At 49.6% G+C, this 57,671-nt stretch carries 53 protein-coding genes (1 of these 53 running past the window's edge); 40 read left to right on the top strand and 13 right to left on the bottom strand.

What is annotated here, in order from left to right; all coding sequences use genetic code 11:
- Positions 1–1,145, top strand: the 3' portion of a protein-coding gene (locus tag LG211_RS18485; RefSeq protein ID WP_227755570.1) for a formate--tetrahydrofolate ligase. The gene continues 532 nt to the left of window position 1, outside the view; only the last 1,145 of its 1,677 coding nucleotides appear in the window; its start codon lies beyond the left edge, outside the window; the stop codon is at positions 1,143–1,145.
- A 428-nt stretch (positions 1,146–1,573) separates the two neighbouring features.
- Here LG211_RS18485 and LG211_RS18480 read toward each other — a convergent pair whose 3' ends face one another.
- Positions 1,574–2,170, bottom strand: coding sequence for a hypothetical protein (locus tag LG211_RS18480; protein ID WP_227755569.1), 597 nt, complete (start codon positions 2,168–2,170; stop codon positions 1,574–1,576).
- Positions 2,171–2,407: 237 nt separating this feature from the next.
- Between LG211_RS18480 and LG211_RS18475 the strand changes: the two genes are divergently transcribed.
- The 18 genes from LG211_RS18475 (at position 2,408) to LG211_RS18390 (ending at position 19,094) form a co-directional block, all read left to right on the top strand.
- Positions 2,408–3,169 (top strand): acyl-CoA dehydratase activase, encoded by a 762-nt coding sequence (locus LG211_RS18475; RefSeq protein ID WP_253020344.1) that lies wholly within the window; start codon positions 2,408–2,410, stop codon positions 3,167–3,169.
- Between the two features lie 36 nt (positions 3,170–3,205).
- Positions 3,206–4,351, top strand: a complete 1,146-nt coding sequence (locus tag LG211_RS18470; protein ID WP_148396970.1) for a double-cubane-cluster-containing anaerobic reductase — start codon at positions 3,206–3,208, stop codon at positions 4,349–4,351.
- 6 nt (positions 4,352–4,357) lie between these two features.
- Positions 4,358–5,113, top strand: a complete 756-nt coding sequence (locus tag LG211_RS18465; protein ID WP_148396969.1) for an ATP-binding cassette domain-containing protein — start codon at positions 4,358–4,360, stop codon at positions 5,111–5,113.
- 5 nt (positions 5,114–5,118) lie between these two features.
- Complete coding sequence (locus tag LG211_RS18460; RefSeq protein ID WP_269478175.1) at positions 5,119–6,069, top strand: ABC transporter permease; 951 nt, start codon at positions 5,119–5,121, stop codon at positions 6,067–6,069.
- Entirely contained in the window at positions 6,066–7,001 is a 936-nt protein-coding gene (locus tag LG211_RS18455) for a carbohydrate kinase family protein (RefSeq protein ID WP_148396968.1), read from the top strand. Before LG211_RS18460 ends, LG211_RS18455 begins: the two co-directional genes overlap by 4 nt.
- Positions 7,002–7,260: 259 nt before the next feature.
- The gene (locus LG211_RS18450; RefSeq protein WP_148396967.1) at positions 7,261–8,316 is read left to right on the top strand and encodes a sugar ABC transporter substrate-binding protein; all 1,056 of its coding nucleotides are present in this window, start codon (positions 7,261–7,263) and stop codon (positions 8,314–8,316) included.
- Between the two features lies 1 nt (position 8,317).
- A complete protein-coding gene (locus tag LG211_RS18445; protein WP_148396966.1) occupies positions 8,318–9,346 on the top strand; it encodes an ADP-ribosylglycohydrolase family protein in 1,029 nt (342 codons plus the stop codon).
- Positions 9,339–10,373, top strand: a complete 1,035-nt coding sequence (locus LG211_RS18440) for an ADP-ribosylglycohydrolase family protein (protein ID WP_148396965.1) — start codon at positions 9,339–9,341, stop codon at positions 10,371–10,373. The genes LG211_RS18445 and LG211_RS18440 overlap by 8 nt, the downstream gene beginning before the upstream one ends.
- A 205-nt stretch (positions 10,374–10,578) precedes the next feature.
- On the top strand, positions 10,579–11,208 hold the full coding sequence (locus LG211_RS18435) for a cyclodeaminase/cyclohydrolase family protein (RefSeq protein WP_227755568.1): 630 nt from the start codon (positions 10,579–10,581) through the stop codon (positions 11,206–11,208).
- Between the two features lie 26 nt (positions 11,209–11,234).
- The gene (locus tag LG211_RS18430) at positions 11,235–12,092 is read left to right on the top strand and encodes a bifunctional 5,10-methylenetetrahydrofolate dehydrogenase/5,10-methenyltetrahydrofolate cyclohydrolase (RefSeq protein WP_227755567.1); all 858 of its coding nucleotides are present in this window, start codon (positions 11,235–11,237) and stop codon (positions 12,090–12,092) included.
- Positions 12,093–12,402: 310 nt separating this feature from the next.
- Positions 12,403–13,779: a Na+/H+ antiporter NhaC family protein gene (locus tag LG211_RS18425; protein ID WP_148396962.1), complete on the top strand. Its 1,377-nt coding sequence runs from the start codon at positions 12,403–12,405 to the stop codon at positions 13,777–13,779.
- A gap of 10 nt (positions 13,780–13,789) precedes the next feature.
- Positions 13,790–14,863 carry a M42 family metallopeptidase gene (locus LG211_RS18420; protein ID WP_148396961.1) on the top strand — a complete coding sequence of 358 codons (1,074 nt, stop codon included), beginning with the start codon at positions 13,790–13,792 and terminating at the stop codon, positions 14,861–14,863.
- A gap of 94 nt (positions 14,864–14,957) precedes the next feature.
- A complete protein-coding gene (locus LG211_RS18415; protein ID WP_269478169.1) occupies positions 14,958–15,098 on the top strand; it encodes a CDIF630_02480 family spore surface protein in 141 nt (46 codons plus the stop codon).
- A 459-nt stretch (positions 15,099–15,557) separates the two neighbouring features.
- Positions 15,558–16,340, top strand: coding sequence for a ZIP family metal transporter (locus LG211_RS18410; protein ID WP_148396959.1), 783 nt, complete (start codon positions 15,558–15,560; stop codon positions 16,338–16,340).
- Positions 16,341–16,419: 79 nt separating this feature from the next.
- Positions 16,420–17,166 carry a nickel pincer cofactor biosynthesis protein LarB gene (gene larB / locus LG211_RS18405; RefSeq protein WP_253020342.1) on the top strand — a complete coding sequence of 249 codons (747 nt, stop codon included), beginning with the start codon at positions 16,420–16,422 and terminating at the stop codon, positions 17,164–17,166.
- Between the two features lie 12 nt (positions 17,167–17,178).
- The gene (gene larC, locus LG211_RS18400; protein WP_148396957.1) at positions 17,179–17,856 is read left to right on the top strand and encodes a nickel pincer cofactor biosynthesis protein LarC; all 678 of its coding nucleotides are present in this window, start codon (positions 17,179–17,181) and stop codon (positions 17,854–17,856) included.
- On the top strand, positions 17,853–18,338 hold the full coding sequence (locus LG211_RS18395; RefSeq protein ID WP_148396956.1) for an SseB family protein: 486 nt from the start codon (positions 17,853–17,855) through the stop codon (positions 18,336–18,338). The genes larC and LG211_RS18395 overlap by 4 nt, the downstream gene beginning before the upstream one ends.
- A 15-nt stretch (positions 18,339–18,353) precedes the next feature.
- Positions 18,354–19,094, top strand: coding sequence for a peptidylprolyl isomerase (locus LG211_RS18390; protein WP_269478168.1), 741 nt, complete (start codon positions 18,354–18,356; stop codon positions 19,092–19,094).
- Between the two features lie 328 nt (positions 19,095–19,422).
- Here the strand turns inward: LG211_RS18390 and LG211_RS18385 are convergent, their stop codons facing one another.
- On the bottom strand, positions 19,423–21,090 hold the full coding sequence (locus LG211_RS18385; RefSeq protein ID WP_269478167.1) for an amidohydrolase: 1,668 nt from the start codon (positions 21,088–21,090) through the stop codon (positions 19,423–19,425).
- 304 nt (positions 21,091–21,394) lie between these two features.
- Between LG211_RS18385 and LG211_RS18380 the strand changes: the two genes are divergently transcribed.
- The 6 genes from LG211_RS18380 to LG211_RS18355 all read left to right on the top strand — a co-directional run bounded on the left by LG211_RS18380 (position 21,395) and on the right by LG211_RS18355 (position 29,163).
- Positions 21,395–22,174 carry a helix-turn-helix domain-containing protein gene (locus LG211_RS18380; protein WP_269478166.1) on the top strand — a complete coding sequence of 260 codons (780 nt, stop codon included), beginning with the start codon at positions 21,395–21,397 and terminating at the stop codon, positions 22,172–22,174.
- A 909-nt stretch (positions 22,175–23,083) separates the two neighbouring features.
- A complete protein-coding gene (locus LG211_RS18375; protein ID WP_269478165.1) occupies positions 23,084–25,759 on the top strand; it encodes a valine--tRNA ligase in 2,676 nt (891 codons plus the stop codon).
- Between the two features lie 17 nt (positions 25,760–25,776).
- Complete coding sequence (locus LG211_RS18370; RefSeq protein WP_269478164.1) at positions 25,777–27,057, top strand: bifunctional folylpolyglutamate synthase/dihydrofolate synthase; 1,281 nt, start codon at positions 25,777–25,779, stop codon at positions 27,055–27,057.
- Entirely contained in the window at positions 27,057–27,965 is a 909-nt protein-coding gene (locus tag LG211_RS18365) for a YegS/Rv2252/BmrU family lipid kinase (RefSeq protein WP_148396950.1), read from the top strand. The genes LG211_RS18370 and LG211_RS18365 overlap by 1 nt, the downstream gene beginning before the upstream one ends.
- Positions 27,966–28,412: a GNAT family N-acetyltransferase gene (locus LG211_RS18360; RefSeq protein ID WP_148396949.1), complete on the top strand. Its 447-nt coding sequence runs from the start codon at positions 27,966–27,968 to the stop codon at positions 28,410–28,412.
- Positions 28,413–28,548: 136 nt separating this feature from the next.
- Entirely contained in the window at positions 28,549–29,163 is a 615-nt protein-coding gene (locus tag LG211_RS18355) for a single-stranded DNA-binding protein (RefSeq protein WP_148396948.1), read from the top strand.
- Positions 29,164–29,442: 279 nt separating this feature from the next.
- On the opposite strand, the gene LG211_RS18350 is transcribed toward LG211_RS18355, so the two are convergent.
- Entirely contained in the window at positions 29,443–31,506 is a 2,064-nt protein-coding gene (locus tag LG211_RS18350; RefSeq protein ID WP_253020336.1) for an ATP-binding protein, read from the bottom strand.
- Positions 31,507–31,684: 178 nt separating this feature from the next.
- Here LG211_RS18350 and LG211_RS18345 point away from each other — a divergent pair, with 178 nt between their 5' ends.
- From LG211_RS18345 to atpC, 15 genes are all read left to right on the top strand, one after another.
- Entirely contained in the window at positions 31,685–32,377 is a 693-nt protein-coding gene (locus LG211_RS18345) for a prepilin peptidase (protein WP_227755561.1), read from the top strand.
- Positions 32,378–32,483: 106 nt separating this feature from the next.
- A complete protein-coding gene (yhbY, locus tag LG211_RS18340) occupies positions 32,484–32,780 on the top strand; it encodes a ribosome assembly RNA-binding protein YhbY (RefSeq protein WP_148396945.1) in 297 nt (98 codons plus the stop codon).
- Between the two features lie 8 nt (positions 32,781–32,788).
- Positions 32,789–33,586: a tRNA pseudouridine(38-40) synthase TruA gene (gene truA / locus LG211_RS18335; protein WP_269478163.1), complete on the top strand. Its 798-nt coding sequence runs from the start codon at positions 32,789–32,791 to the stop codon at positions 33,584–33,586.
- Complete coding sequence (locus LG211_RS18330; protein WP_148396943.1) at positions 33,576–34,037, top strand: deoxycytidylate deaminase; 462 nt, start codon at positions 33,576–33,578, stop codon at positions 34,035–34,037. The genes truA and LG211_RS18330 overlap by 11 nt, the downstream gene beginning before the upstream one ends.
- A gap of 2 nt (positions 34,038–34,039) precedes the next feature.
- Positions 34,040–35,140, top strand: coding sequence for an MraY family glycosyltransferase (locus tag LG211_RS18325; protein ID WP_148396942.1), 1,101 nt, complete (start codon positions 34,040–34,042; stop codon positions 35,138–35,140).
- Between the two features lie 7 nt (positions 35,141–35,147).
- Positions 35,148–36,545, top strand: a complete 1,398-nt coding sequence (locus LG211_RS18320; RefSeq protein WP_269478162.1) for an MATE family efflux transporter — start codon at positions 35,148–35,150, stop codon at positions 36,543–36,545.
- Between the two features lie 251 nt (positions 36,546–36,796).
- Positions 36,797–37,258, top strand: a complete 462-nt coding sequence (locus tag LG211_RS18315; RefSeq protein ID WP_269478161.1) for an ATP synthase subunit I — start codon at positions 36,797–36,799, stop codon at positions 37,256–37,258.
- Between the two features lie 2 nt (positions 37,259–37,260).
- Positions 37,261–37,992 carry a F0F1 ATP synthase subunit A gene (atpB, locus tag LG211_RS18310; RefSeq protein WP_148396939.1) on the top strand — a complete coding sequence of 244 codons (732 nt, stop codon included), beginning with the start codon at positions 37,261–37,263 and terminating at the stop codon, positions 37,990–37,992.
- 40 nt (positions 37,993–38,032) lie between these two features.
- Entirely contained in the window at positions 38,033–38,299 is a 267-nt protein-coding gene (gene atpE / locus LG211_RS18305; protein WP_148396938.1) for an ATP synthase F0 subunit C, read from the top strand.
- Between the two features lie 39 nt (positions 38,300–38,338).
- The gene (gene atpF, locus LG211_RS18300; protein WP_148396937.1) at positions 38,339–38,848 is read left to right on the top strand and encodes a F0F1 ATP synthase subunit B; all 510 of its coding nucleotides are present in this window, start codon (positions 38,339–38,341) and stop codon (positions 38,846–38,848) included.
- Positions 38,836–39,369 (top strand): ATP synthase F1 subunit delta, encoded by a 534-nt coding sequence (gene atpH, locus LG211_RS18295; RefSeq protein ID WP_253020334.1) that lies wholly within the window; start codon positions 38,836–38,838, stop codon positions 39,367–39,369. The genes atpF and atpH overlap by 13 nt, the downstream gene beginning before the upstream one ends.
- 18 nt (positions 39,370–39,387) lie before the next feature.
- Entirely contained in the window at positions 39,388–40,905 is a 1,518-nt protein-coding gene (gene atpA / locus LG211_RS18290) for a F0F1 ATP synthase subunit alpha (RefSeq protein WP_148396935.1), read from the top strand.
- A 42-nt stretch (positions 40,906–40,947) separates the two neighbouring features.
- A complete protein-coding gene (gene atpG, locus LG211_RS18285) occupies positions 40,948–41,814 on the top strand; it encodes an ATP synthase F1 subunit gamma (RefSeq protein ID WP_148396934.1) in 867 nt (288 codons plus the stop codon).
- A gap of 12 nt (positions 41,815–41,826) precedes the next feature.
- Entirely contained in the window at positions 41,827–43,218 is a 1,392-nt protein-coding gene (atpD, locus tag LG211_RS18280; RefSeq protein WP_148396933.1) for a F0F1 ATP synthase subunit beta, read from the top strand.
- Positions 43,211–43,645: an ATP synthase F1 subunit epsilon gene (gene atpC, locus LG211_RS18275; protein WP_148396932.1), complete on the top strand. Its 435-nt coding sequence runs from the start codon at positions 43,211–43,213 to the stop codon at positions 43,643–43,645. Before atpD ends, atpC begins: the two co-directional genes overlap by 8 nt.
- Before the next feature lie 63 nt (positions 43,646–43,708).
- On the opposite strand, the gene LG211_RS20255 is transcribed toward atpC, so the two are convergent.
- The 10 genes from LG211_RS20255 to LG211_RS18225 all read right to left on the bottom strand — a co-directional run bounded on the left by LG211_RS20255 (position 43,709) and on the right by LG211_RS18225 (position 57,316).
- Entirely contained in the window at positions 43,709–44,278 is a 570-nt protein-coding gene (locus LG211_RS20255) for a TM1266 family iron-only hydrogenase system putative regulator (RefSeq protein WP_465250814.1), read from the bottom strand.
- A gap of 43 nt (positions 44,279–44,321) precedes the next feature.
- The gene (locus LG211_RS18265) at positions 44,322–46,064 is read right to left on the bottom strand and encodes an NADH-dependent [FeFe] hydrogenase, group A6 (protein WP_148396931.1); all 1,743 of its coding nucleotides are present in this window, start codon (positions 46,062–46,064) and stop codon (positions 44,322–44,324) included.
- A gap of 19 nt (positions 46,065–46,083) precedes the next feature.
- Positions 46,084–47,916 (bottom strand): NADH-quinone oxidoreductase subunit NuoF, encoded by a 1,833-nt coding sequence (gene nuoF, locus LG211_RS18260; RefSeq protein ID WP_465250815.1) that lies wholly within the window; start codon positions 47,914–47,916, stop codon positions 46,084–46,086.
- Positions 47,917–47,983: 67 nt separating this feature from the next.
- On the bottom strand, positions 47,984–48,478 hold the full coding sequence (nuoE, locus tag LG211_RS18255) for an NADH-quinone oxidoreductase subunit NuoE (RefSeq protein WP_148396930.1): 495 nt from the start codon (positions 48,476–48,478) through the stop codon (positions 47,984–47,986).
- 753 nt (positions 48,479–49,231) lie between these two features.
- Complete coding sequence (locus LG211_RS18250) at positions 49,232–50,974, bottom strand: NADH-dependent [FeFe] hydrogenase, group A6 (protein WP_148396929.1); 1,743 nt, start codon at positions 50,972–50,974, stop codon at positions 49,232–49,234.
- Between the two features lie 11 nt (positions 50,975–50,985).
- Positions 50,986–52,872 (bottom strand): NADH-quinone oxidoreductase subunit NuoF, encoded by a 1,887-nt coding sequence (locus LG211_RS18245; protein WP_148396928.1) that lies wholly within the window; start codon positions 52,870–52,872, stop codon positions 50,986–50,988.
- A gap of 24 nt (positions 52,873–52,896) precedes the next feature.
- Positions 52,897–53,391: an NADH-quinone oxidoreductase subunit NuoE family protein gene (locus tag LG211_RS18240; protein ID WP_148396927.1), complete on the bottom strand. Its 495-nt coding sequence runs from the start codon at positions 53,389–53,391 to the stop codon at positions 52,897–52,899.
- A gap of 786 nt (positions 53,392–54,177) precedes the next feature.
- Positions 54,178–55,077 carry a PhzF family phenazine biosynthesis protein gene (locus tag LG211_RS18235; RefSeq protein ID WP_269478160.1) on the bottom strand — a complete coding sequence of 300 codons (900 nt, stop codon included), beginning with the start codon at positions 55,075–55,077 and terminating at the stop codon, positions 54,178–54,180.
- A complete protein-coding gene (gene feoB, locus LG211_RS18230; RefSeq protein WP_269478159.1) occupies positions 55,074–57,089 on the bottom strand; it encodes a ferrous iron transport protein B in 2,016 nt (671 codons plus the stop codon). The genes LG211_RS18235 and feoB overlap by 4 nt, the downstream gene beginning before the upstream one ends.
- Positions 57,089–57,316 (bottom strand): FeoA family protein, encoded by a 228-nt coding sequence (locus LG211_RS18225; RefSeq protein WP_148396923.1) that lies wholly within the window; start codon positions 57,314–57,316, stop codon positions 57,089–57,091. Before LG211_RS18225 ends, feoB begins: the two co-directional genes overlap by 1 nt.
- Positions 57,317–57,671 lie beyond the last annotated feature (355 nt).

Raw genomic sequence — 57,671 nt, 5'->3', positions numbered from 1 at the left:
TTGTGGTGGACGGCTTGGGCGGAAAAGCCAACGGAACGCCACGGGAGGACGGCTTCGACATCACCGTTGCCAGCGAAATCATGGCTATTCTCTGCCTTTCCAGCGATATTGAAGACTTGAAGAACCGAGTGGCCAACATTATTGTCGGCTATACATATGACGACCAGCCGGTAACAGCCGGACAGTTGAAGGCCCAGGGAGCATTGGCAGCTCTTTTAAAGGATGCCCTCAAGCCCAATCTGGTACAGACTTTGGAGCATACTCCGGCCTTTATCCACGGCGGTCCTTTTGCCAATATCGCCCACGGCTGCAACTCGATCATGGCTACCCGCATGGCGATGAAGATGGCGGACTACGTGGTAACGGAAGCCGGATTCGGGGCTGATCTGGGCGCGGAAAAGTTCCTGGATATTAAATGCCGCATGGCGGGCATTAAACCATCGGCAGTTGTGGTAGTAGCTACGGTACGGGCATTAAAACATCACGGCGGCGTAGCCAAGGGCGATCTGGGACAGGAAAATCTGGACGCCTTGGAAAAAGGCCTGCCCAATCTTCTCCAGCATGTGGAAAACATCACCCAGGTCTACGGACTTCCGGCTGTTGTGGCGATCAACCGATTCCCGACGGACACTGAAGCTGAATTAAAGCTGGTGGAAGCCAAATGCAAAGAGCTGGGCGTTCATGTAGCTCTCAGCGAAGTGTGGGGAAAAGGCGGCGAAGGCGGTATTGCTCTGGCAAAAGAGGTAGTGCGTCTCTGCGATGAACCGAACACGTTCAGCCAATCCTATCAGCTTGACCTGTCCATTGAAGAAAAGATTCGTGCCATCGCCACTAAGATTTATCGGGCCGATGACATCAATATTCTTCCGGCTGCCAGAAAACAGATGGACCAGCTGGAGAAGCTGGGCTTTGGAAACCTGCCCATCTGCGTTGCCAAAACTCAGTACAGTTTTTCTGATGATCCCGCCTTGCTGGGAGCACCAAGAGGCTTTACACTGACCGTGCGCAATTTGAAAGTATCTGCGGGAGCAGGATTTATTGTGGCGCTGACCGGGGATATTATGACAATGCCGGGGCTGCCCAAAGTTCCTGCTGCGGAGAAGATCGATGTGGATAAGAGCGGAAAGATCACCGGTTTGTTCTAAGACGTTTTTTGGAAGACCCCAGGGCGGGAGCATATTGCTTCAGCCCTGGGGTCTTGTTATATAGCGGGTGGGAATGACCAATTTCCAGGCAGCTCCGGAAAAACTTTTGTGAAAATCCGCACATTTTTCGTAAAGTTGTGGGTTTGAGGGGCTTCGTCCTGAGAAAAAGAAGGACTGACTCCCAAACGTTTGATTTAAGGAGGCTCAATCGTTGAAAGAAGCGTAAGTTTTTCGTGATTTTAAAAATCTTTTCCTCAAGAGCCTTATCTGGCAAGCCGCCGCTTGGAAAAGAGCATCATCCCTTCCAAAGCCACAGCCCGGCCGCTGCTGGCAGCAAAAAAGACACCCGGCCTCTTTGAGGCGAGTGTCTTTTTAAATGGTCAGTCTGCGATCAGGGAAGATGCATATCCGTAAATGCACCTGCGAAACTATTCCACCGGTGCAAAAGCATTTTTGTAGGTATCGAAGTCTGCTGTACAAAGGTGGCTTGCTTTAACAGCCTCATCCCCGCTGTTCAGCTCCTTCAGCACAATATTTGCCATTTCTTTTACCATATAATCCTTATTGCTGTCCTCAGTATCTAATGAAGTCTTGACAAATGTATATTCAAAAGCCGGCGCCTGGTATTTCTTCTGGTCCGCTTCCTTGCAAGGCACCAGGAACACCGTCTTTCTGGCATCGCATTTTACTGTTTTCTTACCTTTAATTTGCTTGTCGTACTGTTCCTTTGTCATTGTGACAGTCATAGCGCCGCTGGAATCACCGGTATTGGCCGCATCGATCAGTACCACCTGATAGTTGCCTTCCGTTTCCTTTGTTTCCGTAATACGCATGTCGCCGCTTTCCGTCTCCGCCATTACCACGTAAGAAACATCTTCAATCTCGTAGCGGCCGTTTTCATCGGCGCTGACGTTTGCGGCTGCTTTTTCCGAATCAGCCCCGCTGCTTGCGCCACCCTTACCTGAGCAGGCCGTAATGCCAAGGACCAGGCAAAGCGCTGTCATAACGCAAACTATTTTTTTCATTTAACAACCTTCTTTCCTGTTATTGATACACACATCTCCCCTGAGCGAAAGCCTGTCCCTAAATCTGGTATCAGGCCCTCTGAATCCCATTGTAACATAGTTTGTCCAGTAAAAGAATACCAATACCCATATCTAAAATTTAATTAGTAAAGCTGTAATTAATAGAAATTATGAATTAGACGCTTACCAAAACGCTCTATTATAATAACAGGAAGAAAATGGAGAGGAGGCTTACGATTGGACTACATAGGAATCGATATCGGATCCACGGCCACAAAAGTCGTGGTCAGAGGCGACCACAACGGCCATTTTGCCATGCCTTCCGGGTGGAACAGCAAGGAGACCTCCCAGGCGGTAAAAAACAGATTAACAGAAGCAGGCGTTGATCTTGCAGAAAAATGCGCTGTCGCCGCTACTGGCTACGGGCGGATTTCCGTCGATTTTTCAGACTATCGGATCACCGAGATCACCTGTCATGGCCGGGGCGGATTTGAGCTGACGGGAGAGGACTGCACCATCATCGATGTGGGCGGACAGGATACCAAGATTATACAGATCGAAAACGGGCAGGTTTGCGATTTTTTGATGAATGATAAATGCTCCGCCGGTACAGGAAAGTTTCTGGAAATCATGGCAAACCGCATGGGCGTGACCATCGATGAGCTCTTTGCTTTGGCTAAAGAGGGGAAGCCGCTGGCCATCAGCTCTTTGTGCACGGTTTTCGCTGAGTCGGAGATCGTCAGCTATATGGGAGAAGGACACCCGAAAGAAAATATCGCCGCCGGGATCGTCGATTCGGTAGCGGAAAAAGTAGCGCAGCTCTACGGAAGGCGGCCTGCAAAAAAAGGAATTTACCTCACCGGCGGGCTGAGCCACTGCCGCCAATTTGCAGATAGAATCGAGGAGCGGCTCAGTACAGAAGTAAGGACGCTAAAGCTGGGCAGATACGCGGGAGCACTGGGAGCATCAATTCTGGCCGAAGAAAAGGCCGGTAAATAAAAAAACTGCTCATACAGTCACAGAAAGGAAATGAACATGGATGTAAGAAAAGAACTACCAGAGATTTTTGAAGATTTTGCAGAAGAACGAAGGAACGCTTTTGTGCGGGTGAAAGATTTGAAGGAACAGAATATCCCGGTCGTGGGCATGTTCTGCACCTACTTTCCCCAGGAGCTGGCATTGGCCGCGGGAGCAGCGCCGGTTTCCCTCTGCGCCACATCGGATGAAACTATATCCGCGGCTGAAGAAGATTTACCGAAAAATCTCTGCCCGCTGATCAAATCCAGCTACGGGTTTGGAAAAACGGACAAGTGTCCTTTCTTTTTCTTTTCCGATCTGGTAGTGGGCGAGACGACCTGTGACGGAAAGAAAAAAATGTATGAATATATGGCTGATTTTAAACCGGTACATATCATGGAGCTTCCCAATAAAAACAGCGAAGCCGGGCTGGTCCTCTGGAAAGAAGAGATCATTCGCATGAAGGAAAAGCTGGAAGAAGTCTTTGATAAAGAAATCACCATGGACGATATTCGTGAAGCCATCCATATTAAGAACGCAGAGCGGCAGGCCGTGAAGGATTTTTACGCCATCATGAAGGACGAGTACCCGCCTATTTCGGGCCTCGACGTGCTCAAAACCCTAGAGGGGATCACCTTCCACTTTAACAAAGAGCAGGTTCCGGCCGAGCTTTCGGCGCTGCTTGCGAAAATCAAAGGCCAGGAGGCTGTAAAAGAAAGAAAGCCCAGGATTGTCATTACCGGATGTCCAATGGGCGGAGCTACCAGAAAAGTAGTGGAAATTATCGAAAGCCAGGGAGCATGCTGCGTGGCCTTTGAAAACTGCACGGGCGCAAAAGCCATTGAGGACAATGTGGATGAGAATATGGAAGATGTATACGAAGCGCTGGCGCAAAAGTATGTCAACATTGGATGCTCCTGCATGAGCCCCAATCCGAATCGCTACCAGCTGCTGGGCAGGCTCATCGACGAATACAGGGCCGATGCAGTGATCGACATGGAACTTTCCGCCTGCCACACGTATGCGGTCGAGTCGGGATTGATCCGCAGGTTTGTGACCGGCGAGAAGAAAATTCCTTATTTCAGCATCGAAACCGATTATTCCAAGGCTGACGTAGGCCAGCTCGCCACCAGGATTGCGGCCTTTATCGAGATGTTAAAGTAGCAGGCTATGGAAAAAGCATTATTACAAACCAGGGATATCAAAAAAAGTTTCGGACATGTGCGCGCGCTGCGGGGCGTGGAGCTTTCCGCTTACCGGGGAGAAATTCTCGCCATTGTCGGCGATAACGGCGCTGGCAAATCGACCTTTATCAAAATCCTCGCAGGCTCCATCCGACCCGACCAGGGATCGATCGTCGTCGATGGACAGGCCCATTCCTACTTTACCCCCAGAGAGGCCATTGCGGCGGGCATTTCAACCGTATACCAGGATTTGGCGCTGGCCAATACCAGAAATGTGAGTGCTAATATTTTCCTGGGCCAGGAATTGACTTCAATGGGATTTCTGAGGAAGAAGGCCATGGAGAAAGATGCCAGAGCCCTGGTGGATCGATTGGGCATCGATATCCCGGATCTTTCCGCCCCGGTGGGCGTACTCAGCGGCGGACAGCGTCAGGGTACAGCCGTAGCCAGACTGATGCACCAGGGAGGGAAGCTGTTCATCTTTGACGAACCCACGGCAGCTATGGGTCTTAAAGAAACCGGTGCAGTGCTCAAGCTAATCAAAAAATTAGCGAGCGAAGGCTATGGCGTTATCCTCATCAGTCACGACCTGCCCCAAGTTTTTCAGATCAGCGATCGGATCGCTGTTTTCAGACAGGGAAAAGCAGTTGCGCTGATGAAAACGGCGGATTGTACCATGGATCAGGTAATCGGGCTGATTACAGGAACCGAACCGCCCCAGGAAGGGGGCAAAAGACAGTGAATGCGATGCAAAAGAAGATGCGGAACAACTCCTATAAATTGCTGCTGCTTCTGGTGCTGGCGGTTATGGTGGCAGTACTGAGCGTAATTTCTCCTTATTTTTTTAGCTGGAAAAACTGCCTAAATATTCTTAACCAGTCTGCCATTCAAATGATCCTATCCATCGGCATGACCTTTGTCATCTGTTCGGCGGGTATCGATCTTTCCATCGGGGCTTTGATGGCTTTCAGCGCCGTAATCATGTCCTTTTGTCTCAAAGCGGGCGCGCCGTCTGGTTTGTCCATACTGGCGGGGGTGGCAGCCGCCGGAGTCGTCGGCCTTTTCAATGGAGCCATTGTTGCCAGGGCAAGGGTCAACTCCTTTATTGTTACTCTCAGCATGATGTCGATTTTGAGAGGCGGAACGGTCTTGCTCACCGACGGCCGCCCAATTTACGGATTCGAAGCCAGTTTTACTTTTTGGGGCAGCAGCACGATTTTTGGAGTGGGTATGCCGGTTATCCTCGCCCTGACTCTGACGGCCGCGGCCTGGATCTTACTGGAAAGGACCAGGTTCGGCAATTACTGCTTATTCCTTGGTTCCAATGAAAAAGCCCTCCACAGGAGTGGGATCAATACAGACAAATACAAGATGCTGATTTTCGGTCTATCAGGCATCTGCGCCGGGATGGCCGGTTTTATCATGACCGCCCGCCTCAATTCCGCCGATCCCCTTGCGGGAAGCGGATATGAGATGGATGCCATCGCAGCAGTGATTTTAGGAGGAACCCTCATGCAGGGCGGCAAGGGAAGTATTGGCGGGACCGTACTCGGCTGTTTGATTCTCAATGTGATGAAAAACGGTCTTACCATGCTGGCCATTTCCTCCAATTATCAGCAGCTTTTGACCGGACTTATCGTTCTGGTTTCCGTAATCATTTCAGAAAAAAACAGAAGAAAGAAGGAGGCGGCGGGATGATTGGAAAGGTTCTCTTACTGGGCGCTGTAGCCATGGATGTAGTCCTGGACAGCGATTCCCTTCCAAGGGACGATGGATTTGAAATTTTGCGCAGGGAGCAGCTTGTACCCGGGGGCAGCGCTTCCAATGTGGCGGCGGCTTTGGCGGCTCTGGGCGCAGCGGCCTATCAGACCGGGCAGATTGGCGATGATCAATACGGCGAAGTTTTTCGCAGTACGCTGCGGGAGGATGGAGTCGATGATACCTATTTGATCATCAAGGAAGGCGGGACTACTCTGCATACCTATATCATCACCGCGCCGGGAGGAAAGCATTGTATCTTTGCCAATCTGGGAGACAGCGCGGCTTCCATGACCAGGGAGCAGGCACCTCTTGATATTGTGGGGGAGATGGACTGCCTCTATGTGGACATGTTTTCCTCAGAGGCAGCGATCGTCCTGGCCAGGGAAGCAAAGAAGCGCTATGTACCCGTTGTCTATAACATGCAGTGCCCTCCGTCCTTTATGAAAAAGTGCTCTGTCTCCGATGAAGAGATCGCAGAAATGCTGAAGCTTTGTAGCCTGTTCATCAGCGGCAAAGAAGGGTATTATCAGCTGACGGGGACAGAGGATGCAGTGGCGGCGATGGAACAGGTGCGGCAGAAGTACGGTATAGACGATGGCGTGATTTGTACAGCCGGTGAAGAGGGGGCTTTTTGGAAAGACAAAGACTGCCTGTACCGGCAGGCGGCTTTTCCTGTAGAGGCGGTGGATACCACCGGAGCGGGGGACTGCTTTACCGGAGGCCTGATTTTTTCCCGAGTGCTGCAGAAAAAAAATAAGCAAGAGGCGCTGAGGTTCGCCAGCGGCGCGGCGGCCATTAAATGTATGAAAGCGGGGCCGCGCTGCAAGTCGGATGAGCAAACCATCGCAGCCTTTATACGCAGGGTATAAAGCTGTGTAGGCGAGTTGTTATCTGTCGAATAGTATCGTTTTCTTAACAACGGCGCATGTATGGCTCATTGTTGAGCCTTTTTCAATGGATGCAGGCGTTGTATTCGGAGATTTTTAAGAGTTAGAGTTAAAAACGAGAATGCGCCGCCCGCAAGCCTGAGTATCAACTCAACAAATTGCAAAAAACAATCTGATGTTGATAAAAATCGCAATAGCATAATTTAGACGCGGCCACGAGGCTGGAAAATGGAGGTAAACAATGAAGAAAAAAATTAGTCTTTTACTTGTAGGTATGCTGCTGGTCATGGTTTTCGCAGGAGGATGCGGAAGCAAGGACGAAGGAAAAGAAACCAAAGAAGCTGAGGCTCAAAACACGGCTTTCCAAAAAGCGGAGGCGGATCTGGAGAAAGCGCTGGCTCCGCTGCCGGACAAGGACACGGGCGTCAAGCTGGCGGCCATCGAAAGTACACTGGCCAATTCTTTTTGGATTACCATGCAGGAAGGCTATGAAGCTGCTGCCAAGGAATATGGAGTATCCATCGATGTGCTGGCTACGGATGCGGAAGATGACACGGACGGGCAGCTGGATATTATGAACAATCTATTGGTTAAGGATTATGCCGGAATTGCGGTATCTCCCCTGACCGAGCAGAATTTGATCCCCGGAATCGCCAAAGCCAATCAGGACAAAGTAACAGTAGTAGCAGTGGGCAACGGTGTGGATGAGAATGCGATGAAAAAAGCAGGGGCTAAGATTGAAGCTTTTATTACCTCCGATTTTGAAGCTCAGGGAAAACTGGGCGCGGAATATATCATTGATAAAACGGGCGGAAAAGGCAAAGTAGCGGTCATCGAAGGCATCCCGGGAGCGACCCAGAGCGAGGCCCGCAAAACTGGAGCCAAGAAAGCCTTTGAAAAAGCGGGAATGGATGTAGCGGCAGTGAAAACGGCCAACTTCGATATGCAGAAGGCTTACGATGCTACAGTCGCCATTATGGAAGCAAACCCAGACGTAGTTGGAATTACCTGCGGAAATGATACCATGGCCCTGGGAGCAGTACAAGCTCTCAAGGAAAAGAATCTGAAGGACCAGGTCATGGTCGTGGGCGTTGACTTTATTGAAGAGGCGAAGGACTCCATCGTCTCAGGCGAGCTGGATGCTACTGTAGCCATGTCGCCGTATCTCTTTGGTAAAGCAGGTGTAATTACCCTTTTGAAAGCCATTCAGGGCGATGAACTGTCCGAGGATGTGATCTGGACGCCTCTCAGCTTAGTAAATAAGGATAATGTAGATTCTATGGAAGGATGGAAATAACGTGTTTGATCGAATATTAGGCGGCTTGATCGGAGCCGGTGCGGCGGATGCCATGGGAGCGGCCACAGAGGGAAGGACAACGAAGCAGATTGAGGAGTATTTTGGACATAAAGTAACGGACTTTGAGAAAGTGCCGCCGGACACCTTCGGCGCGGGCAATGAGCCGGGGCAGGTAACCGATGATTTCAGTTCCGCCTGGTTCATCGCTGACCATATTCTGAAAAATAAGGGACAGGTAACAGAGCAGGCAGTCAAGGCGGCGCTGATCGACTGGTCGGAGCACGCAGTGTTTTTCGATCGCTTTGCAGGGCCTACCACCAGGCTGGCCATCCGCCGGTTCAAGGGTGAAACAATTGAAGAAACGGGAGGCGTCAATCTGGTCTCCCGCCAGGCTACCAATGGAGCGGCGATGAAAATCGCCCCCGTGGGACTGATCAGCGGCGGAGACACCCGGCGCGCTATAAAAGACGCCATAACGGTTACCATGGTAACCCATGATAATTATCTGGCTTTATCGGGGGCATGCGCAGTGGCTGCTGCCGTAAGCAGGGCTCTGCTGCCGGATGCCGATCTCTACAATGTGATTCAAGCCGGTCTTTTTGGCGCAGAGCAGGGTGAACTGCGGGGACGGGAGATTGCCCGCGATGTGGCGGGCCCGTCCGTATGCAAACGAATGGAAATGGCGGTCGCCATTGGATTAGGTCCGGGCACAGAAGAAGAGAAGATGACAGAGATCAGCCAGAGGATCGGCACGGGTCTCCACATTTCAGAGGCTGTTCCGGCTGCTTTCGGATTTATCGCCGCCAGCGGCGGCAGGGCCATGGGAACTATAATCAGCGCTGTCAACGCCGGGTACGATACGGATACCGTGGGAACGATCGCAGGTGCTATCGCCGGCACGCTGCAGGGACGGCAGGCTTTTCCGGAGCATTTTCTGCCTACTTTGGAAAAGGCCAATGGGCTAAAGATCGAATCGCTGGCTCGGAGAATCCATCGATTGATACAAGAAAGGGAGGCGCAGGATGTATAATAAAACGCTGGGCTGCCTGCTGGGAGCCGCCATCGGCGATGCCATGGGCGCTGCCACGGAAACCATGTCCGCATCGCAAATATTAAAACAGTATGGCGCTCCGGTAAAAGAATTCAAAGCTCCGCCGCCCTATGTTCCAGCCAGGGGCAGAAGAGCCGGACAGATTACCGACGCTTTCAGCATACCCTATTTTCTTTTGAATGAAATTCTAGAGCAGGACAGCCAAATTACCAGGCAGACTGCAAAGCAGGCTTTGAAAAAATGGGGAAAAAGCGAATATTTTGAACCATTTGCCGGAATGACCACACGAAAAGCCGTAAAGCGGCTGAATGACAGTGAGCAGATGAGCGACTGGGAATTCGCGGGCCACTTGGGAAACAAGCTGTTCAAAGGCCACTACTATGCCCTGTCCTCCAACGGAGCAGCCTGCAAGGCGTTTCCGGCCGGACTGCTCAGCAGAGGCGAGCTGGATGCGGCCATCGAGTATGCCGTTGAAATATCCATGAGCTCCCACGATGATCCTTTGAGTATATCGGGTGCATGCGCCGTAGCTGCCGCAGTCAGCGAAGCCTTAAAGGCGAATAGAACCGTATTTAATCTGGTCCAGGCAGGGCTTTACGGCGCACGAAGAGGTGAAGAGCTGGCGCGGAAGCGGCACGATATCTGGATCTACCCTGGGCCATCGGTGAAAAAACGAATCGATATGGCAATTGAGATCGCGCTTAAGGCCGGAGATCAAGCCTATATTCTTTCTCAGCTCAGGGAAAAGATCGGAAACGGACCGGCCATCGCAGAAACGGTGCCAACTGTTTTTGGAATACTGATAGCGGAGCAGGGCGACGCTATGGAATCCATTTACGCTGGTGTAGGCATGGGGGATGAGACCAGCGCGGCGGCCTCCATTGCCGGAGCAATCGCAGGATGTTTCCATGGAGAAACGTGTTTCCCCCAGGAGCTGTGCAGCCAGCTGGAAGCGGAGAACCAGCTGCAGCTTATGCAGATGGCAGCCCGCCTCGGCGGGAGATAATTATTGTTCGTTTACACAATTTCAATGATAGCGGCCTCGCAAATTCGACTGGAAGATGCGCAGGCCGCTTTGTGGTAAAAACGATCTCAGCCAGAGAATGCAGTGACGGATGACCATTTTAATGCTATAATACCAGAGAATCAAACCGTTTTATGGCCGGATCCAGGCGGCCTGCCATAGAAACAGTGATAAAGGAGGTAAGGCAATGACATTTATCAAAGAGAGCTGCGAAGATTTTGTTCAGGTTTTGGCCAGCAAAGAACCTGTGCCTGGCGGAGGCGGGGCTTCGGCGTTGGTAGGAGCCGTGGGAACGGCCCTGGGAACGATGGTGGGCTCCCTCACCGTAGGCAAGAAAAAATATCAAGCGGTGGAAACAGAGGTCCGGGATCTGATGGATCAGTCCCAAAAGCTGCAATCGGAGCTGCTGCAGCTGGTTCAACAGGATGCGGAGGTCTTCGCGCCTCTGGCACAAGCATACGGCATGCCAAAGGAAACCCAGGAACAGCGGGAAGAAAAAAGCGCGGTCATGGAACAGGCCCTCAAAGCAGCCTGTGAAGTTCCCCTTGCCATCATGGAAAAATGCTGTCAAGGAATTGATTTGTGCGGGAAATTCGCGGATAAAGGCAGTGCAATGGCAATAAGCGATGCGGGAGCGGGCGCAGTCTTTTGCCGGGCGGCTCTTGCAAGCGCCAGCTTGAATGTATACATTAATACCAAAGCAATGAAGGACCGGGAATACGCCGATACGGCCGACCGAAAAGCGGACGAAATGTTAAAGGATTATCTGGAAAAAGCCGATCGGATCCTAGAACAGGTTTTTTCCGCAATCAGATAAATCGATTTGTGTGAGGTGAAAATAGGATGACACAGCTTTTAAAAGGAAAAGAAGTTGCCGATGCGCTGACAGAAAAATTGCAAAGCCAGGTGAAAGAGATGAAGGAGAAGGGGATCGCGCCGTGTCTCGCTATCATTCGCGTGGGCGAAAATCCCAGCGATCTGTCTTATGAACGAGGAGCATTGAAACGAGCGGAGAAAGTAGGCATCACCGTCAGGCAGTATGTGTATGATGAAGCGATTGATCAGGAAACGCTCATCGGCGATCTGGAGGGGATCAATCAAGATGACTCTATACACGGTGTCCTGATTTTTCAGCCCCTTCCAAAGCAAATAGACGATGGGGCCGTGAGAAAAGTACTCAAGCCGGAAAAAGACGTGGATGGAATAACAGAGGGGTCGCTTTGTGGTGTTTTTAGCGCATCCCATAGAGGGTTTGCACCTTGTACGGCCAGAGCTTGCATGGAAATTCTTAACTACTATGGCATTGATCCGGCCGGAAAGCGGGCTGCTGTCCTGGGGCGGAGTTTAGTGATCGGCAAACCGGCAGCCATGATGATCATGGAGAAAAACGGTACGGTAACCGTCTGTCACAGCAAGACTGGCGAGGCGCGGATGATGGAGATTTGTAAAGAAAGCGATATCATCCTTGCGGCCATGGGCAGAGCAGGAATGATTGACAGCCGATATCTGACCGGCAGCCAGATTGTAATTGATGTAGGGATCAATGTTGACCAGCATGGAAACTTATGCGGAGATGTGGATTTTGAATCCGCTTCCCGGCTGTGTGAGGCTATTACACCAGTACCCGGCGGCGTAGGGGCTGTAACGACAGCCGTGCTGATGCTGCAGGTGGTGGAGGCGGCTCAGCAGGAAATGTTCTGATAAAATAATTGGATGTACCGGTTTGTGTTTCAAATCAGCAAAGAGGTTCTTTTAGAGCCGTATGCTTTCGAAACATGAATCGGTTTTTTTTACTCCAGCAAGACTTAAAAGAATGAAACAAATTGGAATTGACATAAAACTCACAAGAATGTATTAATAATGATAAAACATTCGCGAAAAAGAGAAAATGGTGACGAAATGAGAATTTAATGGTATAATACGAAAGGATTGACCGATGACAGCATCGGCGGCAAAAGGGAAATGGGAAACGAGATTGGGAAAATACTATTATCATTTTAAGGAGGACTATATGGATTCATATGGTGTTTTAAGCGTTCTGCCAGTTCTGACCATTCTGGTGATCGCGGTGACAACAAAGCGGACCCTTTTTGCTATGGTCTGCGGGTTGTCGGTGGGCGCAGTTATTTTAGGAGGTATCAAAGGCTGCGTTGTCAATTGGTTCAAGTATGTTTATTCGTCCATGTCCAATGAAACTCTCCAGTGGCTGCTTTTGGTAATCGCCATGTTCGGAATTCTCATTGTACTGTTCGAACAGTCTCATGCGGTAAAGGATTTTGGATTCTGGGCATCCAAATTTATTCACAGTAAAAGACAGGCATTGACCGGTACGGCTATTCTGGGCGTGATCATCTTCCTGGACGATTACCTCAACAATCTGGCCGTAGGTACGACCATGAAAGGAATTACAGACAGACTGCGCATCCCCAGGACCCAGTTGGCCTTCGTCGTAAACTGCGTGGCGGCTCCGGTCTGCATCCTGATTCCCCTTTCTTCGTGGGCGGTGTATTTCGCTGGTTTGCTGAAAGCGGAAGGAATCACAGTGGGCGGAAGTGGTATGGGCGCATACTTAAAAGCCATGCCACTGACCTTCTATGCCTGGATTATGGTTATCTTGGTATTCCTTCATGTTCTGGGCCTTTTTCCAAAATTGGGCATGATTAAAAAGGATTCAATCCGGGCCGAGGAAACCGGCGATGTGTTCCCGGTTGGCGGAAGCGTAGAAGCGATCGAGCCGGGATTTGAAGCGGAAGAGCTGCCGGAAGGCTACAAAGCCCGTCCATGGAACTTCCTGGTTCCTCTGATCGTAATGATCGCAGTTACTTTATTGTGCGACAGTGAGATCCTATATGGATCCTTTGCAGGCGTGATCGTTGCCTTCCTGCTGTATCTGGTACAGGGCAAGCTTAAGTTTAAAGAGCTGCTGACTTGCTGCTATGACGGCGTTCTCAGCATGGGATTTGTGCTGATCCTTTCGGTTCTGGCCTTCTCCGTTCAGGCCGTCAATACGGATCTGGGACTTGCTGACTACATCATCAGCATCACGCTGCCGATCATGAAGGGCGCGTTCCTTCCTGCGGTAGTCTTTATCGTTTGCGGTATCTATGCTTATGCGACTGGCTGCTTCTGGGATTTGGCCGCCATCATTCTGCCGCTGGTAATCCCGCTTGCTGCGGCGATGGATGTAGATCCAATTCTGGCTTCGGCTGCGGTTTTCTCAGGCGCTGCTTTCGGAAGCAACACCTGTCTTTATGGCGACGGCGTTATCATGTGCGCCCAGGGCTGCGAGATCAAATCCATCGACTTGATGTTCGCCACGCTGCCTTACGCTTGTATCGCCGGCGGCCTGACCCTGATTTTGTATCTGGTCTGCGGATTTGCAATGTAGAGGAGTTATTATGAAAAACAATTCGATTTTAGAAACATTATACCATCTGGACAATACCTTTGGTGTTTCCGGAAATGAAGAAGAGACAGCGGCGGCGCTGCGTAAAGAGATGGAAGGTCTGTACGATGAATACATCGAAGACCCGCTGGGAAGCCAAATCTTTATCAAATATGGAAAAGACAGAGACAGAAAAATCGTTCTCTCTGCTCATATGGATGAGATCGGCTTTATCATCAATTACATCGAGGATAACGGAATCGCCAGATTCCTGCCGGTAGGATATCATGATGACCGCACGGCTGTGAATCAGGATATGGTGGTTATGACCGACAGCGGGAAAAAAGTCTACGGCGTGACCGGTTCCAAGCCGGCTCATATTATGACGGAAGAAGACCACGAAAAGGTCATTAAGATCGAGGATCTCTTCGTCGATTTCGGAACCATGTCCAGAGAAGAAACCAACGCGCTTGGCGTTGAAGTGGGCGACTATATGGGATTTGCCAGAGAAGGCTACGTACTCAACGACGGCAAGTTTTATACCGGCAAATCGGTGGACGACAGAGCCGGGTGCGCAGTGCTGGTGGAGGTAATGAAACGTCTGCAGGATGCTGATCTTGAGCAGACCATCTGCGTCGTAGGATCGGTTCAGGAAGAAGTGGGGATCCGCAGCGGCGGCCCGCTGGTCACAAGACTGAATCCGGAGCTGTTCCTGGCCATTGATGTGACTCTCACCGGAGATACGCCGGGCGTGGAAATCAATAAATGTTCAGAAAAAATGGGTGACGGCCCGGGAATCAAATATTACGACTGGGACCCGATCCTGGGCGCCACCGGAAACAACGTTCCCCGCAAGCTGACCAGAAAGCTCATACAGACAGCGGAAAAACACGGCATCCCTTACCAGAGGGAAGTCATGACCGGAGGCGGTACAGATGCCTGGTCCGCAGCTATGGCCGGAGGAGGCGTTTTGGCAGGAGGCGTATGTATTCCGCAGCGTTATATGCATACTGCCGTTGGAACCATCAATATGGATGACATGGAAAACACAGTCCAGCTGCTGGTCAACTTCTTGAAGGAGTATTAAACCGATAGTTGGCTTCTAGGCAAAACCACGCATGATTTCTTGTTCATGGGGAAGCCTAAGCCTGCGATCGATTGCAGGAAAAGGAGAAAGAACCATGACAGAAAAATTAGAAGAAGCATTTCGCACTTATCCACTGGCGGATATGGACGAGCTGGAAGAGGATTCCCAAGTCAACATTCCGTCCCAGCAGGATGTGGAGGATGCAAAAGATTGGGTGGACTTTAAAGAAATGTGAAAAACAAGAAGCTGTCTATCAACGGCAAGAAAGCTGTTGGTGGACAGCTTCAAAATTTTCTAAAATAAAAATTTTCGCAAAACCTATTCGAAACCAGCCTTTTGGAGGCCAATGTCCATATGAAATCACATGTCAGACAGGTGTAATCGAATTGTTATATAAAATTAACCACATATAAATCGCTTGCGCGTATCTATGGACAGCAAATAAATGACGATTGCCAGCCCGGTTTGCTGCGAAAACAGCAAAATTTTCTGTTTTTCTATGGACTTTGCATCCAAATCAGGCCATTTCGAATAGAAATCGACAAAAAAAGTTTTTTGCCGATTGGTCCGGCCTGGCAGCACGCCCCATCGAAGCCCCAGATGCAGCAGTACTGCCCCACCGAAGCGGACGATTGTTTGAGTGGGCCCCATTTGGGATATATAATAGGTAAAAACAAAACATGGAGGAACAATTATGATGACCTTTTGGGGTTTGATGATACCATTGATCGGAACGACGGCCGGTTCGGCCTGTGTCTTTTTCTTGAAGGGGAAAATTCGCCCATCCCTGCAGAAAGCGCTGCTGGGATTTGCTTCCGGGGTGATGATCGCGGCATCGGTCTGGTCCCTGTTGATGCCTTCCATTGAAATGTCCCAGAACATGGGCGGGCTGGCCTTCCTGCCGGCTGCTGCGGGCGTGCTGGTGGGCGTGTTTTTTCTGTTGATTCTGGACCGAAGCATTCCTCATCTTCATTTGGGAGCCAAGAGTCCGGAAGGACCCAAAAAAGAGAAGATGAAAAAGGCGACCATGCTGGTGCTGGCGGTTACTTTGCACAATATACCCGAGGGGATGGCCGTGGGCGTCATCTTTGCCGGGGCCCTTTCCAGCAGCAGTGAAATCACAATGGCAGGCGCTTTGACTTTGGCCGTGGGCATCGCCATTCAGAACTTTCCTGAAGGCGCCATTATTTCCATGCCCTTAAAGAGCGACGGCGGAGTGAGCCGGGGAAGAGCCTTTCTTTACGGAACGCTTTCGGGAGTCGTGGAGCCGGTGGCAGCAGTGATCACCATTTTGCTGGCCGGGCTGGTAACGCCGATTCTTCCTTATCTTCTGGCATTTGCCGCAGGCGCGATGATCTATGTGGTGGTGGAAGAGCTGATACCGGAAGCCAGCCAGGGAACCCACAGCAACATTGGAACCATCGGTTTTGCCGTGGGGTTTGTCATCATGATGGTTCTGGATGTGGCCCTAGGATAACGCATCCTTTTTGATTTCCGGTTCCAAGCGGCCTCTGGTTGTGGTATAATAATCCCATCTGACTTGAGGGGGTGTACATATGGATCGAGCCTATTTAACGGAATTGATGAACCAGGTGGCTGCCGGCGAAAGAAAGCCGGAGGATGCGGTGGAAATATTAAAAGAACTGCCGTTTGAAGATTTGGGGTTTGCCAATGTGGATCATCACAGGAGCCTTCGGACAGGTTATCCGGAGGCTGTTTTTTGTCAGGGAAAAACGCCTTCGCAGATTGCTGCAATCATGAAAGAGTTGTCTGTGCATAATAAAAATATTATCGGGACCAGAGCTTCCAAAGCGGACTATGAGGAAGTGCGGCGTGTCCTTCCGGAAGCGGAATACCATGAGGATGCACGCATGATTGTCGTTATGCGGGATCCCCTTCCTCATCAGGATGGGTCCATCGCAGTGGTGACTGCCGGTACGGCCGACATCCCGATAGCGGAGGAAGCTGCCATCACCGCACAGGCCTTGGGTAACAAAGTGGACCGCATTTACGATGTGGGCGTGGCTGGTATTCACCGCCTCTTTGCCAAGCTGGAGCTGATCCGAAAGGCCAACGTGGTCATTGTGGTCGCGGGAATGGAGGGCGCCCTGGCCAGCGTAGTCGGAGGACTGGTGGAACGTCCTGTGATCGCAGTTCCCACCAGCATCGGCTACGGCGCCAATCTGGGCGGAATTGCGGCGCTGCTTTCCATGCTCAACAGCTGCGCCAACGGCGTGGGCATCGTTAATATCGACAACGGATTTGGAGCCGCATACCTGGCATCCAATATCAATCGCATATAGGAGAAAGTGAAGATGAACTTATATTTTGACTGCACCAGCGGTGTCAGCAGCGATATGATCCTGAAAGCGCTGATCGGACTGGGAGGAAAGGCCGATGAAGCGGACAAGCTGAAATTGCCCGGGCATTCCCAGGATTCGGCCCAACATGACCATGGGCACCATCATAGTCACAGAAGCCACCGGGAAATCATTTCGCTGATTGAAAACAGTGATTTATCCTCCGGGATAAAGAAAACCGTCCTTGCTATCTATGAGGTGATCGCAAAGGGCGAGGCTCAGGTGCACGGGACCACGGTTTTGGATGTACATTTTCATGAGGTGGGACGGGATCAGGCAATCCGCAACATCACAGGCATTGCCGCTGCTTTGGAAAGCCTTGGTGTTTCCCGAATTTATTGCTCGCCGATTCACGACGGAACCGGGTTTATCCAGTGCAGCCACGGCAGAATTCCGGTGCCGGTGCCGGCGGTTATGGCGATGCGGCAGACTTGCGATTATGTGTTTGTTACGGATGATATCGAGACAGAGCTGGTAACGCCTTCCGGGCTGGGGATCCTGATGGGGATCGGAGCCAAATATGCGGAGGAAATGCCTCCGGGAAAAATTGTTAAAACCGCAGCAGCAAAGGGAGGGCGTGACACAGGCAAAGAAGGCCTGAAAGCTTTCCTGATACAAGGAGAAGAAAAATGACAGATGCAAAAATGACGGAAGCGCCCAAGCCGGTTCGCAACGACGAACTGGTTGGGACCATAGCTGCCGTAAAGAAGGATGGTTCACAGGAAAACACCGTGAAAATGCTCAATGAAGTGGTGCGGGCCAAACTGCTGGCGCCTATCAATCTGGACAGAGATCCGGTGGTGGAAGGGGAAGACGGACAAGTGGTTTTGGAAAAAGACACAACCATTAGTTTTGAGCTGATCAAGGCCACCAATGGGGATCTGTACTATCCGGTGTTCACCCACGGCGAAGAACTGCGCAAATGCAGTCAGGAACAGAACCAGCACAGTATGATCGTTGACTTTGAAGATTTGGCGAATATGATTTTAAGCCAGGGTAAAGCGGTCCGCGGATTTGTAATTAATCCGATGGGCGATAATATTTGCTTTACACAAGAGATGATTCAAGGTATGATTGACGATATGAAAAAACAGGCCGATGAAAATCAGGCGTAAAAAAGGAGAAAAATTATGAGTCAGGAAGTATTGGCAGTTGTCGCAGGAGAAGAACTTACTCAGGCGGATTTTAACGAGTTTCTGCAGAAGATCCCCCAGGAGCAGAGGGCGTATGCGTCTCAGCCCCAGGCAAGAGAGCAGCTTATGGAGCAGTTCATCGCATCAAAGCTGTTCGCCAAGATGGGCGAGGACGAAAAGATAGATGAGACGGATGAGTTCAAAACCATCATGTCCAGCCTGAAAAAAGAGGTTTTATCCCAGATGGCCATGACCAGGGTTCTGGAGAGCGTGTCCGTATCGGAAGAGGAAGCAAAAGCCTTTTTTGATGCAAACGAAGAAAAATTTGTAAAAGGTGAAACCTTGCAGGCAAAACACATCCTCGTTGATTCGGAAGAAAAAGGAAATGAGATTTACCAGGCCATCGAAAACCAGGAAGCCACCTTTGAGGATGCTGCCGGAAAGTATTCATCCTGCCCGTCCAAAGAGAAGGGCGGAGATCTGGGTGAATTCGGAAAAGGCCAGATGGTCAAAGAGTTTGAAGATGCCGCATTTGCTGCGGAAATCGGCAAAGTGGTCGGACCGGTCAAAACCCAATTCGGTTATCATCTGATTAAGGTTGAACAGAAGAATGCTCCGGGAACAAAGACCTTTGACGAAGCTAAGAACGAGATCGCGCAGCAGATGCTGCAGCAGAAAAGAGCTGTCGCTTTCAACGAAAAGATTAATGAACTGAAAGAAACGTACATGGCTGACTAAGAAACAGCAGGAATAAATTGGGGCTGAGCGCATTCAAATGAGAGATGAATGCGCTCAGCCCCTTTTTCGGCAGAATGTCGAAGCGCGCTAGTCGAGTCCGATTGATCCGGGCCGGGAAAATTTTATTGAAAAGTTTTAGTTTTTACGCAAAGTTGTGGATTTGCGGGGCCTGATCTTGAGAAGAAGCAGGTTTTGGTGCTTCTGGCTGATTTTGAGAGGGTATAATCGTTGAAAACTGCGTAAAAACTAGAATTTATTTTCATTTTTTTCCGGAAATATGAAATTTGGGCCGAGCCACACCACCACTGCTTCATACCCATCTGCAATCTCAACACTGATATACAATATCTCCATTCATAATCGTACAGCAGACTTTCGTCTGGGCGATGGTCTTGGGATCGCAGGTCAAAATGTTCTGTTCCAGCACCACCATATCCGCTTTCTTACCTACCTGGATGGAGCCGATCATGTCCTCCATCTTCATTTCATAGGCGCCGTTGATTGTATAGCACTCCAACATTTCCCTGGCGGTAACCCCCTGCTTGGGATTTCTCGTATACTTGGGATCATCCTTTTCCCCCGGATATGGGGAGCACTGGGTCACGCCTACCTCGATCCCGCTGAGGGGACGGTAGTCAGGCTGCACCGGATAGTCCATGGAGCCTGTGATTTTGATGCCCGCATCCATCATATCGCGAATATGATATTCCCGCTCAAACCGCTCGGTGCCGAACATCATTTCCTCCAGAGGCGAGAAATTAGGATCGTAATACCACCACAGCGGCTGCATGGTCCCAATAACCTTCAAATCCGCCATTCGCTGCATATCACTTTCCGTAATAAGGGTAACATGGGCGATCATGTTACGAAAATCCTTGTCTCCGTTAACCTTGCGCGAATACGCAAAGGCATCCAGGGCACAGCGCACTGCGCCATCGCCCATGGCATGGATTTGCACCTGATAGCCTGCCCCGTTGAGAAGAGCTGTAAATTCTTTGAGGCTTTCAGGGTCGCTGTAGGCATCGCCCTTAAAGTCCGCGGCTTCACCGGCCTCCGGCGCATACGGTTCCAGGAGCAGCGCGCTCTTGCCCTCGGGAACTCCGTCAAAGACCACCTTGGCCTGGGAAATCTTCTGAAAATCCGAATTAAAGGATTGATATTCATCCAGCCTGCTGATGTATTCCTTGGCCACGGATGCATCCACATTTCGCTCTTCAAAATTCATTGCGGTGGAATTGACTCTCAGCTTTAATTCGCCGTCCTTTTCCATCTGGTTGTACACTTCCCAGGCTTCCGTGTCCTGAATCGTTGCTGCGGCCACATCGATTCCGGTGATGCCGAAGGAGCTGCATTCTTCCTGGAACTTGAGGAAGGCATCGTGGAATTTTTTCTTTGTATGCTCCCGCTGAGGCAGATTTTCCATGAGAGAAATGCCATCGACAATAAAGCCCGTCGGCTCGCCGTTTTCATATTTGTAAATATTGGCGCCGCTGGGAACGGGCGTGGTGCTGTCCAGGCCGATCATTTCCATGGCCTTTGCGTTGAGCAAAGACGCGTGGCGGGACATGTCCGTAATGGACACCGGTTTATCGGGGCAGATTTTATTCAGCCACTCATTGGTGACGGCCCCGTCGGGAAAGGCATTGATATCCAAGCCGTCGCCGTAATACATGGGATTGTCCGGATGGGCATCGACAAAGGCTTGAAAAGCCTCTGTGTATGCTTCCATTGAGGGCGGGATGTTTTCAAAGCTCAAGGTCGTATCCGCATCGATTAAAGACATGACCTCATGGGTATGGCCGTCGATAAACCCCGGCGTAACGTATTTGCCGTCCAGATCGATCAATTTAGTATCTGCGCCCAAATAGCTTTCGACGCCGGCATTGCCGCCTACATAAACGATTTCGCCACCGATCACAGCAACTGCCTCTGCTGTCGTATCACCGACCATGGTCTGGATAACTCCGTTTTTCAAAATTAAATCAGCATGTTTCATAAATGGATCTCCTTTCTTGCGCCCGCCGGCCCATGGATGATAAGAACCGCAGGCTCCTGAACTTTTCCCATCACTTTGGTCAGGAAGCTTTCTATTTATAAAATAATCCTGACACCTGGTGTCAAGTCAACAGAATATTTTAAATTTTTTGCGTTTTAAGAGGCGTCGAAATTTAAAAGATAAAAGGGGTGTTTTTTTGATAAAAAATCACGTAATTGACAATAAATTTTGCTTGGGATAAAATAATAGAAACTTTGCATCCATTAGACCTAAAATGCCCAAATTATAGGGGAGAGGTAAGAATATGAGTTATCCCTTTTCGCTTAAAGAAGTAAGCAAAATGTTTGATATTCCCATTACCACATTGCGCTACTGGGAACGGCAGGGCTTAATCCATCTTCAACGAAACGATGGCAACAATTACAAAGAGTTTTTCTTTGATGACTTATCCTATGTCTGCGATATGGATATTTATCATAATCTGGGATGGAACAAAAGTGAGCTGGAAGACTTGTATTCCATGGATTTTTCGCAAATCGAGCAGACCCTTCGGGCATCCGACCTGCGGATCCAGGAAGAAATAGAAAAGCTCCAGGCCATGCGCACCAGAATCGAAAAGCGTCGGGCGGTCCTCGATCGGATACAGGAATTGGCCATGCGCCCCTACTCAGAGAGCGAACTGGGAATGGAAAAGATCGTTTCCACGCCCAATGATAAAGAGGCGCTCATCAAGTATGGCAAACCCCTTTTGACCGAATTTGTGGCGATGATTTCTTTAACCGGAGATCAAGAGACATTGGAATACGGTTTTTCTGTGCCCAAAGATTTTTCGTATGGAAAAGTTCTGCTGCAAAAAGGCAGGACCGATGCCAGCTATGTCGTTTTTTTGCTCAAAGCTCCCGCAAAAGAGCTGGTGTTTCCATACAAGATTGAGTCTCTGCGGCCTTACATTGAGCCCCATGTCCGAAATATCGCCCGGCTTTATTCAAAGCCCAAAGAGCTCTTGTGCCACTTCTTGCTTACGGCCTATGATGAAGAGTTCCAAGGACCTTGCTTTTATAATGAAGTTTATGCGCAGCTGTAACAGGTGGCGCCTGCTGGAAACAGAGGTGTCCGGAAATGTGGCGGCTTACTTGGCGAAACCTTTGCAGCATGGGGAAATCTCCTCTTGACAAATTCCGTAAATCCGTTAAACTAGTTCTATGCAATAAAATAGAAGGCAGTGAAAAAGAGGAGTAGGGAAATAGTCCTTAACAGAGAGAAGATCCGCGGCTGAAAGATCTTTAAGGGAAACGTTTTCTGAAGGTTGCTTTGGAGTCTTCGTGCCGGCAAATGAGGGCCGCGCCTTAACAGGCTGCGGAATAAAGGTGGTACCGCGGAATTTCCGTCCTTTAGAGCTTGAAGGGCGGTTTTTTTATTATTAGTTTTTGGGCAGGTTGGGTAAAAAACGAAAAAAGCTTTAAAAATTTACGCTTTTTTCAACGATTGAGCCCCCTCAAATTGGCTGATCAGCGGCCAAACACGCTGCTTATCAAGATAAGGCTTAGCGAACCCACAACTTTGCGTAAAAATTACGAACTTTAACTAAATTTTCCCAGCACCCAGCACCCGGCCCGGCCGCCGAGGCTGCCAAAAACAAAAAATAATGCAATTTCTATTCGAAATGTGCCTTTTTGAAACCAAAGTCCATATAAATTTGGCCGTTTTCAGCGAAAATGGGCCCACTGCCGAGCATTTTACGGATGGTTAGCGCAAACTTTCGCCAATAAATGCGTCACGCACTGCAAACTAGTAGCTTGCGAAAGAGCGAATTTGAGAAAAATTCCATTTATATATGGACATGCACCCGGATTTTGCCCATTTCGAATAGAAATCGGCAAAAAAACTGAAAACAGGCCCTGGCAGGCCGCCGAGGCCGCCGGCGCAAGCAATAGATTGAGACAAATGCGGGCGCAGCTTGCAAATTCATTACAAATAAAAGGAGAAGAAAGAAATGGAGAAAAACCTGGCAAAGACATATAATCCAAAGGATTTTGAGGACCGCATCTACGCCATGTGGGAAGAGAGCGGAGCCTTTAAAGCAGAAAGGGATCCGGGCAAGAAACCATTCACAATCGTGATGCCGCCGCCCAACATTACCGGACAGCTGCACATGGGACATGCCCTAGACCAAACCCTTCAGGACGTACTGACCCGCTTCAAACGGCTCCAGGGCTATAGCGCTCTGTGGCTTCCCGGCAGCGACCACGCCAGCATTGCCACAGAAGTAAAAGTCGTAGAAAAGCTGCGAGAAGAAGAAGGCGTTGAAAAAGAAGAGATCGGCAGAGAAGCCTTTCTCAAGAGAGCTTGGGACTGGAAGCGCATTTACGGCGGCAAGATCACCAAGCAGTGCAGAAAGCTGGGCGACTCCTGCGACTGGAGCAGAGAACGCTTCACCATGGATGAAGGATGTAACAAAGCGGTAAACCACTTCTTTGTCAAGCTCTACGAAAAAGGATACATTTACAGAGGAAACCGGCTCATCAACTGGTGTCCGGAATGCGGAACCTCCCTGTCTGACGCCGAAGTAGAACACGAAGATAAAAACGGCAGCTACTGGTATTTCCGCTATCCGGCGGCTGACGGCGGCGAAGGAGTAGTAGTTGCCACATCCAGACCGGAGACCATGTTCGGCGACGTGGCCATTGCTGTGCATCCGGATGATGAGCGATACAAAGACCTTGTGGGAAAGAACGTGATTCTGCCGCTGGTTGGAAAAGAAATTCCCGTTATCGCTGACCCATACCCGGATCCGGAAAAGGGAACCGGAGCCGTGAAGATCACCCCGGCCCACGACGCCAACGACTTTGAAGTGGGACAGCGAAACAATCTGGAAAGCATCTGCTGCATAAACGAAAATGCCACCATGAACAGCCTGGCCGGAAAATACGAAGGCATGGACCGATATGAATGCAGAAAAGCCTGGGTAGCCGACCTGAAAGAAGCCGGTTATCTGGTAAAAATAGAAGAAAAGGTAATTCCGGTAGGCGGCTGCTACCGCTGCGGAACTACCATCGAGCCCATGCTGTCGGACCAGTGGTTCGTAGCCATGGAAGAATTGGCAAAACCGGCCATCGAAGCTGCCAAAACCGGCAAGCTGATCCATGTGCCGGAACGCTTTGAAAAAACTTATCTCCACTGGCTGGAAGAGATTCGGGACTGGTGCATTTCCCGCCAGCTGTGGTGGGGACACCGGATTCCGGCCTGGTACTGCCAGGATTGCGGCGAGATCATCGTAGCTGAGTCGGCGCCGGACAAATGCAGTAAATGCGGCAGCACCAATCTCAAGCAGGACGAAGACGTGCTGGACACCTGGTTCTCGTCGGCTCTGTGGCCCTTCTCCACCCTGGGGTGGCCGGAAGAAACTGAGGACCTCAAGTATTTTTATCCCACCGACGTTTTGGTGACGGGCTATGATATCATCTTCTTCTGGGTTGTGCGCATGGTATTTTCCGCCCTGGAAACAACGGGCGAATCACCGTTCAAATATGTTTATGTCCACGGCCTGGTGCGGGATGGAGAAGGCCGCAAGATGAGCAAATCCCTGGGCAACGGCATCGACCCCCTGGAGATCATCGACCAGTACGGAGCGGACGCCCTCAGGTTCATGCTCACCACCGGCATTACGCCGGGCAATGACATGCGTTTTAAAGAGGACAAGCTGGAAAGCTCCAGAAACTTTGCCAACAAGCTGTGGAACGCCAGCAGATTCGTAATCATGAACCTGCAGGATGAGGACGGCAACTTTAAAACCATGAAGAACAACGGACTGCAGGATGAAGATAAATGGCTCCTTTCCAGAGTGAACGACGCGGCAAAATACGTGACGGAAACCATGGAAAAATTCGACCTGGCTCTGGCCGGACAGCGGGTTTACGAGTTGATCTGGAATGAATACTGCGACTGGTATATCGAAATCGTAAAGGGGCGGCTCTATGGGGACGATGAAGCAGATAAAGAAACGGCCCGCTGCGTGCTGGTGCGGGCGCTGAAAGACATGCTGCGCATGCTCCACCCGTTCATGCCATATATTACGGAAGAAATTTGGGGATTCCTGCCAAAGGATCAGTCGGCCGAAGATAACCCGCACAATTTCCTAATTAAAGAACGCTGGCCCGTATACGATGAGGCCCTGACCTATAAAGAAGAAGTGAAGAAGCTGGAGATGGCCATGGACGCCATCCGCAGCATCCGTAACATCCGCGCCGAAGCCGACGCAGCACCCAGCAGAAAGCTGAGCGCCGTCATCCTGGCACAGGGACAGCAGCTGGATACAGTAAAAGCCGGCGAACGGTATATTAGAAACCTGGCCAACATTACCCAGATCACCTTTACCCAGAGCAAGGATGAGGTACCCGAGGAGGTTATGTCCGCTGTAATCACAGGCGCGGAAATCTTCGTCCCGCTGGATGATCTGGTGGATTATAAAGCAGAATTCGAACGGCTTACAAAGGAAAAGACGAGACTGGAAGGGGAAGTAAAGCGGCTTACGGGCAAGCTTTCCAACGAAGGTTTTATAAAGAAAGCTCCGGAAAAAGTAGTCAACGCGGAAAAAGAAAAATTAGCAAAATATGAAGACATGCTGGCCAAGGTTTGTGACCGGCTGGCAATGGTGGAAGGAAAGTTTTAAGGAGATAGGTAGCAGCAATGGATGCAATAAAAAAGATACACCAGTTTGACCGGTTCGGAAGCGTCCTGGGGTTGGAACGGATGAACGTGCTGCTAAAAAAATTGGGAGACCCGCACAAGCCTCTGCGGGTCATCCATGTGGCCGGGACCAACGGAAAAGGTTCCGTATGCAAGTTTATCTACGAGGCGCTTGCGGCCAACGGATATAAGGTGGGGCTTTACACCTCCCCTTTCATTCAAAGCTTCCACGAGCGGATTCAATTGGACGGCGCATTTATATCCGACCGGGAGCTGGACCAATACACCGATCAGGTGATGGAAAAAGCAGAAGAAATGGTGCGGGAAGGCCTGGATTCGCCGACTGAGTTCGAAGTGGTGACAGCCATAGCCTTCTTGTATTTTGCAGGGCGGAAGGCTGATTTTGTAATTCTGGAAGTGGGGCTGGGAGGGAGCGGCGATTCTACCAACGTGGTGGAAAACCCGTTGATCAGCATCATTACTTCTATTTCCTACGACCATATGGATCGGCTGGGAAATACCCTGGAAGAAATCGCCGGCGAAAAGGCCGGCATCATCAAAACCGGCGTGCCGGTGGTTTCCAATGTGGAGCAAAAGCAGGCGGCGCGGGTTATCGCCAAAAGAGCCTATGAAAAAGGCGCGGTCCTTTACGATGCTGCAAAGCTAACGTATGGGATCCGGGAACAATCTCTGTCAGGATATGCCTTTGACATAGAGATTTATGGAACCGACTACAGCGGCGTCCGCATCGGCATGGCAGGCAGACATCAGATTGAAAATGCGAAAACTGCTTTGATCGCCTTGGAGATTCTCAGAAAAAAGGGTATAATAAAAGTAAGCCGTGACAAATTATACCAAGGACTGCTTTGTGCCAGACAGCCGGGACGATTTGAAGTTCTGGACGGCGACCCTTGTGTCGTTCTCGACGGCGCCCACAACCAGGCGGGGGCGGCAGCGCTTAAAGAAACGGTGAAAGCTTGTTTTCCTCAGCGACGGATCGTCGTGGTCACCGGCATGCTGGCAGATAAAGAGACGGATCAAATTACCGATGAGCTCTGTCAGATTACCGATCAGTTCGTGGTAACAGAGCCGGACAATCCGAGGAAAATGCCTGCAGAGGACCTTCGGCAGCTGCTGGACAAAAAAGGCGCGGTCTGCAAAGTAGCATCGAATGCAAAAGAAGCATACCGTATGGCAGCAGAAGCGCCATTTGATCCGGAAGTGGTTCTGATTGCCGGATCGTTGTATTTAATAGGAGAAATAAGGGGGCTGTTTAACTAATGTGCCAAGAAAAAGCTGAAAAAGTATTACTCTTTTATAACCCGAATTCGGGAAACGGACTATTTAAAAATAATTTGGATTATATTATCGATCGCTTCCAGACGGCCGGATATCAGATTGTACCAGTGCGTGCAGCCAAAGGGATGGCAATCGATCGGGCGCTGGCGACAATGAACGTGGATGAATACCGGCAGATCATCGCTGCCGGCGGCGACGGTACTATTAATATTTGTGTCAATGCTATGATCCGTCACGATATCCATCTGCCGCTGGCGATCTTCCCTGCGGGAACGGCCAATGATTTTGCTTACTATTTTGAAATCCCTACCGATATTGACGGTATGGTGGACATCGCTCTGGGGAACCATTTTACCAACGCTGATGTGGGAAAGGTCAACGACCGGCATTTTATCAATGTGGCGGCCATGGGCGCTCTGATCGATGTGAGCCAGAAAACGGATCCCAATTTGAAAAACACCATCGGAGTCATGGCCTATTATCTAAAAGCGGTTACTGAGGTGCCCAATCTGCGGGCGCATAAAGTGCGGCTGATCACGCCGGATGAAACCTATGAAGAGGAGATGTATTTTATGGTGGTTATGAACGGGATATCTGCCGGCGGCTTTAAAAAGATTTCACCGGAATCCGAGATTAATGACGGCTTGATGGATGTAATCCTATTCCGTAAAATGCCGATTATTGAACTGGGACCTCTGCTGTTCAATGTGATACACGGCAACCATTCCAAAAACAAACACGTCTTGACCTTCAAAACAGCAGAGCTGCGATTGGAGTCGGACGACGATGTTTCTACAGATATCGACGGCGAACAAGGAGAAAAGTTCCCGCTTAATTTCGGTCTTCTCCATAACCGGCTGAAAATTTTTACAGAGGAGGATGATTTATAGATGATTAATATTGTAATGTCCGAAACCAAGGATTATGAAAAATTAGTGCCCTTTTTCATCGAAAACGAGCTGGAGTTTTCAGAAGAAGAGCCGGTGCCTACTGACCTGGTCAAATGCTGGCAGGTAACCCACGGAAAGGACGAGCATCTGGTAGCTGCGCTGGTTCTGGCCAAGAGGGAAGGTGAATTCATCATCGATGGAATCGCAGTGGAAAAGATTTACCGTAAACTCAAGATCGGCAAGATTCTGCTGGATAAAGCGGTAGAAGAAACTTTATCACAAGGGGGGCGCTGTATCTACTTGGTCGCCCGCGCTCCGGAATTTTTTCGAAAGTACGGATTCAAAACCGTTCCCAGGGAGGAAGCACCGAATTTTTTTGAGTGTCTGACCTGTCCACAATACGGAAAAACCTGTCATCCCGAAGTGATGAAGCTAGATTTCGAGTAATAATTCCCCCCAAAAGGCAATATATTCTATAAGATGCGAACCACGCCGGGGCATCTTTTATTGAGACGCAACCTTGCGGCAATGCCGTGTTAAGATGATGTGTTTATCATAGATACTTTGCTTTAGGGGGATTTTTATGGAAAAGATTCTGGAAGGAAACAGCGCGCAGCTGGTGGGGAAGGTCCTGTCGGAACTGGAATTCAGCCACAAAACGTATGGAGAAGCTTTTTATGTGGCACTGCTGGGAGTGGTGCGAAAAAGCGGTTATGAGGACGATATCAGACTAATGGTATCTGAACGTCTTATCGGCAGCATGTCCCTTACGCCGGGTCAGACTGTAAAAGTCTCCGGACAGGTACGCACTTATAACCAGGAGTGCGAAGGAAAAAATCGATTGAATGTTGTAGTTTTTGTCAGGGAAGTAGAAGTACTTGAGGCGGAGACTCCTCATGAAAATCGAATTTATTTGGAAGGATTTGTGTGCAAAAAACCGGTGAGAAGGACCTCGCCTCTTGGGCGGGAAATTTGTGATTTAATGCTAGCAGTTAACCGTATGTATAATAAATCCGATTACATACCATGTATTGCTTGGGGCCGAAATGCTGCATACGGCGGAGAACTGGACGTAGGATGCAAGCTGGCCATTGAGGGAAGGATACAGAGCAGAGAATACAAAAAACGGGATGAAGAAGGAAATGTAAGTGTGAAAGTCGCTTACGAAGTATCGATTATCAAGATGGAAGAATGCTAAAAGAAGCGGGTCAAAAGAGAAACTTTAATTTGATTTAACTTTCTGAACCGGACGTTGTAAAAATCGCCCAAAGCGCGGACTTTGGGCGATTTTGAGTCCGCGCACCTAAAAAAATTTACACCAATTAGGCAAAAAATAGTCTGATTTTATTTCGGTCAACCACCATCCACGCTACACCAGCAAAACGCCTGCCTCATGGACAAAAAGCAACAATATATCCAAGAACCCTTTGACGTCTTGCATGCCGCAGCATGCTTTGTTCGATCCCTTGATCACCGATTATTGATTAATCACCTGCTCCAGCTTGTCCCGAAAGACTGTGACCTGAGGAGAAAGATTTTCAGCACCATTGTTGATAGCGCTTTCCAATACCTCGGCAGAGCGTGCCAAATAAGTAAGTCCTAATGTCCCGGCCAGTCCCTTAATGGAATGGGCTAAAATTTTTGCTTTATCCCTGTGGCCGGAAGTTAAGTGGTCTTCCAGCGTATCGCAGGCCTGGGCATAGTTCTTTTTAAAGCGAGACAGATGCTTTTCGTAAAGGGCGGTGCTGCCGCCGAGATTTTCAATGGCTTGATCCCTGCCGGCAAAAGGATCCTCCTGAAGTCTTGTCTTTCCTCCGACGGGGGCATCCTCGATATAAGGACGCAGGGCGCTGTAAAGCTGGGTGTATTTGAACGGTTTCAGTATAAAATCGTGGAATAAATCTTTGTAACGCATTTGTATCTCCTTATCCATATTTGTTGCAGTAAGAGCGATGATTGGCGCGGTTATGCCCATTTCTTTCAGTTTGCGGGCGGTCTCATACCCATTCATAATTGGCATATGAATGTCCATTAGAATGACGCTGTAATATTCGTCTCCCGATTGTTCACACATATTGAGCGCTTCCAGGCCGGAAGCTGCATGCTCACAGGTCAGATTTACACGAGTGAGAAGATCTTCAACGACTTCGTAGTTTATGGGAGTATCCTCTACAACGAGAATGTTTTCTCCATGACCTTGCAAGACCGGTACCAGCGACGTGTTTTTTTCTTCGGCGCTATAGTACTTGGGCGCAGTGATTGTAAAGCAAAATGTGGATCCCATCCCCTTTTTGCTCTCAGCCCATAAAGAGCCGCCCATATGTTCAACCAAGTGCTTGCAAATAGGCAGACCCAGCCCTGCACCCGAGTGCATTTTCGTCAAATGGCCCTCTGCCTGATAAAACTCTGTAAAAATGCCTGAAAGATCTTGAGGATCAATGCCGATGCCTGTATCCTCTACAGCGATTTTCAGTGTGATCGTATCCTGGAATTCTTTTAAAACCGATACGTTAATGCGGACATATCCTGCATCCGTGAACTTACAGGCGTTATTAATTAAGTTGACCATGACCTGTTCCATCCGGAGCCGGTCCAGGTTTAAACACAGCTCAGAGTCGAATCCGTAATTGGTCAGCAAATGAATTCCTTTTTGGGAAGCCACGGGCTGAAACATCTGTTCCAAATCCTTTAAAAGATCCAGCAAGCAGAAATGGGAAGGCTCCAAACTGATCGTACCGTTTTTCAACTTTGAAAAGTCCAGTACATCATTAATTAAAGTGAGCAGATAATCGGAAGACGTATTGATCTTGGAGACGATTTCTTTCTGACGATCATCCAGATCTGATTCCTCCAAAATGTGACTAAGGCCTGTAATCGCATTGAGAGGCGTTTTCAGCTCATGAGAAACATTTGCCAGGAGAGATTCCTTTGCCTCGATATGGAACTGCACTTCTTCAAGCTGATCAATCAGCTGCTGCTCCATCACTACTTGCTTTGTATGGTCATAAATAGTTAGAACACATTTTGCCTGCTCTTCTTTGTCAAAAATTGTAAAGGCGGATGCTTCAAAATAGGAATCCTTAAATTGCAATGTTTGTCTCACCGGCTCTCTGGATTCCAAATAAGGGACGAGCCGGTATTCCATTAAAAATTGATAGATGCTCTTGGGAAGATATTCCGCGGCATTATGCCCAATCAGAGAAACCTCCTCAAGCTCCATGAACTCTCTGAAACGACAGCTGACAAACTCAAAGCGATTGAATTCGTCCAGCACTGCAATCCCATTTTCCGCGTGCTTTAATATGCTGTTAGAAAAATCATTGTAATAGCTGATAGACCCCTTAATTTTTTTGATTCTTATGGATTCCGCAACGAACATCGTGACCAGCAGTAATCCAAAAAAAACCAGCGAATTCTCCAATAAGATAGCCATCCCTGTACTCAAATCCCGGTTGTGCAGGAACAGCAAAATGATAATGTTAATGATAAATATGGATCCAACGCAGGTTATCGTGGTTATAACCGTATCATTTTTTTTCATAAATCAAATTACCCCCAATTCTCTCCTTAAATTGCTATTTAAGTAGATTTTATAGTGAAAATAGACAAAAATCCACAACACATTTACGACAATTTGTGAGCTATTCGTAAAAAATGTTGTGGTGTTTTGTCGAAATTGGTAGAATAGAAGAAAAATGCAGAGGAAGGGAGGAAAATGCGTGTCGAATCTTGTCGTTTTGGCGGGAACGGTTTGTTACTCAGTAACAATTGGAATCCTGGCCGGGCATGCCGTTGTGTACATTTTTAATAAGATTCCGGCCAAGTGGCTTTGTGATTATGGTGAGGAACCGGATGAAAAACTGAAAGATCCGTATCTTCAAAGGATAAAAGGATTTCCATGGAAATGGATTTATTCCGGCTTTTTTACAGCCGGTTTGCTCAGGCTGGCTTTTTTTGATTGGGTGCTTTCCTTGGCGGCAGTTGTTCTTTGCTGGGCACTCCTGGAGATCGCATTGGCCGATAAAAAATACGGAATTATTCCTGATCAGTTTGTCCTATTGACGGCGATTTCCGCACTGGGCTTTATTCCCTTTCACCAAACCTTTCTTGAGCCGCTTTGGGGCGCGCTTTTGGGCAGCGGCGTGATGCTCCTTTCCGCCCTTTTTGGAAAACTGATTTTCAAAAAGGAGTCTCTCGGTTTGGGAGATGTCAAGCTGTTTGCAGCCCTGGGTCTGGCATTGGGATTTAAAGGCACATTGGCTGTGCTGGTCCTGACTGCTTTCAGCAGTGCCGGGGTTTTCTCCTTCCTTCTGATCAGGCGGAAAATCAAACGCACCGACATGCTGCCCTTGGGTCCGTATATCTGCGGCAGCGCCATTTTTTATACAGTAATTATCTGGCCGCTGTTGTAAAAACGCAGAATTCATATATAATAGAAGGGATAAAGTTCTCATTCTGATGAGATCTGCGGCATCCGGTCCAGTCCATCAGTAAAGATATAGCAAGAGAGGATAAGAGATGATTACAAGCAAACAAAGAAGCTTTCTCAAAAAGCTGGCCCACGAACTTGAGCCGACGGTTTTTTTGGGGAAAAGCGGGCTAACAGAAAATATAAAAAAAGAAATGGAAAACGGATTTGAATCCAGAGAGCTGGTGAAAGTCAAACTCCAGGAAGGCTGCAGCCTGTCGCCGAAAGAGGTGGCAAACCAGCTGGCCCAGGAGCTGAATGCAGAATTTGTACAAGCAATCGGCCGCAAATTCGTACTTTACAGGGAATCAAAGGATAATAAACAGATCCTTCTGCCCAAGAAGTAGGTATTCCCATGGAAAGAAACCTGCTTCTTACCATTGAATACGACGGGACCCATTTTTCCGGGTGGCAGAGACAGCCGGGACGGCCGACGGTACAAGGTACCCTGGAATCGGCCTTATCGGCAGTGTGCGGCAAAGAGATCCGCATCGACGGGACCAGCAGGACCGATGCCGGCGTCCACGCCTACGGACAGAGAGCCACCCTGAAGGGTGAATTTGGAATACCGACAGAACGCTTGGCGCTGGCCGTCAATCACAGGCTGGCAGGCGGTATGCGGGGAAAGATGGCTGCTGGACCCATCCGCGTTACGGACGTCTGTGAAAAGCCAATGAACTTTCACGCCCGTTTCGATGCCAAAGGAAAGACTTATATTTATAAAATCCGCAATTCGGAAAATATGGACGTGTTTCAACGAAATTACTGCTATCAAATTCCCAGGCCCCTGGATTTGCCAGCCATGAAGCTGGCTGCCGAGCAAATTACAGGTACCCATGACTTCCAATGCTTTCAAGCATCTGGCGGCACAGAGCGGGAAACTACGGTACGCACCATCTACAAGTTGGAATTGCGCCAGGCAGGCAGCGATATCCAAATATGGGTGACTGGAGACGGGTTTCTCTACAACATGGTGCGGATCATAACAGGAACCTTGGTGGAAGTCGGAATGGGAAAGATACCTCCCACGGCCGTAGCTTCCATCATTGAAAGCAAGGACCGCCAAAATGCGGGCCATACGGCGCCGCCGCAAGGGCTCTATCTGGGAGAGATTTATTATGAATTACAGGAGGTACCAGGATATGATGAATGAACGCCCGGGATGGGATGAATATTTCATGGAAATGGCTGAACTCACAGCAAAGCGTTCCACTTGCCTGCGCAGACAGGTGGGAGCTGTGATCGTTCAGGAAAAACATATAATCGCTACAGGATATAACGGCGCGCCCCGCGGCCTGGAACACTGCAGCCAGCGGGAAGGGGGCTGTCTGCGCCAGCAGCTTGGGATCCCTTCGGGAGAAAGGCACGAGCTTTGCAGAGCCCTGCATGCAGAACAAAATGCCATTATTCAGGCAGCCACGCTGGGCCACAGCATTGAGGGCGCGACCATATACATAACTAATCAGCCCTGCATGATTTGCGCCAAGATGATCATCAATGCGGGAATCCGCAGAATCGTCGTCAAAGAAGGCTATCCGGACCAAATGTCCGTGGATATTCTGGCGGAAGCGGGATTGAAAATCGTAATGTTAGGAGACCAGTAACAGTGGAGTTTAACTTTTTTATACTATGGGCAGCGTTTCTCACATCACTTGTCCTGGCACTGGCGTTTACGCCTCTGGCCATTTGGCTGGCGCCCAAAATCGGAGCCATGGACATACCCAAGGACGAGAGAAGAGTTCACGTTAAACCAATTCCTCGCTTCGGCGGGATGGCGATCTTCATTGGAGTCATGGCTTCGACGCTGATCTTTATCATGCCCGCCTTCATTCCGGGCAAGACGGTGGAAGGAATTCTTATCGGAGGAGCCTTAATCTATTTGTTTGGCGTGATCGATGACTTGCGGGATATCAATCCCAAACTGAAACTTCTGGGACAAGTAGTCTGCGCTTGTATTGTTTACGCATCAGGAATCCGGCTGGACTTTATCAATGATTTTCTTGGCGGAGAGGATCTGCTTTTTTCCAGCGTTCCGGCTTTTCTGGTAACCATCTTGTGGATCGTCGGTATCACCAATGCGGTCAACCTGGTCGATGGATTGGATGGACTGGCGGCAGGAATTGCAGCCATTGCTTCCCTCTGTATTGCCTATGCCGGCTATATCCACGGCCACTACGTAGCGGCGACGGCAATGCTTGCTGTAGCCGGAGGAGCGTTGGGATTTCTGCCCTACAATTTTCACCCGGCCAAGATTTTTATGGGAGACGGAGGCTCGCAGTTCCTGGGGTTTTGTCTGGCAACCTTTTCTTTGATCCAGCCGGTCAAAAGCGCTACGGTAGTAGCGGTTGCCATTCCTGCTCTGGTACTGGGGCTGCCGATCTTTGATACTGCTTTTGCGATTCTGCGGCGGATAATCCGCAGGCAGTCCATCATAGTGGCAGATAAAGAACATCTCCATCATCGAATTATGCGGGCAGGATTCGGCCAAAGACGTTCAGTGATGATCATGTACTGCATCAGCGGAATCATGGGGGTAATTGCAGTCCTCTACAGCAGAGGCCATATGATGGTGGAATGCCTGGGGTTATTGGCGATTGTCGTTATGCTGCTGTATGTGCTTCTTTCCGATACCAGCAACAAAAGGATTGAGCTCAATGCAGTTAATATAAAAAAAGAAGAGGAGAAAGAAAAGAAACACAAAAAATAAGAAAAGAATGTCAAGAAGAGAAGAGAATTTAAACCATTCGGATCAAAAAGGGCTGTACAGGACCCTGGCGGTAGTAGCTCTGCCGATCGCGCTGCAAAGTTTGATCGGTTCCTCCCTCAATCTGGTGGACAACTTGATGGTGGGCAGCCTGGGTGAAGCGGAACTCAACGCAGTTGGAGTTTCCGTGCAGATTTATTTTATTCATTGGATGGTGATGTTTGGCTTTACCAGCGGATCCTCCACCTTTATGGCCCAATTCTTTGGGGCAAAAGACCTTCATAACATAAGAAAGACAGCGGGATTTGCCATAACAGTAGCGATGAGTGTCAGTATTCTGTTTTTCACCGCAGCCATGTTTTTCCCCCATTATGTTCTGCGTATCTTTACCAGGTTTCCGGAAGTCATCGACCTGGGTGTGGGCTATGTAAGGATGGCGGCGCCTGCGTTTCTATTTGTAGCGATTAACGTACCTTTGACTGCGGCCCTGCGCGCTACGCAGCAGACCAAGCTGCCGCTGTACATCAGCGGAGTAGCTTTCCTGACCAATACCTTTCTCAATTACTTATTTATCTTTGGAAGTTTGGGAGCTCCTAAATTGGGAGTGACAGGAGCTGCACTTGCTACTATGATCGCGCGGGCAATCGAAATGTCGCTGACCTTGATCGTGATCTTCGGCCGCAAAAACTTGATTGGTGGTAGGCTGAGAGAATTCTTTGACTTTGACAAGGAATTTGCGGTAAAGATCATCAAAAATGCCATACCTACTACGATAAACGAAACCATGTGGGGGTTGGGCACAGCTCTTTATATCGCTGCCTTTGCCAGAATCGGCGTAACAGAGGGCGCTGCTGTTCAGGCCTGCAATACCATCAATAATCTGTTTATGATGGCCGCCTTCAGCGTGGGAGACGCGACCCTGATTCTTGTCGGACAGAAATTGGGAGAAGGCAAGCTGGAGTATGCCTATTATCTGGCAAAGAAGTTGGTGCGTATCAGTTTGATCATCGGCATCTGTGCGGGATCGGGTTTGATTTTATGCGGAAAACCCCTGCTGAGCCTCTTTGATTTTACCCAGACTGGTGCAGAGTATGCATTTTGGATTCTAGTAGTATATGGCTGTACCATGTGGATGGGAATTTACAACGCTACCAATATAACCGGTGTACTGCGATGCGGCGGTGATACCCGTTACGCGATGCTCGCTGAGGTTTTGGCGGTTTGGTGTATCGGCGTGCCTACAGCCTTTCTTACAGCGCTGGTGCTGAAATGGCCGATTTATTTTGCAGTTTTAGCAGTAAGATTGGAGGATGTGGCCAAAGGTATCGCATTAACGAGACGCTTTTTCTCAAAAAAATGGGTTAAAAATGTGATACGGGATATAAGCGACAATGATACAGCAAATTAGTTGTAAAATGAAGGGCTTCATAGGCAAGTTTATGGAAAACAAAAAAAGCCTCCCCCTAAGGGGAAGGGGCTTTTTTTTAATTATCACATGTGAGAAAATGATACAAATGTTGGAATTTGTCGGATTTGAACCATTATTCTTCAAAAAACATTTGGTTAATTTTTAACAATTCTTTACTTTTGAAAGAAAAGGTTTATAATATAGTATTATGGCAAGAAAGTTATTAAAATCAGAAAGCAGAAGGGGAAATTATGACAACAATGGATGATATCCACAAACTAAAAAAACAGATATTTCTGTATGGGAGTTTAGTCGCCCTGGTGTGCGAGCTGATTTCCTTTTTTATTTTGGGATGGGACCTGGGTTTCCTGACAGGACTGCTGGCAGGACTGGCGACCGCCATCGTGAATTTTAATATTCTGGCATTCACCCTGGACCGGATGCTCAAAAGCGGGAATCAGGGAACTTCGGCGCTGGGCTTCTTTGTGAGAATGACCCTCTACTGTGTGGTGTTCTATTTCGCCATTACCAGGAGCTATGCTGCCGGAGCCGCATGTTTGATCGGTTTTCTGACTTTAAAAGTGCCCATGTATTATTTTTACGCCATCAAGCCGAAATTTAATACAGAGCGTAAGATTCGCCCGGAGGTCCAGGCCATGTATGAGGAAGAGGACAAGAAGGCGGAAGATGAATATTACGGAAGGGAGGAGTGACTATGCATGATTTGGCTCACCTGGGACCCAAAAAGGTATTCATATTTGGTGATGGAAGCTTTTATCTGACAGAGACGGCTGTCTGGGGCATCATTGTCGCAGTCATTATATTGGTTCTGGCTCTGTGGTCCGTCCGCAAGATGGAACGGATCCCCAGAGGAAAGCAGGTAGTTGCGGAGCTGGTCGTGACCAAGACCTATGACATGGTAAAACAAATCATGGGCAAGGAAGTGGGCGAAGCGTTCGCACCCTATATGGGGACGATTTTCTTTTTCCTGCTTATTTCCAATATGCTGGGACTTTTCGGCTTCAGGCCGGTAACGACGGATTTGAATTGTACTTTTGCGCTGGCGCTGACCACATTCGCATTGGTTCAAATAACAGCGATCCGTTATCAGGGCCCGGTTGGAAGACTGAAAGAGCTTGCTTCACCGATGGCATGGATGTTTCCGATCAAGATCATTGAGGAAGTGGCAAGACCGCTTTCACTGGGATTCCGACTGTTCGGGAATATCCTGGGCGGACTGATCGTTATGTCGCTGGTATACAGCGGGCTGGCCAGCTTATCGTACAAACTGGTAAGCTTGCCGATTTTAGACACCATTCTGCCGCTGCCGGCCAATGCGTTCTTCGACATGTTCGAGCCAGTTCTGCAGGCGTACATTTTCACCATGTTATCCATGGTCTATATTGCCCAGGAAGCAATTGTGATCAGTGCCCATAAGGGAGAATAATAAAGCATCATCAAATGAAAGTTTAAGGAGGATTTTTAAAATGACAGGAATTACACCGGAAGCATTTGTACTTGGAATGTCAGCATTAGGAGCAGGACTTGCTATGTTCTGCGGTATTGGTACAGGAATCGGACAGGGCTACGCGGCAGGACGCGCCGTTGAAGGCGTTGCCAGACAGCCGGAAGCGCAGGGAGATATTTTAAAGACTATGCTGGTAGGTCAGGGTGTTGCAGAGACTCCGACGATCTTTGCCTTTGTTGTATCGATCGTATTGCTTTTCGCCAATCCGCTGGTTGGAATGCTATAAGATGAATGTGAAACATAAACTTGACGGGGAGGTGTAGAAATGCAATATACGGGGCTGATAGAATTTAACTGGACCTTACTCATGATCTGGATCACCGTCATCATCTTATTTCTTGTTTTAAAAAAGTTTTTCTTTGAAAAAGTGCACAAGTTTGTCGAAGCAAGAGAAAATTCCATCAAGGATGCTTATGACAGCGCGGAGGCTGTAAATCGCAAGGCCGATGAGAAGATGGAAAACTATAACAAGAAAATCGCCAAGATAGAAGGGGAAGGCCGTGAGATTATCAAGGAAGCCAAGATCCGCGCGGAAGCCCAGGCAGCAGAAATCGTTCAGGATGCCAATAATAAGGCCAATGAGATGATGCTGGCTGCAGAAAAACAGATCGAGCGGGAAAGGCAGAAAGCTCTGGCAGAAATGAAAGAGCAGGTGGCTGCATTGGCTCTCCTGGCCGCAGAAAAGATTGTCGAACGGGATATCGCGCAGATTGGCCAAGATCAGATCGTAGATGAAATCATTGAACAGGCAGGTGCAAGTCAATGGCAGAATTAACAATTGACCTGACTTACGGCAGCGCACTGTTTCAGGCTGCGGAAGAGACGGGTAAAAAAGATCTTATCCTGGATGAAGCATGCCAAATACTTGGCATCTTTGAGCAGGAGCCGGATTTCTATGCCTTCGTCAATTATCCGGCCATATCAGCCAGAGAAAAGAAAGACGTTCTTAAGAATGTCTTTGAAGGAAAAATTTGTAAGGAACTTTTAAATCTGCTGTATGTTTTGGTGGATAAAGGCAGGACCCGGCATTTCCCGAAGATCGTAAAAGCGTACAAAGAAATGATCGACCATGAAGAAGGATACGCCTACGGCAGTATCTATTCTGTCGTGCCTTTAAAACCGGAGCAGCTTGCCAAATTCGAGGAACAGACGTCCCGGTTGATAAAGAACAAAGTCCGGCTGGAAAATTTGATCGATCCTAAGCTGATCGGGGGCGTGAAGATCCTGGTGGACGGTCGCATCATCGATGCTTCCATACGCAAGCGCTTTGCGGATCTGGGGAATCAATTACTTTAACAGAGAGGAGATAGCCATATGAACTTACGACCTGAGGAAATAAGTGCTGTCATAAAGGAACAAATAAAGAACTACGAAAATCAGCTGGAAATATCTGATTTTGGAACCGTTATACAGGTCGGAGACGGTATTGCAAGAGTCTACGGATTGGAAAAGTGTATGGCGGGTGAACTGCTGGAATTCCCAGCAGATACCTACGGCATGGCGCTGAATCTGGAAGAAGACAATGTAGGCGCGGTTATACTGGGTTCCGATAAAGAGATTAAAGAGGGCGACATTGTAAAGCCCACTGGAAAAGTGGTAGAAGTTCCGGTGGGTCCCGAGATGATCGGGCGCGTTGTCAATGCGTTGGGGCAGCCAATCGACGGCAAAGGGCCCATTACCGCGGTAGAGCACAGACCCATCGAATACCCGGCACCCGGCGTATTGCAGAGAAAATCCGTAAACCAGCCTCTCCAGACCGGGATTAAGGCCATCGACTCCATGATCCCCATCGGAAAAGGCCAGAGAGAGCTGATCATCGGTGACCGGCAGACTGGAAAAACGGCCATTGCCATCGACACCATCATCAATCAAAAAGAAGAAGACGTGATTTGTATCTACGTTGCTATCGGCCAGAAGCAGTCTACCGTGGCCCAGCTGGTACAAACACTGGAAAATAAAGGCGCTATGGACTATACCATCGTCGTTTCGGCCACAGCCTCGGAGGTGGCTCCCCTGCAGTACATCGCACCATATGCGGGATGCGCCATCGGGGAACACTTTATGTACCAGGGAAAGCACGTACTCATTGTCTACGACGATCTGTCCAAACATGCGGTGGCCTACAGAGCCATGTCCCTGCTGCTGAGAAGGCCGCCGGGAAGAGAAGCTTATCCGGGGGATGTTTTTTACCTGCACAGCAGACTGCTGGAGCGGGCGGCGAGGCTTTCCGACGAATTGGGCGGCGGGTCCATTACCGCGCTGCCCATCATCGAAACCCAGGCCGGCGACGTTTCCGCATATATCCCGACCAATGTTATTTCCATCACCGACGGACAGATCTTCCTGGAGACGGAGCTGTTCTTCACCGGCCAGAGGCCGGCGGTTAACGCAGGTATTTCCGTATCCCGTGTAGGAGGAAACGCCCAGATCAAAGCCATGAAACAGGTTTCCAGCAAGGTTAAGCTGGAACTGGCCCAATACCGGGAACTGGCCAACTTTTCCCAGTTCGGATCCGATGTGGACGCGGACACGAAAAAGAGGCTGGACCACGGCCTGATTCTGATGGAAATTCTCAAACAGCCTCAGTATCAGCCGATTCCGGTAGCCCATCAGGTTATGATCATCTACGCGGCGATCAATAATTACCTGGCTGATCTGGAAATTGATCAGGTAAAGGTATTCGAAAAAGAACTTTACGAGTTCATGGATACCCACTATCCGGAGGTTGGAAAATCCATCAAGGCCACGGGAAAACTGGAAGAAGAAGCGGAAAAGCAGCTGCAGGAGGGGATCAAGCTTTGCAAGGAATCCTTTACCAGGTTGGCCGTTTAATGAGCGTTAACAATTAATTATTGAAAAGAAGGGGGTGAGGAAATGGCGACCAGCAGTATGCAGGACATAAAACGGCGTATCAAGAGCGTCAACAGTACCGAACATATTACCAACGCCATGAAACTGGTGTCTGCGGGAAAACTGAGAAAAGCCAAGGCCACCTTTGAAAAGACCAATGAGAATTTTCACTATATAACCCATTCTATTGCCGAAATCTTTAACAACAGCAGCGACGTACCCAAGCAGTATCTTCTGGGGAACAGAGAGATCAAAACAACCTGCTATATTATTGTCACCAGCTGCAAAGGCCTCTGCGGCGGGTTCAACACCAATATCATCAAAGAGGCGGAACAAGAGATTCTGGCGGACTGGGAAAAACCGATGATCGTTGCTATTGGCACCAAGGGCAAGGAATACTTTGAAAAACGGGGTTACGATATTTACAGCGAATATCTGGCTCCGCCTGAAAGCATTTCCTTCCTGGAAACGCAGAAGATGAGTAAACCGATCATTGAAATGTACAACGAGGGGAAAATCGATGAAGTAGTGCTGATCTACACATCCTTTATCAGCAGCCTGGAGCAGGAAGTAAAAAATGTTACCCTGCTGCCCTTTGACATCGAGCATGACCCGGAAATCATGAAGCTGGATAAAGCGGTGGAATACGAACCGTCGGTGGAGGCCGTATTCAACTATCTGGTTCCCAAATATGTAGAAATGATGATCTACGCCGCAGTGGTGGAATCGGCCACCTGCGAGCACGCCGCCAGGCGTATGGCTATGGAAAACGCCACCGACAATGCCAGGGAGATGCTGGACAGCCTGTCCCTGTATTACAACAGAGCGCGTCAATCGGCAATTACCGATGAGATCATTGAGATTGTTGCCGGCTCAGAAGCGCAGAAATAGTAGGAGGTAGATATGGGCAAAGGAATCATACATCAGATCATTGGGCCTGTTATCGATATAAAATTTGACCCGGAGGAAATGCCGGAGCTGCTGAGCGCTATCAATATAGAGTTCGAAGGAAAGACCATTGTTACGGAGGTAGCTCAGCATATCGGCGATGACGTTGTGCGTTGTGTCGCATTGTCGTCCACGGACGGCCTGACAAGGGGCATGGAAGCGGTAGACACCGGGGCGCCCATCAGCGTACCGGTGGGCAAGGAAGTTTTGGGCAGAATGTTCAATGTTATCGGAGAAACCATCGATGAAAAAGGTCCTGTGGGCACAGACATTCGCTCTTCCATCCACAGACAGGCCCCGGAATTCGACGAACAGGACACGACAGCGCAGATTTTCGAAACCGGAATTAAGGTTATCGACCTGATCGCGCCTTATACCAGAGGCGGTAAGGTAGGTCTCTTCGGCGGCGCCGGCGTAGGCAAAACTGTGTTGATCCAGGAGCTGATCAATAATATCGCCAAGGAACACGGCGGAATTTCCGTTTTCGCAGGCGTGGGAGAACGTACCAGAGAGGGCAACGACCTTTATTACGAAATGATCGAATCCGGCGTAATTAACAATACGGCCATGGTATTCGGACAGATGAACGAGCCGCCGGGCGCCAGAATGCGTGTAGCGCTCACCGGCCTCACCATGGCGGAATATTTCAGAGATCAGGAAGGACAGGACGTACTTCTGTTTATCGATAATATCTTCCGTTTCACTCAGGCTGGTTCCGAGGTATCGGCACTGCTGGGACGAGTGCCGTCGGCCGTCGGCTATCAGCCCACTCTGGCCACTGAGATGGGCGCTTTACAGGAACGAATCACTTCCACAAAGAAAGGTTCCATCACTTCCGTACAGGCCATCTACGTGCCTGCGGACGACTTGACCGACCCGGCCCCGGCGACGACATTCGCCCACCTGGATGCGACTACGGTACTGTCCCGTGCCATCACAGAACTGGGCATCTATCCGGCGGTGGATCCACTGGAGTCAACATCCAGAATCATGGACCCGCTGATTCTGGGCGAAGAGCATTACAATACCGCCAGAGGCGTCCAGGAAGTGCTGCAAAGATACAAGGATTTGCAGGATATTATCGCCATTCTGGGCATGGATGAATTGTCCGATTCGGATAAGCTGGTGGTAAACAGGGCCAGAAAGATTCAAAGATTTCTCTCTCAGCCTTTCAGCGTAGCCGAACAGTTCACCGGAAGCCCAGGCAAGTATTTGCCGCTGAAGGAAACGGTCAGAGGCTTTAAAGAAATATTGGAAGGCAAACATGATGAGATACCGGAATCCATGTTCCTCTTTGCAGGGGGCATTGATGAAGTGGTAGAAAGGTTTGAACAGAGCCATGAGTAGAACGGTAAAACTTGAAATCATTACACCGTCAAAGCTATTTTACCGGGGAAAAGTGGAACTGGTGATCGCCAGAACGCTGGAAGGCGACGAAGGCTTTATGGCTGGCCATTCCTGGGCCTGCAAGCTGCTGGACATCGGCGAACTGTGGATTCAGGAGCAAGGAAAAAGTTATAATGATTGTCGGATCGCGGCCATTGCCGGGGGATTTATTGATGTGAAAGACAGCATTATCATCTATACGGACGCCGCCGAGTGGTCGGAGGATATCGACATGGATCGCGTGCTCAGTGAAAAGGCCAAGGCGGAAGACTGGCTGACCCATGAGACCAAACACGATCCCGATGAGATCGCCAGGGCGCAGATTGCCATCTCCAAGGCCATCACCAGGATGAACGTAGCCGAGGGCGGCGCTAGAAGAAAGCGATAAACAATCAGTAACAGATAAGACCGGAAGCAGGCCGTTGAAACAGGCCGGCATCCGGTCTGTTTTTTATGCTTTGGCATAAATCGTCTTGGTGCTAATTCCCGGCAGTGCTCCCAGTTTGCCTGACAGAGCACTGATTGTGTCGGCCGGCGCCTCCATGGCAATACTAATAATCGAAATTTCTTTTGTCGGATGCGGTACACCCATGCGACCGATAATAAACTGCTTGTAATCATGTAGAATGGAATTGAGCTTGTTTACAGAGTCGGGGTTTTCCACAACAATTCCAACCAATGCTGTTCTAGTTTCCATATGTATTTCCTCCATAGCCATTAGGATATCACTAATTTTTTCTTTTCTCAAGAGCCAGTCGAAAAAATGATGGATTCTTTGGGGCTGGCGAGTGCGGGCCGATTGGGCCAGAACAGGGCAGATTGGTTTACCATAATGAAAACGCCGTATTTTTGTGTAAATTAGTGCAAAAATTGTGGGCTGCAGAGGGTGAGATTGGGAAAAATCAGAACTATGAGCGGTTTTGGCTAAATTGACATGCCGAAACCGTTGAAATTTTACACTAATTTCGGCCAACTTTTCAAAATTAGTGTAAACAGTCTCACTGGTTCTGATCTGCTTCATAAAAAAATCCCCCAGAGCAGCTGCTCTGGGGGAAAGGAGTGATCTATTCGTCGTAATTTGATCTTTCGTGGTAGTGAGTGTGAAGCAGGTCGTGGGATTTCTTGCCGCCGGCCATGCCCAGGAACTCTTTGTAAAGCTTTTTAACAGCCGGATTGTTGTGGGATTTGCGGATGTAAGTCGCGCGATCCTCTTTGTACAAACCTTTCGCTCTTTCTTCACGAACATCGATCCAGTTGCGCACGTCGGAAAGCTGCAGCGGCTGGCCGCCTCCATTGATGCAGCCGCCGGGGCAGGCCATGATCTCCACAAAGTGGAATTCTTCGCCGGCACGGATGGCTTCCATCAGTTTTCTGGCATTTCCAAGGCCGTGAGCTACGGCAGCGCGGACCTTCAGGTCAGCGATTTCCACCGTGGCGATCTTGATGCCTTCCAGACCGCGGACTTCTTCATACTCAAAGTTGTCGGCGGAGGAATCGTTCAAGATATCTGCAACCGTACGCAGAGCCGCTTCCATAACACCGCCGGTGGTACCAAAGATAACACCTGCGCCGGACGCGTTGCCGAATGGATCGTCAAAGTCGCTGTCGCCCAGATCCGGGAAGTCGATACCAACGTCGTAGATCATCTTGCCCAGTTCTCTGGTGGTCAGAACCACATCCACGTCAGGACGGCCGTCCACATTCATCTCAGGCCTGGAAGCCTCAAATTTCTTCGCAGTACATGGCATAACGGATACAACAAAGATTTTATCCGGATCAATGCCTTCCTTCTGTGCGTAATAAGTCTTGAGCACAGCGCCGAACATCTGATGAGGCGACTTGCAGCTGGACAAGTGATCCAGCATATCCGGGAAATTATGTTCGCAGAACTTGATCCAGCCCGGTGAACAGGATGTGATCAGCGGCAGAGTTCCGCCGCCGCGGATGCGGTCGATCAGCTCCGCGCCTTCCTCCATAATCGTCAGGTCAGCGCCGGTATCCGTATCGAATACCTTGTCAAAGCCTAACATTCTGAGAGCAGTAACCATTTTGCCGGTTACTGGAGTGCCGATCGGCATTTCAAAATCCTCGCCCAGCGCAACTCTGACAGCCGGAGCGGTCTGAACCACAACATGGGTATCCGGATCGTAAATCGCTTCCCAAACCTGATCGATATCGCTCTTTTCGTGAAGCGCGCCGACCGGGCAGTAGTTGATGCATTGTCCGCAGTTTACGCATGGCGTATCGGCAAGAGACAGGTTGAACGGTGCTGCAATCTTGGTCTCAAATCCTCTGTTGACACAGTCGATAACGCCTACTGTCTGAATGTTCTTGCAGGCGCTGACGCATCTTCTGCAGAGAATACATTTGTTGGGGTCGCGGACGATGGAAACGCCGATGTCCAGAGGCTGCTTTTTCTGCTCGCCTTCAAAACGAACGTTATCCACCGACAGCTTGTTAGCCAGGGACTGAAGTTCGCAGTCCATCCAGCTTCTGGTACAGGTCTGGCACATGGAGTTGTGGTTGGAAAGGATCAATTCCAGATTGACCTTTCTTGCCTCCATGACCTTCGGAGTATGGGTGAATACTTCCATTCCTTCGCTGACCGGGTGGACGCAGGCGGCCTGCAGAGCTCTCGCCCCCTTGACCTCCACGACGCACATACGGCAGCAGCCCACTTCATTTACATCTTTCAGAAAACACAGGGTGGGAATGGTGATGTTTACTTCTTTCGCTGCCTCGAGAATGGTATAATTCTCAGGCACGTAAAGCTTAATACCGTCAATGGTTATATGTACTTTATTCATATCGTTTTACGCTCCCTTCTTACGCATTCTTGAGGATGGCCTTGAACGGACATTTTTCCATACAAAGTCCGCACTTAACGCATTTATCCTGATCAATCGAGAACGGCGTATTCTTATCACCGGAGATACACTGAGTCGGGCAGCCCTTCTTACAAATGCTGCAGCGTTTGCAGGTATCGGTATCGATGATGTATTTAACCATGGATTTACATACGCCGGCCGGACATTTCTTGTCGACAACGTGGGCGATGTATTCGTCACGGAAATATTTCATAGTGGATAGCACCGGGTTTGGAGCTGTCTGCCCCAGCCCGCAGAGGGCGGAAGCCTTAATGTTCTTTGCCAGAACTTCCAGCTTATCCAGATCTTCCATAGTCCCTTTACCTTCTGTGATTCTTGTTACGATTTCCAGCATCCGCTTGGTTCCGATCCGGCATGGAGGGCATTTTCCGCAAGATTCATCCACCGTAAATTCCAGGAAGAATCTGGCCAGGTCGACCATGCAAGTGTCTTCGTCCATGACGATCAGTCCGCCGGATCCCATCATGGAACCCAGTGCGATGAGGGATTCGTAGTCGATGGGCGTATCCAGCTCGCTGGCCGGGATACAGCCTCCCGATGGTCCGCCTGTCTGAGCGGCCTTAAAGGTTTTTCCGTTGGGTATGCCGCCGCCGATATCATAGATGATTTCCCGCAGCGTGGTACCCATGGGAATTTCCACAAGTCCTGTATTATTGATTTTTCCGCCTACGGCGAATACTTTCGTTCCTTTGGATTTTTCCGTACCGATATTAGCAAACCAGTCAGCGCCCTTCATGATGATGACAGGAACGTTGGCATAAGTTTCAACATTGTTCAGGATCGTAGGCTGGCCGAAAAGTCCCTTTACAGCCGGGAACGGCGGTCTTGGTCTCGGTTCGCCCCGCTTTCCTTCGACAGAGGTCATAAGCGCAGTTTCTTCACCGCATACAAAAGCGCCGGCTCCCAGACGAATCTCCAGGTCAAAGTCAAATCCTTTTCCGAAGATGTCTTTGCCGATGAGTCCGTAAGCTTTCGCCTGCTCGATGGCAATGGAAAGACGTTCAACGGCGATCGGGTATTCTGCTCTTACATAGACAAATCCCTGGTTGGCTCCGATGGCATAGCCGGCAATGGCCATGGCCTCAATGAGGGAGTGGGGGTCGCCTTCCAGAACCGAACGGTCCATGAACGCGCCCGGGTCGCCTTCGTCCGCGTTACAGCATACATATTTTTGCGCAACCTGCTGAGCAGCAGCAAAGCTCCATTTGGTCCCGGTGGGGAATCCTGCGCCGCCCCGGCCTCTCAGCTGAGAAGCTTTGATGGTATCGATGACATCCTCCGGCTCCATTTCCGTAATTACTTTTTCTAGAGCCAGGTAACCGTCTCTTGCTATGTATTCGTCGATTTCTTCGGGATTAATGGCGCCGCAGTTTCTCAGCGCTACACGCATCTGCCGCGAGAAAAAGTCCACGTTGTCCAAAGCATTGGTAATCTCTTCAGCAGTCTTGTCACCGGCCAAAAGCCGTTTAACAACTTCGCCCTTTTGCACGTGAGATTCAAAGAGCTCGGACACATCGTCCGGCTGAACGGTGGTGTACATAATATGATCTGGATAGATCATTACAATCGGGCCCTCGGCGCAGAGGCCGAAGCAGCCGGTCTTTACGACTTTCACGTCATCCTGCATCTTGTTGATGCGAATCAGCTCTTCAAAGTTTTCGATAATTTTCATGGAGCTGGAAGACGTGCATCCCGTACCTCCGCAGACCATGATATGCATCCGGCCGCCTGCTTTGGTCGGCTCGGCGTCTTTGTCTACACGGATCATCATGTCCGCGCGCTTGGCTTTTCTTATTTTATCAATATCAGCTATACTTTTTATCATTTCGGCGCCCCCCTTACAGATCTTCATACTTATCAAGAATGTCGTCTACATCGTCTGGCACCAGTTTGCCGTAAACTTCATCATTGATCGTAACTACTGGGGCAAGACCGCAGGCACCAATACATCTGCAGGCGTCCAGAGAAAATTTCTGGTCATCTGTGCATTCGCCCACATCGATGGACAATCTGGTCCTGAACTTATCTAAAATCTCATTTGCTCCCTTAACGTAGCAGGCTGTACCCATGCATACGTTGATCCGATATTTTCCTTTCGGATTAATCGAGAACTGTGTGTAAAAGCTTACAACCCCATACACTTCAGCCAGAGGGATGTCCAGCTGGTTTGCGATTTCACGCTGCACTTCCAAAGGAAGATACCCGTAAATTTCCTGAGCTTCGTGCAGTACTGGGATCAGCGCGCCCCGCGTGTCCTTGTACTTGGCAATGATCTTTTGAAGCTCTTTTGCCTTTTCCTGTGATTCAGCACATCCTGTGCATTTGTCAGTCATCGGAAACTCCTTTCATTCATCAATAAAACAGGTGAGTGTTGCGTAAATTAATAAATATATTCTGAATATATTTATAACTTCCCGTTAAAACCATAACATGCCATTCGGCGGCAAGTCAATGCTAATCGTTGTACGAAATTAAAAACAGCAAGATTGTACATTAGAGTTGTCAAAAATCAACGCTTGTAACTAATTCCATAGGATAAAAAATAACTAGTTTGCGAAATTGGGTTTGGGCAGGGGCGTGAAAGGGGGAGCGGGGATGGGGACTTTTCTGATTTGTTAACAATGTTTTTTTTTGAGGGGAAACCCAGGGAAGGCGGGCAGGCTGGAGCCTGATGGGAGGAAGCTGCCTGGAAAAGCGAAGGGTTCGCTCAACTGAGGCGGATTTTCGCCTGCGCGGCGCCTGATCGGTGCTCCGCTAATGTCTGGATGGCCGCTGCCAGTTTTGAGGAAATGGGGCTCTTTGGGTAAAAACTGAAAAATAAATCTAAAATTTACGCGGTTTTCAACGATTGAGCCGTCTGGGATTCGACTTGAAGCGGGAATCTCTGATTTTTGCTGAAACCAGGTCCAGCGAGCCCATAACTTCGCGTAAAAAATAAAAAATTTTAAACAAGTTTTCCGGGCATCGACCTCCGGGGCCCCGCTGCTCCGGCCAGAATCAAACAGGAAAAGAGACCGGATACAATCCGGTCTCTTGAAGGGTTGCGCCAGAGGCGCCATATTGTATGATTTGCGAGGCGAATTGGCTTAGTCCTCGTAATTCTTTCTCGGGGTGTAGTGAGTGTGGAGCAGTCTGTGGGATTGCTTTCCGCCAGCCATGCCCAGGTATTCCTTATATAGTTTTTTGACAGCCGGGTTGTTGTGGGATTTACGGATAAACATCTTGCGGTCCTCCTGGTACAAGGATTTTGCACGTTCCGCCTTAATGTCCACCCAGTTGCGCACATCCGACAGCTGCAGAGGCTGGCCGCCGCCGTTGATGCAGCCGCCGGGACAAGCCATGATTTCGATAAAATGGAAGGTTTCTCCGCTGCGGATGGCTTCCATCAGTTTTCTGGCATTGCCCAGACCGTGGGCCACAGCAGCACGGACTTCCAGATCAGCGATCTGAACCTTGGCAATCTTGATGCCTTCCAGACCGCGGACTTCTTCGTACTCAATGTTGTCGGCAGAAGTTCCTGTGAGCAGATCGGAAACTGTTCTCAGGGCAGCTTCCATAACGCCGCCGGTGGTTCCGAAGATAACGCCGGCTCCGGTGGCTTCTCCAAACGGATTGTCAAAGTCGCTGTCTCCCAGATCCGGGAAGTCGATACCTACGTCGTAAATCATTTTGCCCAGCTCCCTGGTGGTCAGCACCACATCGACATCCGCGCGTCCGTCAACCTGCATTTCCGGTCTGGCAGCTTCGAACTTTTTCGCTGTGCAGGGCATAACGGAAACAACGAAAATGTCATCCGGGTTAATGCCTTCTTTTTCTGCGTAATAACTTTTGAGAACCGCCCCGAACATTTGATGAGGCGATTTGCAGCTGGACACATTGCCCAGCATATCCGGGAAGTTGTGTTCGCAGAACTTAATCCAGCCCGGCGAGCAGGAGGTGATCAGCGGCAGCTTGCCGCCTCCGCGGATGCGGTCGATCAGTTCGGCCCCTTCCTCCATGATGGTCAGATCGGCAGCCGTATCAGTATCAAAGACTTTATCAAAGCCCAGCATGCGCAGAGCAGTGACCATTTTTCCGGTGACCGACTCGCCAATGTTCATGTTGAACTCTTCGCCCAGAGCAACCCGAACGGCGGGTGCTGTCTGCACAACAACGTGTTTCTTGGGATCGTTGAGCGCTTCCCATACCCGGTCCGTATCTCCCTTTTCGTGGAGGGCGGCCACCGGGCAGACGTTGATGCACTGGCCGCAGTTGGTGCATGGCGTATCTTCCAGTTTCATGCCGAAAGGCGAACCGATTACCGTATCAAAACCGCGGTTCATGGTGTCGATTACGCCTACGGTCTGGATATTCTTGCAGGCACCGATGCATCTTCTGCAGAGGATACATTTATTAGGGTCGCGGACGATGGAAACACCGATGTCCAGAGGCAGACGCTTGCGGTCGCCCTCAAAGCGGACGTTTTCCACCGAAAGTTTGTTGGCCAGGGTCTGCAGTTCACAGTCCATCCAGCTTCTGGTGCAGGTCTGGCACATGGCATCGTGGTTGGAAAGGATCAGCTCCAGGTTGACCTTTCTCGCTTCCATGACCTTGGGCGTATGGGTAAAAACTTCCATGCCTTCTCTGACCGGGTGCACGCAGGCGGCCTGCAGGGCTTTGGACCCTTTGACTTCCACAACGCACATGCGGCAGCAGCCGATTTCATTAATATCCTTCAGAAAGCACAGGGTAGGGATGGTAATGTTTACTTCCTTTGCGGCCTGCAGGATCGTATAGTTCTCCGGCACATACAGCCGGATTCCGTCTATTGTAATATGAACTTTGTTCATTTGCTCCTCCTTTACGCGTTCTTAAGTATTGCCTTGAACGGGCATTTTTCCATACAGACACCGCACTTGACGCATTTATCCTGATCAATAGCAAACGGCGTGTTCTTGTCCCCCGAAATACACTCGGCAGGGCATCCTTTCTTACAGATGCCGCAGCGCTTACATACGTCGGTATCGATTTTGTATTTGATCATGGATACGCAGACGCCGGCCGGACACTTCTTATCTACAACGTGAGCCACATATTCATCTCTGAAATATTTTAATGTGGAAAGCACTGGATTGGGAGCGCTCTGGCCCAGTCCGCACAGAGCGGATGCTTTAATGTTTCTGGCCAGAACCTCCAGCTTATCCAGATCTTCCAGGGTCCCTTTTCCTTCCGTGATACGCACAAGAATCTCGTGCATACGTTTTGTTCCGATCCGGCATGGCGGACATTTGCCGCAGGATTCATCCACCGTAAAGTCGAGGAAGAACCTGGCCAGGTCTACCATGCAGGTGTGTTCGTCCATGACGATCAAACCGCCGGATCCCATCATCGATCCCAGCTTGGTGAGGGAATCGTAATCGATGGGAACATCCAAGTGCTCTGCCGGCAGACAGCCGCCGGAAGGCCCGCCTGTCTGTGCGGCTTTGAAGGTACCGCCGTCGGGAATCCCGCCGCCGATATCGTAAACGATCTGACGAAGTGTGGTTCCCATGGGAACTTCGACCAGACCAATATTATTGATTTTGCCGCCGAGGGCAAAGACCTTGGTGCCTTTGGATTTTTCCGTTCCGATACCGGTAAACCAGTCCGCGCCTTTGCGGATGATCTGGGGGATATTGGCATACGTTTCCACGTTATTGAGAACGGTTGGCTTTTTCCACAAGCCCTTTTCTGCTGATCTGGGCGGTTTTGGACGAGGCTCGCCGCGCTTGCCCTCGATGGAGGTCATGAGCGCGCTTCCTTCGCCGCATACGAATGCGCCGGCACCCAGCCGGACTTCTAGATTAAAGTTAAATCCTTTTCCCAGGATGTTGTTGCCTAAAAATCCATATTCTTCCGCCTGCTTGATGGCAACGCCCAAGCGTTTTACGGCAACTGGATATTCGGCGCGGACGTAGATGTAGCCCTGGTGAGCGCCCACCGCATAGCCGTTGATAATCATGGCTTCGATGACAGAGTGGGGATCACCTTCCAGGATGGAACGGTCCATAAATGCGCCGGGATCACCTTCATCAGCGTTGCAGATGACATATTTTTCATGGTCATGAACGACTGCGGAGGATTCCCATTTGCGTCCCGTGGGAAAACCGCCGCCGCCCCGGCCCCGCAGACCGGACTTTTTGATTTCGTCGATAACCTCGTCCGGCTCATATTCGTTTAACACCTTGGCAAGGGCTTGATAGCCGTCCAGGGCGATGTATTCTTCAATTTTTTCCGGGTCGATGATTCCGCAATTATTGAGTGCGATACGCTTCTGCATGGCAAAGAAGGGAATCTGTGGAAGACGGTCTTCGATCTCTTCGTATTCCTTTTCGCCGGCCAGCAGTCTGGCTACAATTTTGCCGCCTTTAATGTGGCTTTCGAAGATTTCCGATACATCTTCCGGTGTAACTTTTGTGTACATGACGTGCTCCGGGCAGATCATCATAATTGGACCTTCGGCGCAGAGACCGAAGCAGCCGGTCTTGATGACCTTTACGTCAGCGCCCAGATTATTTTTTTTGATCTCATCTTCGATGGCCGCGGCTACCTTAAGAGAACCGGAAGATGCGCATCCGGCAACGCCGCAGACCAGAATATGTATTTTTCCGCCTTCAGGAGACGGGTTTTCCGTGCGGTCCAGGCGTACAGTGAGCTGGCCCAGGGCACGGTCTTTCAAAGCATTCAGTTCTTCAATGTTTCTAATCATGATCGTTTCTCCTTTTGCAATCCGTTATTTATCTTCGTATTTGTCAAGAATATCGTCTACATCGTCGGCCGTGAGTTTGCCGTAGACTTCATCGTTGATTGTGACAACGGGTGCCAGACCGCATGCACCGATGCAGCGGCATGCATCCAGAGAAAACTTCTGATCGTCGGTACAGTCTCCGACGTCTATGGAAAGCCTTGTTTTGAATTTGTCCAGAATTTCATTGGCTCCTTTTACATAGCAAGCTGTGCCCATGCAAACGTTGATCCTGTATTTTCCTTTGGGATTGATGGAAAACTGGGTGTAAAAGCTGACGACTCCGTAGACCTCTGCCAGAGGTATGTCAAGTCCCAGCGAAATTTCTCTCTGCACCTCCAGAGGCAGGTAGCCGTAAACTTCCTGAGCCTCGTGAAGAACAGGGATCAGCGCCCCGCGGGTGTCCTTGTACTTGGCAATGATCTTTTTGAGCTCAGCAGCCTTTTCTTTTGCTTCGGCACAGCCGGCGCAATTTGTGGTCATGATAAAGTACTCCTTTCAACATAAATAAAGCATAAATAAAACATAAAACCGAGGTGAGTGCGCATATTTCATTTTGTCTCTCGTCTAAAATATGCATAAAATGTATTGACATTAAGAAATTTTATCATATTTGATACGTTTCTGTCAATAAAAGAAGATACTGTATACAAAATTTGGGGGGATTTGTCGAGCTGTGGGGTCAAATGGGCGGCGCCGCGAGTTGGCTTGACTGGCGCGGAATTGGCGGGGAGATGCAAAACAGGGTTGATTATCGTGATCGTGCTTTTCTGGTGCTGTTTGGGGGTAATTTAGAGCCTTTTTCGCCGCCAATCCGCATAAAACCAAGGTGAAATTATCGCTGATGGAACTTTTTTTCGTTTCTGACGATTAAAAAACATCGCAATGAAGGCCCAGAAGGAGGCCTCGGCGACGATTGGCGGGATTGGCCGCCGGCAGAGGATCGGTAAGCTGGGAGGCAGCCGACTGGCTGCGGGATGGGGAAGTGAACTGTTCGCTCAACAGAGGAGAGTTGTTTGCTTTCGTTGGGAAGAAGCAGAAACGCGGGAATGGGGCGGGTTGCGAAAAAAGAACAAAATAACGGGGAATTTACGCAGTTTTCAAGGGATGCGGCCGCTTACAATGGGCTTTTAACAGCCAGATGGGCTTTTTCTCCATCACAGGCCCGGCAAGTCCACAACTTTGCGTAAAAAAGAAAAGTTTTTATAAAAAATTTCCGGGGAGTTGGAAGCAATTCGGCTTCAACTCCCCGGGCAAGCACACTAACATCTAAAGATGAATCATCCCTTGCGCAAGAATCTTTGCGCGGCCGCCGACTCGGATCAGGCGGTCGTCCTGCGGATCGACACAAGCCCGAATCTTGGAAGGTCGCTTTATGGCTTCACCCTGAATAAAGGTGCAGCTCTGGCCTCTCGTGATCAGTTGGTGAGTGTACAGATAATGGGTCAGAGCACCGCTTGCAGTACCGGTTGCAGCTTCTTCATCAATGCCGAAAAGCGGCGCAAAATTTCTGCAATGAGCAGTAACTTCGGAGCTGCATCCGTCCAAAGCAAAAGCGTGAACACCCGTGACCTGATACTTTTGCGACAGCTTGATCAGAGCCGGGAAATTCGGCTGCATGCCGTTCAGAGTGCTGCGATCCTTTACCGGCAGTATAATATCGGGAAGCCCAGTGGAGATGATTTGTGGCAGCAGGACTGCATCAATGCTTTCCAGCGAAGCGACCTGTACAGGCCAGGTAAGCCCCATCGTTGAGTAAAGTTCCTCCAGCTCCCCAGGCGCTTGTATCTTTCCCAGGCATTGGGGCGCACCCATTTCCATCATGACCAGCCCTTGATCAAGCTTGATCCGCAAGTCGCCGGCCAAAGTTCTGGCCGTGCAAATCTGCGCATTGAATCCGGTCAGCCCGGCATCTGCCAGCGCAGCAAAAGAAGCGATGGTAGCATGACCGCACAATTCCACCTCTGCGACAGGAGTGAAGTAACGGAGCTGAAACTGGTCCGGGACCAGCGGCTTAATGAAAGCCGTTTCCGAATAACGCAGCTCTGCCGCTGTTTTTTGCATAATCGAATCGCTGGGGAATTCACAGCCTTCCTCCAGAATGACCACGCCGGCCGGATTGCCGCCGAACAGCTCCTCGGTAAAAGCATCTACAATGTAAAATTTCATAGGAACAAACCTCCCACGCGAAAGATTATGAAGGACACAATCCAGGCCACAGCGCACTGGAAACAAACGACGCCAATCGCATAGCGCCAGCCGCCCATTTCTCTGCGGATGGTTGCCAGAGTCGCAACGCAGGGCATGTACAGCAGGCAGAAAACCAAAAAGGCGAAGGCGGATAAGGGCGTAAATACCTGCGTCAGCATGGCTGTGAGGTTCGCCCCTTCCGAAGCCCCGGTGAGAACAGCCAGGGTACTGACGACCGCTTCCTTGGCAGACATTCCGGTAATCAAAGCCGTGGCCGCGCGCCAGTCGCCGAAACCCAGCGGCGCGAAGATGGGAGCCGCCGCCTTGCCGATGTCCGCCAGAATGCTGGTGTCGCTGCTTTCCACCATGTTAAAACCGGTGTCAAAGCTTTGGAGAAACCAGATTACAATGGTGGCGATAAAAATGACGGTAAAGGCTTTCTTGATAAACCCTTTCACATTTTCCCACATGCGCAGGGCCACGCTTTTCATGGCAGGAATCCGATAAGGCGGAAGCACCAGCACGAACGGTACCGGATCGCCTTGAAAAATCGTTCCTTTAAAAGACAGAGCGCAGACGATGGCGACGATGATCCCTGTCACGTACAAGCCGATCATGACCAGCGCTTTGTGATCGGTAAAGAAAGCGGCTGTAAACATGGCGTAAATGGGCAGCTTTGCGCTGCAGGACATGAAGGGGATCAAAGCCATGGTCAGACTGCGGTCCCGCTTGCTGGGCAAAGACCTGGTAGCCATGATCGCCGGTACAGAACAGCCGAACCCGATGAGCATGGGCACGATGGAGCGTCCCGACAGCCCCATCTTGCGCAGCAGTTTGTCCATTACAAAGGCGACCCGGGGCATGTATCCGCTGTCCTCCAGAATGGACAGAAAGAAAAACAGCACAGCGATGATGGGCAGGAAGGACAGGACGCTGCCCACCCCGGCGCAAATTCCATCGATCACCAGGGAGTGAAACGCCGGATTGACCCCGGCGCTCAAAAGTCCATAGCTGATAACGCCCACGCACTTATCGATCCCGGCCGAAAGCCAGTCACTGAGCCAGGTTCCAAGGGAGCCGAATGTAAAATAAAAGACTAATAGCATGATGCACAGAAAGATGGGGATGGCGAAAATCCGATGGGTGAGAACCCTGTCCATGCGGACGGATCGCGCATGCTCCTTCGTGCTCTGCACCGGCCGGCTCAGTACTTTTTGGCACAGCTTTTCGATAAATGCGTAGCGCATATCGGCCATTGCCGCTTCCCGATCTGTGCCCAGATGATTCTGCATATCTTCAATGAGGTGGTCGATGATGTCCAGCTCCGGATCTCCCAGCTGGAGTGCTTTCAGCGTGGGAGCATCGCCCTCGACGATCTTGGTGCAGCAAAACCTTAAAGGGAGCTGAGCTTTTTCCGCATCCGCTGCAATCAAATGGCTGACGGTGTGAATCGCGGTATGAACGTGCCCGGAGCAAAAGTCGATCTTTTGCGGCACATGATGCTCTTTGGCAGCTTCCAGGGCGTAATGAATCAGGTCGTGGGTGCCCCGGTTACGGATGGCAGAGATGGGAATGACCGGAATGGTCAACTGCTGTGAAAGTCTTTGCAAGTCGATATCAATTTTGTTATTTTCCATTTCATCCATCATATTGAGAGCCAGTACCATAGGCAGCTCCAGCTCCATCAGCTGGAGGGTCAGGTAGAGGCTGCGCTCAAAGCTGGCTGCGTCGATTACGTTGACGATTACATCCGGCTTTCCCTGAAGCAAAATTTCTCTGGTTGCTACATCATCGATGGAATATGCGGAAAGGGAATAGGTACCCGGAAGCTCAATCAGGTTTACATCTTTGTGGCCCTTAACGGGACCTTCTTTGGTTTTGTTCTCCGGCGTGGAAAAATGACCTGCGTGAACTGCGCCGCCGGTCATTTGGTTGAAAAGGGTGGTCAGCCCGCAGCCGGGGTTTCCGATGAGTGCAATGTCAATTGTCATTATTGCACCTCTGCCACTTCGATCCGTGCGGCTTCTTCCCTGCGTAGAGTCAATTCATAGCCTCTTAAAAATATTTCTATGGGATCGCCCAGCGGAGCGACTTTTCGTACCAATACGATCGTTTTGGGGGTAAGCCCCAGATCGAGCAGGCGTCTTCTGAGCGCGCCTTCGCCTCCAACAGAGACGATATAGCCTTTTTTTCCAGGCTCAAGTTTGTCCAATGTCATGTGTGTTTTATTCCTTTACTCGTTTGTAGTAAATTTATGCTAACACTATAATGAATATGTGTGCAAAAGTCAATGCAGAGGCTTCTTTTTATAATACAGGAAATATCAGTTGCTACATCCAAAGCCTTTTCCATAAAACCTTCATTCCCCAGGACCTGGTCACAGGCAGGGACATATCGGCGCTTTGTTTGCGACAAAAATGGTAGTATATTACATTTATTAATTGACAAAATATGGAAATTATGTTAAAGTAAAAATATACCAATTCAGAAAGGGGGACTTACATATCGCACTCAATTTAAAAAACGATCTTTTGTTCAAAGCCGTCTATGGCCGGGAAGATGAGGAATGCAAA

The sequence above is a fragment of the Hominibacterium faecale genome (assembly GCF_020734085.1).
GTDB lineage: Bacteria > Bacillota > Clostridia > Peptostreptococcales > Anaerovoracaceae > Hominibacterium > Hominibacterium faecale.
The sequence above is the reverse complement of the archived record's forward strand: the minus strand, read 5'-3'. Positions and strand labels throughout refer to the sequence as shown.

Coding starts and splice junctions, on each gene's coding strand:
- LG211_RS18480 (WP_227755569.1), bottom strand. CDS start 2,170: ATGAAAAAAATAGTTTGCGTTATGACAGCGCTTTGCCTGGTCCTTGGC.
- LG211_RS18470 (WP_148396970.1), top strand. CDS start 3,206: ATGGATGTAAGAAAAGAACTACCAGAGATTTTTGAAGATTTTGCAGAA.
- LG211_RS18465 (WP_148396969.1), top strand. CDS start 4,358: ATGGAAAAAGCATTATTACAAACCAGGGATATCAAAAAAAGTTTCGGA.
- LG211_RS18460 (WP_269478175.1), top strand. CDS start 5,119: ATGCAAAAGAAGATGCGGAACAACTCCTATAAATTGCTGCTGCTTCTG.
- LG211_RS18455 (WP_148396968.1), top strand. CDS start 6,066: ATGATTGGAAAGGTTCTCTTACTGGGCGCTGTAGCCATGGATGTAGTC.
- LG211_RS18450 (WP_148396967.1), top strand. CDS start 7,261: ATGAAGAAAAAAATTAGTCTTTTACTTGTAGGTATGCTGCTGGTCATG.
- LG211_RS18440 (WP_148396965.1), top strand. CDS start 9,339: ATGTATAATAAAACGCTGGGCTGCCTGCTGGGAGCCGCCATCGGCGAT.
- LG211_RS18435 (WP_227755568.1), top strand. CDS start 10,579: ATGACATTTATCAAAGAGAGCTGCGAAGATTTTGTTCAGGTTTTGGCC.
- LG211_RS18430 (WP_227755567.1), top strand. CDS start 11,235: ATGACACAGCTTTTAAAAGGAAAAGAAGTTGCCGATGCGCTGACAGAA.
- LG211_RS18425 (WP_148396962.1), top strand. CDS start 12,403: ATGGATTCATATGGTGTTTTAAGCGTTCTGCCAGTTCTGACCATTCTG.
- LG211_RS18420 (WP_148396961.1), top strand. CDS start 13,790: ATGAAAAACAATTCGATTTTAGAAACATTATACCATCTGGACAATACC.
- LG211_RS18415 (WP_269478169.1), top strand. CDS start 14,958: ATGACAGAAAAATTAGAAGAAGCATTTCGCACTTATCCACTGGCGGAT.
- LG211_RS18410 (WP_148396959.1), top strand. CDS start 15,558: ATGATGACCTTTTGGGGTTTGATGATACCATTGATCGGAACGACGGCC.
- larB (WP_253020342.1), top strand. CDS start 16,420: ATGGATCGAGCCTATTTAACGGAATTGATGAACCAGGTGGCTGCCGGC.
- larC (WP_148396957.1), top strand. CDS start 17,179: ATGAACTTATATTTTGACTGCACCAGCGGTGTCAGCAGCGATATGATC.
- LG211_RS18395 (WP_148396956.1), top strand. CDS start 17,853: ATGACAGATGCAAAAATGACGGAAGCGCCCAAGCCGGTTCGCAACGAC.
- LG211_RS18390 (WP_269478168.1), top strand. CDS start 18,354: ATGAGTCAGGAAGTATTGGCAGTTGTCGCAGGAGAAGAACTTACTCAG.
- LG211_RS18385 (WP_269478167.1), bottom strand. CDS start 21,090: ATGAAACATGCTGATTTAATTTTGAAAAACGGAGTTATCCAGACCATG.
- LG211_RS18380 (WP_269478166.1), top strand. CDS start 21,395: ATGAGTTATCCCTTTTCGCTTAAAGAAGTAAGCAAAATGTTTGATATT.
- LG211_RS18375 (WP_269478165.1), top strand. CDS start 23,084: ATGGAGAAAAACCTGGCAAAGACATATAATCCAAAGGATTTTGAGGAC.
- LG211_RS18370 (WP_269478164.1), top strand. CDS start 25,777: ATGGATGCAATAAAAAAGATACACCAGTTTGACCGGTTCGGAAGCGTC.
- LG211_RS18365 (WP_148396950.1), top strand. CDS start 27,057: ATGTGCCAAGAAAAAGCTGAAAAAGTATTACTCTTTTATAACCCGAAT.
- LG211_RS18360 (WP_148396949.1), top strand. CDS start 27,966: ATGATTAATATTGTAATGTCCGAAACCAAGGATTATGAAAAATTAGTG.
- LG211_RS18355 (WP_148396948.1), top strand. CDS start 28,549: ATGGAAAAGATTCTGGAAGGAAACAGCGCGCAGCTGGTGGGGAAGGTC.
- LG211_RS18350 (WP_253020336.1), bottom strand. CDS start 31,506: ATGAAAAAAAATGATACGGTTATAACCACGATAACCTGCGTTGGATCC.
- yhbY (WP_148396945.1), top strand. CDS start 32,484: ATGATTACAAGCAAACAAAGAAGCTTTCTCAAAAAGCTGGCCCACGAA.
- truA (WP_269478163.1), top strand. CDS start 32,789: ATGGAAAGAAACCTGCTTCTTACCATTGAATACGACGGGACCCATTTT.
- LG211_RS18330 (WP_148396943.1), top strand. CDS start 33,576: ATGATGAATGAACGCCCGGGATGGGATGAATATTTCATGGAAATGGCT.
- LG211_RS18320 (WP_269478162.1), top strand. CDS start 35,148: ATGTCAAGAAGAGAAGAGAATTTAAACCATTCGGATCAAAAAGGGCTG.
- LG211_RS18315 (WP_269478161.1), top strand. CDS start 36,797: ATGACAACAATGGATGATATCCACAAACTAAAAAAACAGATATTTCTG.
- atpB (WP_148396939.1), top strand. CDS start 37,261: ATGCATGATTTGGCTCACCTGGGACCCAAAAAGGTATTCATATTTGGT.
- atpE (WP_148396938.1), top strand. CDS start 38,033: ATGACAGGAATTACACCGGAAGCATTTGTACTTGGAATGTCAGCATTA.
- atpF (WP_148396937.1), top strand. CDS start 38,339: ATGCAATATACGGGGCTGATAGAATTTAACTGGACCTTACTCATGATC.
- atpH (WP_253020334.1), top strand. CDS start 38,836: ATGGCAGAATTAACAATTGACCTGACTTACGGCAGCGCACTGTTTCAG.
- atpA (WP_148396935.1), top strand. CDS start 39,388: ATGAACTTACGACCTGAGGAAATAAGTGCTGTCATAAAGGAACAAATA.
- atpG (WP_148396934.1), top strand. CDS start 40,948: ATGGCGACCAGCAGTATGCAGGACATAAAACGGCGTATCAAGAGCGTC.
- atpD (WP_148396933.1), top strand. CDS start 41,827: ATGGGCAAAGGAATCATACATCAGATCATTGGGCCTGTTATCGATATA.
- atpC (WP_148396932.1), top strand. CDS start 43,211: ATGAGTAGAACGGTAAAACTTGAAATCATTACACCGTCAAAGCTATTT.
- LG211_RS20255 (WP_465250814.1), bottom strand. CDS start 44,278: ATGAAGCAGATCAGAACCAGTGAGACTGTTTACACTAATTTTGAAAAG.
- LG211_RS18265 (WP_148396931.1), bottom strand. CDS start 46,064: ATGAATAAAGTACATATAACCATTGACGGTATTAAGCTTTACGTGCCT.
- nuoF (WP_465250815.1), bottom strand. CDS start 47,916: ATGATGATCCGTGTAGACAAAGACGCCGAGCCGACCAAAGCAGGCGGC.
- nuoE (WP_148396930.1), bottom strand. CDS start 48,478: ATGACTGACAAATGCACAGGATGTGCTGAATCACAGGAAAAGGCAAAA.
- LG211_RS18250 (WP_148396929.1), bottom strand. CDS start 50,974: ATGAACAAAGTTCATATTACAATAGACGGAATCCGGCTGTATGTGCCG.
- LG211_RS18245 (WP_148396928.1), bottom strand. CDS start 52,872: ATGATTAGAAACATTGAAGAACTGAATGCTTTGAAAGACCGTGCCCTG.
- LG211_RS18240 (WP_148396927.1), bottom strand. CDS start 53,391: ATGACCACAAATTGCGCCGGCTGTGCCGAAGCAAAAGAAAAGGCTGCT.
- LG211_RS18235 (WP_269478160.1), bottom strand. CDS start 55,077: ATGAAATTTTACATTGTAGATGCTTTTACCGAGGAGCTGTTCGGCGGC.
- feoB (WP_269478159.1), bottom strand. CDS start 57,089: ATGACAATTGACATTGCACTCATCGGAAACCCCGGCTGCGGGCTGACC.
- LG211_RS18225 (WP_148396923.1), bottom strand. CDS start 57,316: ATGACATTGGACAAACTTGAGCCTGGAAAAAAAGGCTATATCGTCTCT.